This window comes from Bacillus sp. F9_6S_D1_P_5, assembly GCF_054823925.1.
The window spans coordinates 57,304-114,848 of sequence record NZ_JBTREW010000003.1; the positions used below are offsets into that span (position 1 = coordinate 57,304).

The 57,545-nt window shown below is 36.0% G+C and carries 68 protein-coding genes and 1 pseudogene (2 of these 69 only partly in view); 10 read left to right on the top strand and 59 right to left on the bottom strand.

The features are described from left to right. Positions 1-853, bottom strand: partial view of a tripeptidase T gene (locus ACUXEY_RS04955; protein ID WP_429599941.1) — the 5' portion only. It extends 266 nt beyond the left edge of the window; the window shows 853 of its 1,119 coding nt (coding positions 1-853); it begins with the start codon at positions 851-853; its stop codon lies off the left edge, out of view. 126 nt (positions 854-979) lie between these two features. After that, the gene (locus tag ACUXEY_RS04960; protein ID WP_002008488.1) at positions 980-1,525 is read right to left on the bottom strand and encodes a GNAT family N-acetyltransferase; all 546 of its coding nucleotides are present in this window, start codon (positions 1,523-1,525) and stop codon (positions 980-982) included. A 189-nt stretch (positions 1,526-1,714) separates the two neighbouring features. On the opposite strand from ACUXEY_RS04960, the gene prli42 reads away from it, so the two are divergent. Next, positions 1,715-1,807 (top strand): stressosome-associated protein Prli42, encoded by a 93-nt coding sequence (gene prli42 / locus ACUXEY_RS04965; protein ID WP_000549038.1) that lies wholly within the window; start codon positions 1,715-1,717, stop codon positions 1,805-1,807. Between the two features lie 77 nt (positions 1,808-1,884). On the opposite strand, the gene ACUXEY_RS04970 is transcribed toward prli42, so the two are convergent. The 18 genes from ACUXEY_RS04970 to ACUXEY_RS05055 all read right to left on the bottom strand — a co-directional run bounded on the left by ACUXEY_RS04970 (position 1,885) and on the right by ACUXEY_RS05055 (position 19,888). Beyond that, on the bottom strand, positions 1,885-2,124 hold the full coding sequence (locus tag ACUXEY_RS04970) for a DUF3894 domain-containing protein (RefSeq protein ID WP_076540085.1): 240 nt from the start codon (positions 2,122-2,124) through the stop codon (positions 1,885-1,887). A gap of 132 nt (positions 2,125-2,256) precedes the next feature. Further along, positions 2,257-2,817: a L,D-transpeptidase gene (locus ACUXEY_RS04975; protein WP_063223020.1), complete on the bottom strand. Its 561-nt coding sequence runs from the start codon at positions 2,815-2,817 to the stop codon at positions 2,257-2,259. Between the two features lie 16 nt (positions 2,818-2,833). Next, complete coding sequence (locus ACUXEY_RS04980) at positions 2,834-3,802, bottom strand: aromatic acid exporter family protein (protein ID WP_461300220.1); 969 nt, start codon at positions 3,800-3,802, stop codon at positions 2,834-2,836. Between the two features lie 100 nt (positions 3,803-3,902). Then, on the bottom strand, positions 3,903-4,625 hold the full coding sequence (locus ACUXEY_RS04985) for an amino acid ABC transporter ATP-binding protein (protein WP_048531021.1): 723 nt from the start codon (positions 4,623-4,625) through the stop codon (positions 3,903-3,905). Beyond that, positions 4,618-5,277: an amino acid ABC transporter permease gene (locus ACUXEY_RS04990; RefSeq protein WP_306183812.1), complete on the bottom strand. Its 660-nt coding sequence runs from the start codon at positions 5,275-5,277 to the stop codon at positions 4,618-4,620. The genes ACUXEY_RS04985 and ACUXEY_RS04990 overlap by 8 nt, the downstream gene beginning before the upstream one ends. Positions 5,278-5,313: 36 nt before the next feature. Beyond that, positions 5,314-6,093, bottom strand: a complete 780-nt coding sequence (locus tag ACUXEY_RS04995) for a transporter substrate-binding domain-containing protein (protein WP_461300221.1) — start codon at positions 6,091-6,093, stop codon at positions 5,314-5,316. 250 nt (positions 6,094-6,343) lie between these two features. Continuing rightward, positions 6,344-6,757: a BrxA/BrxB family bacilliredoxin gene (locus ACUXEY_RS05000; RefSeq protein WP_001979317.1), complete on the bottom strand. Its 414-nt coding sequence runs from the start codon at positions 6,755-6,757 to the stop codon at positions 6,344-6,346. 142 nt (positions 6,758-6,899) lie between these two features. Next, on the bottom strand, positions 6,900-7,307 hold the full coding sequence (locus ACUXEY_RS05005) for a YjdF family protein (protein ID WP_088097692.1): 408 nt from the start codon (positions 7,305-7,307) through the stop codon (positions 6,900-6,902). A 121-nt stretch (positions 7,308-7,428) separates the two neighbouring features. Further along, positions 7,429-7,893, bottom strand: a complete 465-nt coding sequence (locus ACUXEY_RS05010) for an NUDIX hydrolase (protein WP_461300222.1) — start codon at positions 7,891-7,893, stop codon at positions 7,429-7,431. A gap of 198 nt (positions 7,894-8,091) precedes the next feature. Further along, positions 8,092-9,270, bottom strand: a complete 1,179-nt coding sequence (locus ACUXEY_RS05015) for an FtsW/RodA/SpoVE family cell cycle protein (protein WP_048531028.1) — start codon at positions 9,268-9,270, stop codon at positions 8,092-8,094. 340 nt (positions 9,271-9,610) lie between these two features. Then, entirely contained in the window at positions 9,611-10,927 is a 1,317-nt protein-coding gene (locus ACUXEY_RS05020; RefSeq protein ID WP_461300223.1) for a dihydrolipoamide acetyltransferase family protein, read from the bottom strand. 15 nt (positions 10,928-10,942) lie between these two features. Beyond that, a complete protein-coding gene (bfmBAB, locus tag ACUXEY_RS05025; RefSeq protein WP_000290071.1) occupies positions 10,943-11,926 on the bottom strand; it encodes a 3-methyl-2-oxobutanoate dehydrogenase subunit beta in 984 nt (327 codons plus the stop codon). Positions 11,927-11,939: 13 nt separating this feature from the next. Then, positions 11,940-12,941, bottom strand: a complete 1,002-nt coding sequence (gene bfmBAA, locus ACUXEY_RS05030) for a 3-methyl-2-oxobutanoate dehydrogenase subunit alpha (RefSeq protein ID WP_000852551.1) — start codon at positions 12,939-12,941, stop codon at positions 11,940-11,942. Between the two features lie 27 nt (positions 12,942-12,968). Continuing rightward, entirely contained in the window at positions 12,969-14,390 is a 1,422-nt protein-coding gene (gene lpdA, locus ACUXEY_RS05035; protein ID WP_001051296.1) for a dihydrolipoyl dehydrogenase, read from the bottom strand. A gap of 4 nt (positions 14,391-14,394) precedes the next feature. Further along, positions 14,395-15,498, bottom strand: a complete 1,104-nt coding sequence (buk, locus tag ACUXEY_RS05040) for a butyrate kinase (RefSeq protein ID WP_087956897.1) — start codon at positions 15,496-15,498, stop codon at positions 14,395-14,397. 87 nt (positions 15,499-15,585) lie between these two features. Then, positions 15,586-16,686 carry a leucine dehydrogenase gene (locus ACUXEY_RS05045; RefSeq protein WP_166701854.1) on the bottom strand — a complete coding sequence of 367 codons (1,101 nt, stop codon included), beginning with the start codon at positions 16,684-16,686 and terminating at the stop codon, positions 15,586-15,588. Between the two features lie 34 nt (positions 16,687-16,720). Beyond that, positions 16,721-17,620: a phosphate butyryltransferase gene (gene yqiS, locus ACUXEY_RS05050; RefSeq protein ID WP_166701853.1), complete on the bottom strand. Its 900-nt coding sequence runs from the start codon at positions 17,618-17,620 to the stop codon at positions 16,721-16,723. Positions 17,621-17,815: 195 nt separating this feature from the next. Further along, a complete protein-coding gene (locus ACUXEY_RS05055; RefSeq protein WP_166701852.1) occupies positions 17,816-19,888 on the bottom strand; it encodes a sigma-54 interaction domain-containing protein in 2,073 nt (690 codons plus the stop codon). Positions 19,889-20,024: 136 nt separating this feature from the next. Here ACUXEY_RS05055 and ACUXEY_RS05060 point away from each other — a divergent pair, with 136 nt between their 5' ends. After that, a complete protein-coding gene (locus tag ACUXEY_RS05060; RefSeq protein ID WP_166701851.1) occupies positions 20,025-20,258 on the top strand; it encodes a DUF2627 domain-containing protein in 234 nt (77 codons plus the stop codon). A gap of 49 nt (positions 20,259-20,307) precedes the next feature. On the opposite strand, the gene ACUXEY_RS05065 is transcribed toward ACUXEY_RS05060, so the two are convergent. Beyond that, positions 20,308-21,036, bottom strand: coding sequence for a glycerophosphodiester phosphodiesterase (locus tag ACUXEY_RS05065; protein WP_461300224.1), 729 nt, complete (start codon positions 21,034-21,036; stop codon positions 20,308-20,310). Between the two features lie 50 nt (positions 21,037-21,086). Here ACUXEY_RS05065 and ACUXEY_RS05070 point away from each other — a divergent pair, with 50 nt between their 5' ends. Beyond that, complete coding sequence (locus ACUXEY_RS05070) at positions 21,087-21,233, top strand: YycC family protein (RefSeq protein WP_001247671.1); 147 nt, start codon at positions 21,087-21,089, stop codon at positions 21,231-21,233. Positions 21,234-21,421: 188 nt separating this feature from the next. Here the strand turns inward: ACUXEY_RS05070 and ACUXEY_RS05075 are convergent, their stop codons facing one another. The 22 genes and pseudogenes from ACUXEY_RS05075 to accB form a co-directional block, all read right to left on the bottom strand. Next, on the bottom strand, positions 21,422-22,948 hold the full coding sequence (locus ACUXEY_RS05075; RefSeq protein WP_429599974.1) for a glycosyltransferase family protein: 1,527 nt from the start codon (positions 22,946-22,948) through the stop codon (positions 21,422-21,424). A gap of 267 nt (positions 22,949-23,215) precedes the next feature. Next, a pseudogene (locus ACUXEY_RS05080) lies at positions 23,216-23,314 on the bottom strand (sporulation initiation factor Spo0A C-terminal domain-containing protein); the annotation flags it as partial. 241 nt (positions 23,315-23,555) lie between these two features. Next, entirely contained in the window at positions 23,556-23,792 is a 237-nt protein-coding gene (locus ACUXEY_RS05085; RefSeq protein ID WP_098270482.1) for a GntR family transcriptional regulator, read from the bottom strand. 271 nt (positions 23,793-24,063) lie between these two features. Further along, a complete protein-coding gene (locus ACUXEY_RS05090) occupies positions 24,064-24,522 on the bottom strand; it encodes an SMI1/KNR4 family protein (RefSeq protein WP_097852508.1) in 459 nt (152 codons plus the stop codon). 19 nt (positions 24,523-24,541) lie between these two features. Beyond that, positions 24,542-24,994, bottom strand: a complete 453-nt coding sequence (locus ACUXEY_RS05095; protein WP_000265782.1) for a YrhA family protein — start codon at positions 24,992-24,994, stop codon at positions 24,542-24,544. A gap of 139 nt (positions 24,995-25,133) precedes the next feature. Beyond that, on the bottom strand, positions 25,134-25,703 hold the full coding sequence (locus tag ACUXEY_RS05100; protein WP_097852509.1) for an imm11 family protein: 570 nt from the start codon (positions 25,701-25,703) through the stop codon (positions 25,134-25,136). A gap of 36 nt (positions 25,704-25,739) precedes the next feature. Next, positions 25,740-26,996 (bottom strand): WXG100 family type VII secretion target, encoded by a 1,257-nt coding sequence (locus tag ACUXEY_RS05105; RefSeq protein ID WP_461300225.1) that lies wholly within the window; start codon positions 26,994-26,996, stop codon positions 25,740-25,742. An 11-nt stretch (positions 26,997-27,007) separates the two neighbouring features. Next, positions 27,008-27,667 carry a tyrosine-type recombinase/integrase gene (locus tag ACUXEY_RS05110; protein WP_461300226.1) on the bottom strand — a complete coding sequence of 220 codons (660 nt, stop codon included), beginning with the start codon at positions 27,665-27,667 and terminating at the stop codon, positions 27,008-27,010. Positions 27,668-27,820: 153 nt separating this feature from the next. Continuing rightward, on the bottom strand, positions 27,821-28,615 hold the full coding sequence (gene spo0A, locus ACUXEY_RS05115; RefSeq protein WP_033686380.1) for a sporulation transcription factor Spo0A: 795 nt from the start codon (positions 28,613-28,615) through the stop codon (positions 27,821-27,823). Between the two features lie 287 nt (positions 28,616-28,902). After that, positions 28,903-30,201, bottom strand: a complete 1,299-nt coding sequence (spoIVB, locus tag ACUXEY_RS05120) for a SpoIVB peptidase (protein WP_166701848.1) — start codon at positions 30,199-30,201, stop codon at positions 28,903-28,905. A 118-nt stretch (positions 30,202-30,319) separates the two neighbouring features. Further along, positions 30,320-32,059, bottom strand: coding sequence for a DNA repair protein RecN (recN, locus tag ACUXEY_RS05125; protein ID WP_166701847.1), 1,740 nt, complete (start codon positions 32,057-32,059; stop codon positions 30,320-30,322). 267 nt (positions 32,060-32,326) lie between these two features. Further along, on the bottom strand, positions 32,327-32,776 hold the full coding sequence (argR, locus tag ACUXEY_RS05130) for an arginine repressor ArgR (RefSeq protein ID WP_001032581.1): 450 nt from the start codon (positions 32,774-32,776) through the stop codon (positions 32,327-32,329). Between the two features lie 142 nt (positions 32,777-32,918). Then, the gene (locus tag ACUXEY_RS05135) at positions 32,919-33,758 is read right to left on the bottom strand and encodes a TlyA family RNA methyltransferase (RefSeq protein WP_166701846.1); all 840 of its coding nucleotides are present in this window, start codon (positions 33,756-33,758) and stop codon (positions 32,919-32,921) included. A 3-nt stretch (positions 33,759-33,761) separates the two neighbouring features. Continuing rightward, complete coding sequence (gene dxs / locus ACUXEY_RS05140) at positions 33,762-35,654, bottom strand: 1-deoxy-D-xylulose-5-phosphate synthase (protein ID WP_166701845.1); 1,893 nt, start codon at positions 35,652-35,654, stop codon at positions 33,762-33,764. Positions 35,655-35,957: 303 nt separating this feature from the next. Further along, positions 35,958-36,848, bottom strand: a complete 891-nt coding sequence (ispA, locus tag ACUXEY_RS05145) for a (2E,6E)-farnesyl diphosphate synthase (protein ID WP_429599985.1) — start codon at positions 36,846-36,848, stop codon at positions 35,958-35,960. Continuing rightward, positions 36,848-37,078: an exodeoxyribonuclease VII small subunit gene (gene xseB, locus ACUXEY_RS05150; protein ID WP_000428423.1), complete on the bottom strand. Its 231-nt coding sequence runs from the start codon at positions 37,076-37,078 to the stop codon at positions 36,848-36,850. The genes ispA and xseB overlap by 1 nt, the downstream gene beginning before the upstream one ends. Next, entirely contained in the window at positions 37,068-38,426 is a 1,359-nt protein-coding gene (gene xseA, locus ACUXEY_RS05155; RefSeq protein ID WP_166701843.1) for an exodeoxyribonuclease VII large subunit, read from the bottom strand. Before xseA ends, xseB begins: the two co-directional genes overlap by 11 nt. Positions 38,427-38,452: 26 nt before the next feature. Next, a complete protein-coding gene (folD, locus tag ACUXEY_RS05160) occupies positions 38,453-39,313 on the bottom strand; it encodes a bifunctional methylenetetrahydrofolate dehydrogenase/methenyltetrahydrofolate cyclohydrolase FolD (protein WP_000226737.1) in 861 nt (286 codons plus the stop codon). Between the two features lie 23 nt (positions 39,314-39,336). Next, positions 39,337-39,729: a N utilization substance protein NusB gene (gene nusB / locus ACUXEY_RS05165; protein WP_000830249.1), complete on the bottom strand. Its 393-nt coding sequence runs from the start codon at positions 39,727-39,729 to the stop codon at positions 39,337-39,339. Positions 39,730-40,076: 347 nt separating this feature from the next. Next, positions 40,077-40,469: an Asp23/Gls24 family envelope stress response protein gene (locus ACUXEY_RS05170; protein ID WP_000807630.1), complete on the bottom strand. Its 393-nt coding sequence runs from the start codon at positions 40,467-40,469 to the stop codon at positions 40,077-40,079. 22 nt (positions 40,470-40,491) lie between these two features. Next, the gene (gene accC, locus ACUXEY_RS05175; protein ID WP_061677463.1) at positions 40,492-41,844 is read right to left on the bottom strand and encodes an acetyl-CoA carboxylase biotin carboxylase subunit; all 1,353 of its coding nucleotides are present in this window, start codon (positions 41,842-41,844) and stop codon (positions 40,492-40,494) included. A gap of 16 nt (positions 41,845-41,860) precedes the next feature. Continuing rightward, complete coding sequence (gene accB, locus ACUXEY_RS05180) at positions 41,861-42,349, bottom strand: acetyl-CoA carboxylase biotin carboxyl carrier protein (protein WP_048531065.1); 489 nt, start codon at positions 42,347-42,349, stop codon at positions 41,861-41,863. 469 nt (positions 42,350-42,818) lie between these two features. On the opposite strand from accB, the gene ACUXEY_RS05185 reads away from it, so the two are divergent. Continuing rightward, positions 42,819-43,013 carry a hypothetical protein gene (locus ACUXEY_RS05185; protein WP_048531067.1) on the top strand — a complete coding sequence of 65 codons (195 nt, stop codon included), beginning with the start codon at positions 42,819-42,821 and terminating at the stop codon, positions 43,011-43,013. 85 nt (positions 43,014-43,098) lie between these two features. Here ACUXEY_RS05185 and ACUXEY_RS05190 read toward each other — a convergent pair whose 3' ends face one another. Genes ACUXEY_RS05190 through ACUXEY_RS05230 form a run of 9 tightly spaced genes read right to left on the bottom strand, consistent with a single transcriptional unit; the run spans position 43,099 to position 48,624 of the window. Then, entirely contained in the window at positions 43,099-43,758 is a 660-nt protein-coding gene (locus ACUXEY_RS05190; RefSeq protein ID WP_461300227.1) for a SpoIIIAH-like family protein, read from the bottom strand. A 15-nt stretch (positions 43,759-43,773) separates the two neighbouring features. Then, positions 43,774-44,436 carry a stage III sporulation protein AG gene (spoIIIAG, locus tag ACUXEY_RS05195; RefSeq protein WP_461300228.1) on the bottom strand — a complete coding sequence of 221 codons (663 nt, stop codon included), beginning with the start codon at positions 44,434-44,436 and terminating at the stop codon, positions 43,774-43,776. Continuing rightward, positions 44,426-45,058 carry a stage III sporulation protein AF gene (spoIIIAF, locus tag ACUXEY_RS05200; RefSeq protein WP_048531074.1) on the bottom strand — a complete coding sequence of 211 codons (633 nt, stop codon included), beginning with the start codon at positions 45,056-45,058 and terminating at the stop codon, positions 44,426-44,428. Before spoIIIAF ends, spoIIIAG begins: the two co-directional genes overlap by 11 nt. A gap of 12 nt (positions 45,059-45,070) precedes the next feature. Next, on the bottom strand, positions 45,071-46,243 hold the full coding sequence (gene spoIIIAE / locus ACUXEY_RS05205; RefSeq protein ID WP_000943696.1) for a stage III sporulation protein AE: 1,173 nt from the start codon (positions 46,241-46,243) through the stop codon (positions 45,071-45,073). A 10-nt stretch (positions 46,244-46,253) separates the two neighbouring features. Further along, positions 46,254-46,637 (bottom strand): stage III sporulation protein AD, encoded by a 384-nt coding sequence (gene spoIIIAD, locus ACUXEY_RS05210; RefSeq protein WP_079245909.1) that lies wholly within the window; start codon positions 46,635-46,637, stop codon positions 46,254-46,256. A 23-nt stretch (positions 46,638-46,660) separates the two neighbouring features. Then, positions 46,661-46,864 (bottom strand): stage III sporulation protein AC, encoded by a 204-nt coding sequence (spoIIIAC, locus tag ACUXEY_RS05215; RefSeq protein ID WP_000020914.1) that lies wholly within the window; start codon positions 46,862-46,864, stop codon positions 46,661-46,663. A gap of 14 nt (positions 46,865-46,878) precedes the next feature. Next, positions 46,879-47,394, bottom strand: a complete 516-nt coding sequence (spoIIIAB, locus tag ACUXEY_RS05220; RefSeq protein ID WP_016086319.1) for a stage III sporulation protein SpoIIIAB — start codon at positions 47,392-47,394, stop codon at positions 46,879-46,881. After that, positions 47,388-48,314 carry a stage III sporulation protein AA gene (spoIIIAA, locus tag ACUXEY_RS05225; protein WP_048531080.1) on the bottom strand — a complete coding sequence of 309 codons (927 nt, stop codon included), beginning with the start codon at positions 48,312-48,314 and terminating at the stop codon, positions 47,388-47,390. The genes spoIIIAB and spoIIIAA overlap by 7 nt, the downstream gene beginning before the upstream one ends. 28 nt (positions 48,315-48,342) lie before the next feature. Continuing rightward, positions 48,343-48,624: a YqhV family protein gene (locus ACUXEY_RS05230; protein WP_000816054.1), complete on the bottom strand. Its 282-nt coding sequence runs from the start codon at positions 48,622-48,624 to the stop codon at positions 48,343-48,345. Positions 48,625-48,909: 285 nt separating this feature from the next. On the opposite strand from ACUXEY_RS05230, the gene ACUXEY_RS05235 reads away from it, so the two are divergent. Beyond that, complete coding sequence (locus ACUXEY_RS05235; RefSeq protein ID WP_461300229.1) at positions 48,910-49,212, top strand: hypothetical protein; 303 nt, start codon at positions 48,910-48,912, stop codon at positions 49,210-49,212. Between the two features lie 35 nt (positions 49,213-49,247). Here the strand turns inward: ACUXEY_RS05235 and efp are convergent, their stop codons facing one another. From efp to ACUXEY_RS05255, 4 genes are read right to left on the bottom strand one after another with little or no spacing between them, the layout of a single operon-like run. After that, the gene (gene efp, locus ACUXEY_RS05240) at positions 49,248-49,805 is read right to left on the bottom strand and encodes an elongation factor P (RefSeq protein ID WP_029439892.1); all 558 of its coding nucleotides are present in this window, start codon (positions 49,803-49,805) and stop codon (positions 49,248-49,250) included. 21 nt (positions 49,806-49,826) lie between these two features. Then, entirely contained in the window at positions 49,827-50,888 is a 1,062-nt protein-coding gene (gene pepQ, locus ACUXEY_RS05245; protein ID WP_438878323.1) for a Xaa-Pro dipeptidase, read from the bottom strand. A gap of 4 nt (positions 50,889-50,892) precedes the next feature. Then, positions 50,893-51,333, bottom strand: coding sequence for a type II 3-dehydroquinate dehydratase (gene aroQ / locus ACUXEY_RS05250; RefSeq protein WP_166701838.1), 441 nt, complete (start codon positions 51,331-51,333; stop codon positions 50,893-50,895). A 52-nt stretch (positions 51,334-51,385) separates the two neighbouring features. Beyond that, positions 51,386-51,874, bottom strand: a complete 489-nt coding sequence (locus ACUXEY_RS05255) for a YqhR family membrane protein (protein WP_461300230.1) — start codon at positions 51,872-51,874, stop codon at positions 51,386-51,388. A gap of 244 nt (positions 51,875-52,118) precedes the next feature. Between ACUXEY_RS05255 and ACUXEY_RS05260 the strand changes: the two genes are divergently transcribed. Both ACUXEY_RS05260 and ACUXEY_RS05265 read left to right on the top strand, forming a co-directional pair. Continuing rightward, positions 52,119-53,039 (top strand): DUF1385 domain-containing protein, encoded by a 921-nt coding sequence (locus ACUXEY_RS05260; RefSeq protein WP_087956918.1) that lies wholly within the window; start codon positions 52,119-52,121, stop codon positions 53,037-53,039. Positions 53,040-53,118: 79 nt separating this feature from the next. Next, positions 53,119-53,520, top strand: a complete 402-nt coding sequence (locus ACUXEY_RS05265) for an SA1362 family protein (protein WP_078420398.1) — start codon at positions 53,119-53,121, stop codon at positions 53,518-53,520. On the opposite strand, the gene ACUXEY_RS05270 is transcribed toward ACUXEY_RS05265, so the two are convergent. From ACUXEY_RS05270 to splB, 3 genes are all read right to left on the bottom strand, one after another. Next, entirely contained in the window at positions 53,517-54,179 is a 663-nt protein-coding gene (locus ACUXEY_RS05270) for an HAD family hydrolase (protein ID WP_166701836.1), read from the bottom strand. The two genes, ACUXEY_RS05265 and ACUXEY_RS05270, sit on opposite strands and share 4 nt — an antisense overlap. 53 nt (positions 54,180-54,232) lie before the next feature. After that, positions 54,233-54,661, bottom strand: coding sequence for a transcriptional regulator MntR (gene mntR, locus ACUXEY_RS05275; protein WP_001143071.1), 429 nt, complete (start codon positions 54,659-54,661; stop codon positions 54,233-54,235). Between the two features lie 144 nt (positions 54,662-54,805). Beyond that, on the bottom strand, positions 54,806-55,831 hold the full coding sequence (splB, locus tag ACUXEY_RS05280) for a spore photoproduct lyase (protein ID WP_461300231.1): 1,026 nt from the start codon (positions 55,829-55,831) through the stop codon (positions 54,806-54,808). A gap of 156 nt (positions 55,832-55,987) precedes the next feature. On the opposite strand from splB, the gene ACUXEY_RS05285 reads away from it, so the two are divergent. The 3 genes in view from ACUXEY_RS05285 to ACUXEY_RS05295 are tightly spaced (at most 7 nt apart) and all read left to right on the top strand, a layout consistent with a single transcriptional unit that may run on beyond the window. After that, positions 55,988-56,305 carry a PadR family transcriptional regulator gene (locus ACUXEY_RS05285; RefSeq protein ID WP_000556083.1) on the top strand — a complete coding sequence of 106 codons (318 nt, stop codon included), beginning with the start codon at positions 55,988-55,990 and terminating at the stop codon, positions 56,303-56,305. A gap of 5 nt (positions 56,306-56,310) precedes the next feature. Further along, positions 56,311-56,997 (top strand): DUF1129 family protein, encoded by a 687-nt coding sequence (locus ACUXEY_RS05290; protein WP_429600020.1) that lies wholly within the window; start codon positions 56,311-56,313, stop codon positions 56,995-56,997. 7 nt (positions 56,998-57,004) lie between these two features. Then, a protein-coding gene (locus ACUXEY_RS05295; RefSeq protein ID WP_461300232.1) for a DUF1048 domain-containing protein crosses the window boundary here: on the top strand, positions 57,005-57,545 show its 5' portion. The gene runs 128 nt beyond the window's last position; only the first 541 of its 669 coding nucleotides appear in the window; the start codon lies at positions 57,005-57,007; its stop codon lies off the right edge, out of view.

A 57,545-nucleotide genomic window follows, 5' to 3' on the forward strand; every position in this document is an offset into this window, starting at 1 on the left:
CGTTTACTTCAACGTCTGCGTGACCGCCCATTTCTTTTGCAGTTGTTTCAAATGCTTCTTTCATTTTCGCAACTTGTACTTCCATTTTTTCATTGATTAATGAACGCGCTTCTGCAAAAATTTGTACGTGATCGCAAACGATATTCGTTTGTGTACCACCTTCAAAACGTCCAATATTTGCAGTTGTTTCAGAATCAATACGACCAAGTGGCATCTTCGCAATTGCTTTCGCTGCGATAGTAATTGCAGATACACCTTTTTCTGGTGCTACACCAGCGTGAGCTGTTTTCCCACGAATAATCGCATTCACTTTCGCTTGTGTTGGAGCTGCAACAACGATTTCACCAACTTTTCCATCGCTATCTAATGCATAACCGTATTTCGCTGTAATGCGTTCACGATCTAATGCTTTTGCACCAACAAGACCAGATTCTTCTCCAACTGTAATAATAAATTCAATTGTACCATGAGGGATATTTTTCTCTTTTAAAACACGGATTGCTTCGAACATCGATGCTAATCCTGCTTTATCATCCGCACCTAAAATCGTAGTACCATCTGATACGATATATCCATCTTTAATAGAAGGCTTAATTCCATTACCAGGAACTACTGTATCCATATGAGAAGTAAAGTAAATTGTATCAACACCATCTTTTGTTGCTGGTAATGTACAAATTAAGTTACCTGCACCATGCCCAGTAACAGCCATTGTGTCATCTTCAAATACTTCTACACCTAAATCTGTAAATTTCTTTGTTAATACTTTGCAAATTTCTGCTTCAAATTTCGTTTCAGAATCTACTTGTACTAATTCCATAAATTCATTTACTAAACGTTCTTGATTAATCATAAGACTGCGCCTCCTGCACTACCATTATGTATGTAACACTATTAATTATAACAGAATTTCGCAAAAGTTTCGAAATACAAGACAAAAACAGACGGTTTATATGTCTAGATAACCATCTGCTTTCTACTACTCATTTAACAATACCCAGCGCATATGATCTTCCCACACTCCATTAACCATTAACATCTTCCTAGACACGCCTTCATATTGAAAGCCTATCTTCGTCACTACTTGTATAGATGCTAAATTTCGTGGCATAATCGGTGCTTCTATACGATGTAATTGAAATTCCTCAAAAGCAACTTGAATTGCTTTTCTAAGCGCTTCTGTCGTATAACCTTTGTTTAACTCTGCCTTATCTAATTTATAGCCGAGTACACAAGATTGATAAATTCCGCGAACAATTAAATTAAATGAAATACATCCAATTATTTTCGTATCATCACCCTTTTTAAAAATCCAAAGCCTGATGATTTTCCCTTCTGCGAACTCTTTTCTATCCTTTTGTAACTTTTTCTTTTGATAATCTAACGTAAAAAAATCATCCGGTCTATACTCTTCCCAAGCTTTTAAAAATTCACGATTTCTGTCGTAATATTGAAGAACTTTTTCAGCATACGACTCATCGATTTCCCTTAAATGTAAACGATTTGTTTCATATATTTTCATCATCGTATCTCCATTCTTCAGCTTGCATAACAAAAAACTTATAATCTATCATCCTTATATATTCTCTACATACATACAAATTTCCTGTTATACTTTACACGCACTTCTCGAATTTTGTCACTTCTCTCCCCTTGTCCACAATATCATTTCTCGTTACAATGATATTGTACTGATTTGCAAGGAGGCTTAACGATGCATAAAAAAGCTCAAAAAGTTATGATTTACGTAATGCTAATTTCTATGCTTGTAACAACATTACTTGCTGGTGCGAGTATGTTTTGGTAAAAAGGACGATGTGTTCGTCCTTTTTTTACTTTTCACACATAATATAACAAAATAAACCATCTCGATATCGAGATGGTTTATTTTATATAAAGCACAACCGCTACAATACTAAAAGAAAATGACATTACAAGTGCTATTATAAAACTTGTATACTGTTTCTGCTGAAATGCCCCAATAACAAAAGTAAGATTAAGTAATGCCATACATACAAGCGCTACAAGATAAGAACATATATTAAAAGTTGCCAACATGAATGTAACAACAAATAGAAATCCCATAAAAAACTGCATATACGAAATCTTTGGATTCAAGTACATATGAGCAACCCCTTTATCTAATTTTTCACCCCGCTTGGTGAGGGCTGGTATTCAGCGGGGAATAACCTCCCACTGATTAAAGTTTCATTTTATCTTTCTATACTCCCATTAACTCATGGTTATGTACACATGTCAAGACAACTTATTACAATAGAAAAAGCCAACCTTTTCGTTGGCTTTTTCATATGCAATGGCTCCTTTTTCTTTTGCCAATTGCTGAAATGATTTTTTCGACTTCACAATCCATACTTTCGTTCCAATTGGAATGCGATCAAATAAATACTCCACATCGTTTTTCTTCATTCTTATACATCCTTGTGAAATATACTTTCCAATTGAACTTGGTTGGTTTGTTCCATGTATTCCATACTTACTCCCGTCAGTTCCTCTAGCATTAAATCCCATCCACCTAGATCCAAGTGGATTTTTCGGTGATCCCCCTGGAATATTCTTCGCAATATAATATGGATCCTTTGCTTTCATTACAATATCAAAAGTTCCCTCTGGGGTTAATTCATTTGTTTTCCCTGTCGCGACTGGAAAAACCTTTTGAATCTTCCCATCGTCAATATAAGCTAGTTTATTCGTCGCTTTATTTACAATAATAAAAGGATCTCCGGCACGCGGATTATCACCGAGAGGCCAAATGGGCGATAAAGAAAGACATAATATGAAAGAGAGAAGATACGGCATAAATAATTCCTACCTTCTATATAAGTTCTTTTATATTATCCTTTCCCTTAAAGCGGCTTTTAATGAGTAAATATTGCTCCATTTCATATACAAGTTGAACAAGTTTCGCACGTATCTCAAATTCCTCGCGTGTAACCGGCAATGGCATGTCCCTAAATAATTCTCTCATTTCTTGAAGCTGTCTTAAGGAGATAACCCCTGTACTCTCAGGACTAATGGCATTGCCAATATTTTCAACCACATCCGCAATCATGTCAGCTTGTTCATATGTCCATGATAAAGAAGCTGCTAATGGTATCATCCGCTCTAAAATTTCGAATTGTTGCATGCGCATATTAAAATAACGATAGTAATAGTCATCTTCTCGCATAAATGCATTCTCAAGTTTCTTAAACGATAAATCCCTTGCTTCATTTAGCATATTTTCAGTTTCAATAAGTTCTGCCCCGCTCCAATTACTTTCTCTGTTTCGTAAATAAACGACCATTTCAAACAAAATTGTTTTAAAATTACTTTCTATTGTATCCTGATACTCTTTTAGCTTATTTTCACTACTTGGCATATACATATTCACTAATAAAGCCACACTAATCCCTATCGTTAATATCGCAATTTCATTTCCAACAATAAGCCATGTAATTTGTTTCAATGAATATAGATGCATCACAATAACTGAACTCGTGACAATACCTTCTTGAATTTTGAGCATAACTGCAGTCGGAATAAATGTAAGCAATAATATACTAATTGCAAGTGGTGTATAGCCAATTGTTTCAAAAATACAAAACGCGAATACCATTGATAATACACAAGCTAAAAAACGATGTAACGACACTTGAAGTGATTTACGTTTCGTATTTTGTACACATAATATAACTAAAATACCCGCTGAACTATAAAATTCTAATCCTAATAACTGAGCAATAAAAACTGCTGCGCCTGTCCCTATTGCTGTTTTTACTGTACGGTATCCAATTTTGAACATAGCATTGCTCCTATATGTATAAACGTATTTACAGTTAGTATAAAAAAAGGATGACACAATGTCATCCTTTTCTACTTATTATTCACGTAACCTTTACAGATTACAATATTTTTTGTAAAAATTGTTGCGCACGTTCACTTTTCGGTGCTGCAAAAAATTGTGCTGGCGCACTATCTTCTACAAGTTTTCCACCATCTAAAAAGAGAACACGATCTGCTACTTCTTTTGCGAATCCCATTTCATGTGTAACAATGGCCATTGTCATTCCTGTCGTAACTAATGATTTCATAACTTCTAACACTTCTTTCACCATCTCTGGATCTAGTGCTGATGTTGGTTCATCAAATAACATCACTTCTGGTTCCATCGCTAACGCTCTCGCAATTGCTACACGTTGCTTTTGTCCTCCCGAAAGACGATTCGGGTACGTATCCTTTTTATCTAATAAACCGACCTTTTCTAAAAGTTTTTCGGCTTTCTTTTCAGCTTCTTGTTTCGTTACTCCTTTTACATTGATAGGAGCATACGTAATATTTTCTAATACAGTCATATGAGGAAATAGGTGAAAATGCTGAAATACCATTCCAACATTTTCACGAACGTGCATAATATTCGTTTTCGGATTCGTTACTTCTTCCGTTCCGATCCAAATGTGACCATTTGTCGGTGCTTCTAGCACATTCATACAACGTAAAAATGTTGATTTCCCTGATCCAGACGGTCCAATAATTGCTACTACTTCCCCTTTTTCAATCGTTGTTGTAATTCCTTTTAATACTTCGTTTTTTCCAAATGATTTATGAAGGTTTTCAATTTTAATCACTTTTCTTCATTCTCCCTTCAATTGCCTTCCCGACTAATGTAAGAATAATGACTAACATATAATAAATGAGTCCAACAAAAAGTAATGGTTCAAGATATTTAAACGTCTCACCGCCTACAATGTAAGCACGGCGCATTAAATCCGTCGCTCCTATTACTGTTACTACAGCCGATTCTTTCGTAAGTGTCGCAAACTCGTTCACAAGCGCTGGTAATATATTTTTTAATGCTTGAGGGAAAATGATATTTCGCATCATTTTCCCATAAGGAACCCCTAAAGCCATTGCTGCTTCTGTTTGTCCTTTATCAACCGCTTGAATGCCCGCGCGGATTACTTCTGACATATATGCACCTGAATTCAAACTAAATGCTAATACTGCTGCTACGAATGCTGGTATTTCATAACCAATTATTTGCGGGACACCGAAATAAATAATCATTAATTGCAATACAAGTGGTGTACCACGGAAAATTGATGTATAAAGATCTGCCGCTATATTTAACGCTCGTATTCTAGCAATTTTGCAAAGTGCTAATAACATTCCTAAAATAAATCCTACTAGCGCTGATACTGCTACAATTTTCAAAGTAACTTCTAGACCTTTTAGTATATATGGTATCGAAGGCGTAATCGCCGAAAAATCTAAGTTCATTCTTTTCATTCCCCTCAGAGAAAAGTGAAAGGCAGCTTATTTTTCGCTGCCAAACCATTTCTTCACTAATTTATCCATTTCTCCATTTTCTTGCATTTTTTTAATTACTTTATTAAATTCAGCTGTTTTATCACTGTTTTTCGGAAGGGCAATTGCTGCTCCTACTTCTTCTGGTGCTTCTTTAATTTCAATTCCTTGTAATTCTTTCATTTTTTCTAAATAATTTTTAGCAACTGTGTCTTCTATAATTGCAGCGTCAAAACGACCAGCTTTAATTTCTTGTACAATTTCTGGTATACGGTCACGTCCCTCAACTTTGAAATCTACTTGTTTTTTAAATTCTGCTGCTTTCTCTTCTTGAATAGATCCTGTTTGTACCCCTACTTTTTTCCCTTTTAAATCCTCTACAGATTGAATGTTAGAATCCTTTTTAGAAACGACCATGTTTTTCGCAACGAAATAAATATCTGTGAAATCAACATTATTTTTACGCTCTGCAGTTGGCGTCATACCTGCCATTACAAAATCAACTTTTCCTGAGCTAAGAGATGCTAATAAACCACCAAAATCCATATCTTTCACTTTCACTTCATAACCAAGTTCTTTTCCGATATATTTAGCAACATCAACATCAAAGCCGATAATTTCATCACTTTTTGAAGCTTCTACGTATTCATATGGTTTATAATCTGCTGAAGTCCCCATAACCAATACTTTTTTATCTTTTCCAGTAGCCTTTTCTTCCCCCTTACTACAAGCGCTGAACATACTTACAACTAAAATAAGTGCAAACGATATTGATAATAACTTCTTCATCTTTCTTCCCCCTAATAATGTATATTTAAAAGTTTAATAGAATATTTATTCGATGTTTGTATTGTATCAGTACTTTTATTTTTATGCAATATATAAAATAAAAATAAATTAAATAACAATATTAATAACGTTTCCAATGTATAAAATGATGCATAAAACAACACAACTATGCATATCCCATAAATTTTAATACTAAATAAAAAAGGCGGTACACCCACTTAATTGTGGACGTACCGCCTTTTCGTTTATTTTATAGTTCTTCACAATTCTCTTCGAAATAAGATTGAAGTTTTGCAATAACTTGCATCGGTTCATGACCTTCAATTTCATGACGCTCTACCATCGTTACAATTTTTCCATCTTTTAATAAAGCAAATGATGGAGAAGAAGGTGGATACCCTTCGAAATATTCACGAGCTCTTGCTGTTGCTTCTTTATCTTGACCTGCAAACACCGTTACAAGATGGTTAGGACGTTTATCATAATGTACAGAATGCGCAGCAGCAGGACGAGCAATACCACCTGCACAACCACATACAGAGTTTACCATTACAAGTGTTGTTCCATTTCTTTTAAACGCTTCTTCTACTGCTTCTGGCGTCGTCAGTTCTGTATATCCAGCAGAGACAATCTCTTCACGCGCTTGGCGGACAACATCATTCATAAAAAAGTTAAAATTAATCAATCTTTTCCCTCCTCTAAAACTACCTATTTGTATCTTACCAGCTAATGTTTATGAAATACAAGTAAGTTTACTTGTATTTGGGTATAGAAAAGGTGTTAGAGCAGGGCTCTAACACCTTTTCTTAATGACCACGATGTTTTTGCTTTGCTTTTTGTACTTTGATTAAACGTCTTCTTTGTTTTTCAGCCTCACGCTTCTCCTTAGATTGCACTTTCTTTTCTTGTTTATGCAGTTCATAGGATAAGCTAATTGCCTCTTGTGCCTTAGTAAAACGGTTTACATTTACTTCTTTTGCTACTTGTCGTATGATACGCTTTATATTTTTGGGACGCGTTTTTTCTTTCACTTCCACGCCACATTTTGCAAAGTGCTGAAAATACGCTAACATTGGACCATTTACAAATATAAGTATTTCTTCGTCTGACGGCTCTGTTCCAAAAATATACCTTGCTCCATACAATTTTCCTTTTTCTTTACATGTAATGATCCCAACAAAAAATTGGCCATCGTGATATACTGTCAACTCCATTGACAGCCCCTCCTTAAAAAAATTAGAAATACGGGACATCCCGGAGGGGAAGGTTACTGACATGAAATCATGCGTCTGGACTACCAACCAGAACTGTGTTTTTGTATTTCTTTCACTATTATTATATCTTTTTTTCCATAATCTTCATATATTCCGCAATCATTTTTTTATGCGATCCTACAATATAGTCAGGTAGTTCTGTTAGTGGGAAGAATGTAAGCTGAACCGATTCTTCTTTATTCATAACAAAATCTCCATCATATTCATCCGTATAATAAGCGGTCGTTACAGATTGAAATTCATCACCGTTTGCTAATTTTGTAAAATAGTTCGCTCCAGAAAACACATTGATTAATCGCAGGTTCTTCACTTCTATTCCTGTTTCTTCGTATACTTCACGGCAAGCAGTTTCTTCTGGTGATTCACTAAGCTCCATTAACCCGCCAGGCAGCCCCCATTTTCCGTAAGGCTCTGTTCTTTGCTGCAATAATACATATCCATTTTCATTTATAACGAGTACAACAGCACCAACTAAAATTAAAGGGCGATGACCAACTATTTTTCGTAATTCTTCTACATATCCCATCGTATCGCCTCCTTTTTCGTTGTCCACACTATTGTATCATATGTATGAAACGACAAAATGCGTATATTTTTCATTTTTTTAACAAAATATTTATTTTATGTGCTTCATTACATCCCAAACTGCAAGTCTATTATAGTTTGAAACGTTTAAGAGCATATAAGTAAAAAAGCTGGTTCGTATTTACACGAACCAGCTTTTTTACTTAACAGAAAACATATACTTTTTATACGTTTTCCGTACCGATAATATGAGCCCCATCATAATCATATTCGAGAACAAGGAACTTCCCCCATACGATAAGAACGGTAATGCAATCCCTTTTACAGGCATTAATCCAACGATCATACCGATGTTTTGGAATATTTGAACCGTTAATATTCCAATTGCTCCCGCACATAATAATGTACCGAATAAATTATCAGCAGAATAACCAATAATAATTGTTCGATATAGTAGTAATAGGAACAAGAATACAACTAACGCGGCTACGATAAATCCACCTTCTTCGGCAATTGTAGCAAAAATAAAGTCAGTATGCTTCTCAGGTATATAGACGTTCCCTTCGCCAAATCCTTTTCCTTCCATACCACCACTACCTACAGCTAAAATCGATTGCTGTGTTTGATAACCTTGATCTGCATTTTCAAATGGATTTAACCAACCTACAATACGTGATTGTTGGTGAGGTTTTAGTAACGTAACTAAATTATTAAAGAAGAAATCCTCATACCTTACGTAAATAAATATTAACGTAGATAATACGGTCACCGGAATAACTGTACATAACGCTATCAATTTCTTCTGAATACCTGACATAAATAAAATACATGCAATTGCAGCAGCGTATAAGAACACCATCCCTGTATCCGGTTGGCTATATACAACAGCCATAGGCGGAAGGGATACTAGCACAATTTTACCTACTAATTTTAAGTCCGTTTGGAATGTCCTTGCCATATACTGCGCATTATGTTTCACTGCTATACTTGCTACTACGAGAAGCAATGAAATTTTGAAAAACTCAGATGGTTGAATTTGTCCAACTAACGGAAATACAAACCATCTTTTTGCACCTAATTTTTCAGGTGTGAAAGTGGAAACCGGTAGTATTTTCAAAAGAATAAGTGACGCAAATCCAACGATATACAGTGGCCAAGACAATTTTTGTAATTGATCTAAGTCAATGCTTGCAACAAGCAATAACAATACGACCCCAATTATGTAGTTCAAACCCTGTTTCATCGCAAAGTTTGCCTCTCCATATTGGCCAGTTTGCTGACTGCTATATATAGCAGCTATACTCGTAACACATAGTGCAAACAAAATTAATATTAATTTTACATCTAAACTTTTTAGAAACTCGGTACTTCTTTTCATGACATCCTCCTGAAACATTGTTACAGCAAAATAAAAAACCAGGAGTCAACATTCTTCATGTTTTGACGACTGATTACACATTATCTATAAAACACTTATATAGAATAACTCTCTTTTTCATACAATACAATATATTATACTACAGTTTCATCAGTAAGATTTGCCAAAAAAATTATTCTTTTCTTATTTTATATCTATATACCATATATCAGCAATGTATTTTCGTAAATTCCTAATACATACTCGTTCATTGTAAGATTGCTGGGAAAAGTGATGTACATATAGTAGGATGAAAACGAAGAAATAAGATGATAAAAAGCCCGCATAAGCGAGCTTTTTATTAATATACAGATGTATTATTTTCTGACGTATTTTCTAGAATTTCTTTTACACGTCCTAAGAACTTACCACAAATTAAGCCATCGAGTACACGGTGATCAAGTGATAAACATAAGTTAACCATGTCACGAGCACCGAACATACCATTATCCATAATTACTGGACGTTTTACAATTGATTCAACTTGTAAAATAGCCGCTTGTGGGTAATTAATAATACCCATAGATTGAACAGAACCAAATGATCCTGTGTTATTAATTGTAAATGTTCCGCCTTGCATTTCGTCCGCTTTTAACGATTTCGTACGTACTTTTCCTGCAAGTTCTGTAATTTCACGAGCGATGCCTTTAATTGTCTTCTCGTCTGCGTGTTTAATTACTGGTACAAATAGTTCGTCCTCTGTTGCAACAGCGATAGAAAGGTTAATATCTTTCTTCTGAACGATTTTATCGCCAGCCCACATTGAATTAATTTGAGGATACTCTTTTAACGCTTGTGCTACTGCTTTTACGAAGAAAGCAAAGAACGTTAAGTTAAAGCCTTCACGCTTTTTGAAATCACCTTTAATTGAATTACGGTATGACACAAGGTTTGTCACATCTACTTCAATCATCATCCAAGCGTGTGGTGCTTCGTGTTTGCTACGTAACATGTTCGCTGCGATTGCTTTACGCACACCTGTTACTGGAATTTCGATATCGCCAGGCATTGTTGGTACAGAAACTAGTTTCGCAGCTTCTACTTTTTGTGCTACCGGCGCTGCTTTTGGTGCTTCTGGACGCGCTTCTACTACTGCTGCTACCGCTTCCTCTTTCTTCGCACCTGCTTGCGGAATGTTTCCAGATTCCACTAGCTTTAAAATATCTTTACGAGTGATACGGCCATTTGCTCCCGTACCTTCCACTAGATCTAAATCAACGTTATGCTCACCCGCAAGTTTTAACACAGCTGGTGAAAAACGAGGTTTTCCATCAGTTGGTTGTTTTGCTTTCGGTGCTTTTTCAGACGTAGCTACTTCTGCCTTTGGTTCTTCTTTTGTTTTTTCCTCAACAGCGGTTGCTGCTACTTCATCTGCGCCTTCTACTTGAATAACACAAACTACTTCACCTACAGCTAACGTATCACCTTCACCAGCGATTAACTCTTTCACAATACCAGTGAAAGAAGATGGTACTTCAGCATTTACTTTATCAGTCATTACTTCTGCAAGCGGATCATACTTATTTACGTGATCGCCAACATTAACAAGCCATTTACTAATTGTACCCTCTGTAACGCTCTCCCCGAGCTGAGGCATTGTAATATTTTCTACAGCCATGTATAGTCCCCCCGATTAAAATTCCGCAAGTTCACGCATTGCTTTTTCAACTTTATCTGGATTTACCATGAAGAATTTTTCCATTGTTGGTGCATAAGGCATTGCTGGAACGTCTGGACCTGCAAGACGTGCGATTGGCGCATCTAAATCAAACAGACAGTTTTCAGCAATAATTGCTGCCACTTCACTCATAATACTTCCTTCTTTATTGTCTTCTGTTACAAGAAGAACTTTACCTGTTTTAGAAGCAGCTTCAATGATTGCTTCTTTATCTAATGGATATACAGTACGTAAATCAAGAATGTGTGCAGAGATGCCATCTTGTGCTAACTTTTCAGCTGCTTGAAGAGCAAAATGAACACATAATCCGTATGTGATAACAGTAATATCATCACCTTCACGTTTTACATCTGCTTTTCCGATTGGTAATACGTAATCATCTTCTGGCACTTCACCTTTAATTAAGCGATATGCACGTTTATGCTCAAAGAATAATACTGGATCTTCATCACGAATTGCAGCTTTTAGTAAGCCTTTTGCATCATATGGTGTAGAAGGGATAACGATTTTTAAACCAGGTTGGTTTGCAAACATCGCTTCCACAGATTGTGAATGATACAATGCACCGTGAACACCTCCGCCAAATGGCGCACGAATTGTAACTGGACAAGTCCAATCGTTATTAGAACGATAACGAATTTTTGCTGCCTCAGAAACAATTTGGTTTACTGCTGGCATGATGAAATCAGCAAACTGCATTTCAGCGATTGGACGCATACCATACATTGCCGCACCAATTGCTACCCCAGCAATTGCAGATTCTGCAAGCGGTGCATCAAGCGCACGATCTTCACCAAACTGATCATATAAACCGTGTGTCGCTTTAAATACGCCACCTTTTTTACCAACATCTTCACCTAAAACAAATACTTTCTCATCGCGTTCCATTTCTTCGCGCATTGCTAATGTAATAGCATCAATATAAGACATTACAGCCATGAAACGTTCCCCCCTATTCTGCGTATACGTGCTTCAATGCATCTTCAGGTGCTGCATACGGAGCATTTTCTGCATATTCTGTTGCTTCATTTACGATATGCATAATTTCGTCTAACATTTGTTTTTCAGATTCCTCAGTTAACACGCCAGCTTCTTTTAAATAAGCAGCAAATGTTATAATTGAATCTTTTTTCTTCGCTTCTTCTACTTCTTCTTTATCACGATAAACACGATCATCGTCGTCACTAGAATGTGCTGTTAAACGATATGATACTGTTTCAATTAAAGTTGGACCTTCACCACGACGGCCGCGGTCTGCTGCTTCTTTTACAGCTTTATATACTGCAAGCGGATCATTTCCGTCTATTGTATATCCAGGCATACCGTAACCAATTGCACGGTCTGATACATTTTTACATGCTAATTGTTTTTCAACTGGAATAGAGATTGCGTATTTATTATTTTCACACATGAAAATAACAGGTAGTTTGTGTACGCCAGCAAAGTTTGCACCTTCATGGAAATCACCTTGGTTAGAAGAACCTTCCCCGAATGTAACAAACGTTACTAAATCTTTCTTTTCCATTTTTCCAGCTAATGCAATACCAACTGCATGTGGTACTTGCGTTGTTACTGGAGATGATCCTGTCACAATACGATTTTTCTTTTGACCGAAGTGACCAGGCATTTGACGACCACCAGAGTTTGGATCTCCAGCTTTCGCGAAAGCAGACAACATAAGCTCTTTAGCTGTCATACCAAACGCTAGTACAACGCCCATATCACGGTAGTACGGTAATGCATAATCTTTCTCTCTATCAAGAGCGAATGCTGCTCCAACTTGTGCCGCCTCTTGTCCTTGACAAGAAATTACGAATGGAATTTTACCAGCGCGGTTTAATAACCACATACGTTCGTCAATTTTACGTGCAAGTAACATCGTACGGAACATTTCTAATACTTGCTCATCACTTAAGCCAAGCTCTTCATGGCGCTTTTCTTTTACTTCTGCCATTTTTCATAACCTCCTAAATCCACATTTTTATGCGTGTAACGCTTTTCCATCTACAGCTAATGCTGCTTCACCAATCGCCTCAGATAATGATGGATGCGGATGAATTGTATGTGCTACTTCCCACGGTGTTGCATCAAGTACTCTTGCAAGACCAGCTTCAGAAATCATATCTGTTACATGTGGTCCAATCATATGAACACCAAGAATGTCATTTGTTTCTTCATCAACTACAAGTTTTACGAAACCATCTGATTCGCCGTATACAAGTGCTTTTCCGATTGCACGGAATGAGAACTTCCCTACTTTTAACTTATAGCCTTTTTCTTTCGCTTCTTGTTCTGTTAAACCGACAGAAGCAACTTCCGGACTGCTATATACGCATTTTGATACCATAGAATAATCAATTGGTGTAACTTCTTTACCAGCAATATGTTCTACTGCAACAATTCCTTCATGAGAAGCAACGTGAGCAAGCTGTAAACCACCGATTACATCACCGATTGCGTAAATATGAGATTCTTTCGTTTGATAAAACTCATTTGTTTGAATGTATCCTTTTTCCACAACGATATCCGTATTCTCTAAACCAATATTTTGCGTATTGGCTTGTCGTCCTACAGATACAAGCATTTTTTCTGCTTTAAATTCTTTATTCTCACCGTTATGTTCAGCTTGAATTGTTACTCCATTATCTTTTACCAATGTTTCTGGTAATACTTTTGCACCAGTTACCACTTTAATACCTTTTTTCTTAAATAGACGTTGCATTTCTTTTGAAACGTCTTGATCTTCTAGTGGTAGTATCGTTTTCGCATATTCTAATACTGTAACTTCTACACCGAAGTCAGCAAGCATAGATGCCCACTCAATACCGATTACACCGCCACCTACGATAATAATCGAACTAGGAAGCGTTTCCATTTTTAGGGCATGATCGGAAGACATTACGTACTCTCCGTCTAATTCTAAACCTGGTAATGAATTCGGACGAGAACCTGTTGCAACAAGTACATTTTTTGGAATTAACATTTCATTCTCTTCTCCACTTGCAAGTTCAACTGAAATTGTCCCTGGCATCGGAGAGAAAATAGATGGGCCAAGAATACGGCCAATACCTTCAAACACATCAATTTTACCTTGTTTCATTAAGTGTTGAACGCCTTTATGAAGTTGCGTTACAATCTTCTCTTTACGCTCTTGTACTTTCGCAAAGTTTAGTTCTACATTACTTGCAATAACCCCGAACTCTTCGCTTTTTTTAGCAGTTGCATATACTTCCGCACTACGTAAAAGAGCTTTACTAGGAATACATCCTTTGTGTAAACAAGTACCACCAAGATTTTCTTTTTCAACAAGTGCAGTTTTTAAACCTAGTTGTGATGCACGAATAGCAGCAACATATCCACCAGTACCGCCGCCAACGATGACTAAATCATATTCTTTTGCCATTATCTCAACCCCTAGCTACCGTTTCTTTTTCACGTACAACATATTCTTTTGGAGCTTCTTCTTCACGTAGTACACGAAGCGCTCCTTCTGCTAATGCTTGTAATTCATCTTCTCCTGGATGTACGATAACATCTGCAATCCAGTCTACTCGTTCTTTTATTTCATCAACAAGAATTTTACTGTAAGCAAGTCCACCAGTTAATACGATTGCATCGATTTTCCCGTGAAGTACAGCGCTAGCTCCGCCAATTTCTTTTGCAACTTGATATGCCATTGCTTTATAAATAAGAGTTGCTTCAGGATCACCTTTTTCAACCATTTGTTCTACTTTAATCGCATCATTTGTACCGATGAGGCTTACAAGTCCACCTTGTCCGACAAGTTTTTTAACCATTTCGTCTCGGTAATACTCACCAGAGAAGCACATTTCAACTAATTGTCCTACTGGTACTGTACCCGCACGCTCTGGACTAAATGGTCCTTCTCCATTTAAACCATTATTGACATCGATAACTTTTCCTTTTTTATGAGCACCAACTGTAATACCGCCGCCCATATGTGTAACTAATAAATTTAAATCCTCGTACTTGTGGTTTAATTCTTCAGCCACTTTACGAGCAACTGCTTTTTGATTTAATGCATGGAAAATACTTTTACGTTCCATACCAGCAATACCGCTTATACGAGCAATTGGCTCCATTTCATCTACAACGACAGGATCTACAATGAATGCCGGAATATTTAATCCAGAAGCAATTTCATAAGCTAAAATGCCCCCAAGGTTTGAAGCGTGATGACCGCTAAACCCATTTTTTAAATCTTCTAACATTGAATCGTTTACTGTGTATGTTCCGCCTTCGATTGGACGAAGTAATCCCCCGCGTCCACAAACTGCGTTTAACTTTGAAATATTAATACCGTGAGAATGTAGAACTTCTAAGATCGTTTCTTTACGAAACTCATATTGGTCGATAATTCGCTTATATTTTCCAATCTGTTCTTCATCATGGCGAATAGTTTCTTCTAAAACAGGTCTTTCATTATCAAAAACACCAATTTTTGTGGATGTACTACCCGGATTAATAACAAGAATTCGATTTAAAGACACTGTTGCTACCTCCACTAATAAATTCAAAAGGAGGTGGAAACCTCATAAGAGGTAACCACACCTTTTGTAAAAGTAATATATGAATGATTAGCGACGGCTAATAATGTCGTGACCGTTGCGTAAGTATGTGCTACGAGAGTTTTTCAAACTTGCAATGCGCTCTTCAGCTAAACGATCTGCTGCTACATAAGTTGCAATGCCATCGCGTTTTGAAATTTCGATTACTTTTGCAATTGTGTCATAAATTGACTCAACGCGTTTTAATGCACGTTCTCTATTGTATCCATATAACTCGTCTGCTACGTTAATTACGCCACCTGCATTAATTACATAGTCTGGTGCGTATACAATACCCATTTCATGAATGATGTCGCCGTGACGATCTTCTTTTAATTGGTTATTTGCAGAACCTGCGATTACTTTTGCTTTCAGTTGTGGAATAGTTTCGTCATTAACTGTTGCGCCTAATGCACATGGTGCGTAAATATCACATTCAACACCGTAAATTTCATTTGGCTCAACTGCAGCTGCACCGAATTCTTCTACTGCACGTTGTACAGCTTCTTTATTAATGTCTGTAACGATTAGTTTTGCTCCTTCAGCGTGTAAATGTTTGCATAGGTGATATGCTACGTTACCAACACCTTGAACAGCAATTACTTTTCCTTCTAAATTATCAGTACCGAAAGCTTCTTTCGCAGCAGCTTTCATACCACGATACACACCGTATGCAGTTACTGGAGATGGGTTACCAGAAGAACCGAATGATGGTGAAATACCTGTTACGAAGTCAGTTTCTTCATGGATAATATCCATATCATCTACTGTTGTACCAACATCTTCAGCTGTAATGTAACGTCCGTTTAGTCCTTGAATGTAACGTCCTAACGCACGGAACATCGCTTCGCTCTTATCTTTACGTGGATCACCGATAATTACTGTTTTCGCACCACCTAAGTTTAAACCAGCAGCTGCGTTTTTGTATGTCATCCCTTTTGCAAGACGCAATGCATCTTCAATCGCCGCTTCTTCAGAATCATATGTCCACATTCTTGTTCCACCAAGAGCTGGTCCAAGTGTTGTATCATGAATTGCAATGATTGCTTTTAAACCAGATTCTTTATCTTGACAAAATACTACTTGCTCATAATCATATTTTTCTAAGTATTCGAAGATTTCTAATGCCATTGTCGTTTCCCCCTAATGTTTTACCCTATTTGGTTTATTTTGAAGCAGTCGCAACTGCCAATGCTAATGAATATACTTTTGTTTCTGCTGAATCAGCACGAGATGTTAAAACAATCGGTGCTTTTGCGCCAGCAATCATTGCTCCTACTTTTGCATCAGCAAAGTAGACGAGTGATTTATATAGCACATTTCCAGCTTCAATCGTTGGGACGAGTAAAATGTCTGCCTTACCTGCTACATCACTTACTATGCCTTTATGTTCTGCTGCAATTTGTGATACTGCATTATCTAAAGCAAGTGGCCCATCAACGACACAATTTTTAATTTGTCCGCGGCGATTCATTTGAGTTAACATCGCTGCATCAATTGTTGCTTGCATCGCAGGATTCACAACCTCTACCGCTGCAATTGGTGCTACCTTTGGCAAATCAATTCCTATTGCCTGGGCAACTTCTACAGTATTCTGTATAATAGCAGCTTTCTGTGTTACATCAGGTGCAATGTTCATCGCTGCATCCGTAACAAAAATTAGACGATCGTAATTCGGAACTTCAAATGCTGCAACGTGTGAAAGTACGCTACCTTTACGAAGTCCCCACTCTTTATTTAATACAGCTTTCAAAATATTTGCTGTTGGGATGTTTCCCTTCATAAGCACATCTGCTTCGCCATTTCTTACAGCTTTCACAGAAAGTTCTGCAGCCTCAGCACTTGACTGTGCTGCAATTACTTCAATATGTTCTGAAGTTTGTAAACTATGTTCTTGTAGCATCCCCATTATTTTTTCTTGATTTCCATATAGACGAAATTGAGCTAGCTGTAATGTAATTGCTTTTGCTACAGCTTCAATTACTTCATGATCTTCAGCTACTGCTACAGCCACAGTTTTTTTAGGCTGTCCTGCTGCTTGATCAATTAAGTGTTCTAACTTCATATTTTGTAATCAACCCTTTCCGTCGTCCCTCGTCTTTTTATAAAGCAAATACCGTGCCAACTTTTAAAAGTGGTCTTACCAATAATGAAAACGCATTCAAAATGCAGTAAAATCAATACTTTGGAAAATAACAAAAGATTCTGTCTATTTTTGTCGTATTTTGTATACCATGCAATAAATTGCACGGTATGCAATTTATTGCATGCTATTTTTTGCACACTCATACTTTTCTAGCTTGTAATATAAATTTCGAACCGAAATTCCTAACGCTCTTGCCGTTTGTGTTTTATTTCCACCGAATCTCTCTAAATATTCATGAATGATATTCCCTTCAAACTCCGTCACTAAATGTTCAAGTGGCTTTTCTTCTAACTCTGGTAATAAATGAGCTTGCTTTGATTCCACCTGCTCTTCGTTATGTAATGGCGGTAAATGGTGTACATCAATATAGGTCTCGTTATAATTCATAAAGATAATAGCTCTCCCCAAAATATTTTCAAGTTCCCTCACATTCCCTGGCCATTCATATGATTGTAAATACGAAATAGCTGAATTAGTGAGTCCCTCTATATTTCGGCCATAATCTTGATTAATTTTTTGAATTAATCTTTCTGCAATTGATGGTATGTCCTCTTTACGCTGACGCAGAGACGGGATTTGAATTGGAATTTTATTTAATCGATAATATAAATCTTCCCTAAACTCTCCTTCTAGAATAGCCTTTTCTAAATTCACGTGCGTTGCTGCAATTACTCGGACATTGATAGGGATCGCTTTCGTTCCACCAACTTTTACAATCTCTTTTTCTTGCAACACACGAAGGAGTTTCGCTTGTGTATTTGCAGACAATTCTCCTATCTCATCTAAAAAGATACTACCGTTATTCGCTTCCTCAAAGAATCCACGTTTTCCGCCTCTTTTCGCACCAGAAAATGCACCTTCCTCATAGCCGAATAATTCACTTTCTAACAACGTCTCCGAAATAGCTGCACAGTTTACACGAACGAACTTATTATATTTTCGGTTACTTCCATTATGGATAGCATGTGCAAACAATTCTTTACCCGTTCCAGATTCTCCGCGTAGCAATACTGTTGCTGGTGTATTCGCGCCAAGTTTCGCCTGTTCAATAGCGGCCGTTGTTTCATCTGAATTTCCGACAATGTCATCAAACGAATACTTTGCTTCTAACGTTCGGATAATTTGCCTTGCTCGATTCAATTCATTTGTTAACTTTTGAATTTCTGATACGTCACGAATTACACCGACGCTACCTTTTAAGATTCCATCCACAATGACTGGTGCTACGTTTACAATTACATCTCGCTTTTTTTGTCCAATCTTCATATGTATTCCTCGTACCGCCCTACGCGTTCGAAGTACTTTCATATGCATACTTTCACCTTCTACAATATCAGTTGTAGCTGGTTTCCCAATAATATCCTCTTCTGTTAAACCTGTTAATTTCGTATACGCAGGGTTAATTACTAATCCTCGTCCTTTTTCATCCACGACCGAAATGGCTTCCTCAGACGAGTTGATAATCGCCTCAAGTAACGTTTGAATCTCTTTTAAATCTGTAACTTCTTCCGCAAGATCTACAACCTCTGTTATATCTTTAAAAATCGCAAATGCCCCTTGTACTTCTCCTCCCTCTTTTAATATCGGAATACGGGTTGTAATAATTTTCTTTTCATTCTCTAATGTCAGTTCATAATTCACTTCTATTTGTTTCGTACGTATAATACGAAGCAACTTACTCGTCGGAATGACTTCTAAAATATATTTCCCTACCGCATCTTCTTTTTTATACCCGATAATACGCTCTGCACTTTTATTAAATAGACGAACTTGTCCATCTCGATCGATTACAATCATACCGTCATGCGTAGAATTTAAAATTAAATCACCTTGTAGCGTTTGTTCTTCTAACTTTCCAATTAAATCTTCCTTCTCATGTGCTAATCTCGTAACAATTTTCGCAATATCACCTGGTATAAGAAGAGTATCTTTATGCTTTTTCTTTAATAAATCTTTATGTAAATCAGTGTCACCTGTCATATCAAACATTACATCAATGTGCATAGAAAGAAACGGCGTTACACTCTCTCCAATTGTAATCCCGTATTCTTTAGCCATTTGTAACCCTTTTGCTATCGGATTTATATCAATAATCCCTATAATTTGAAATATATTCGAACTTTGCAACAGATTCAGCAGTGTACTGCCACCTTCACCTGCACCAACAATTAAAACTTTTTGTCTCATATATTACACTTCCTCTCGAAGTATCTCTGCAAAATTTTTCACACCCTTATCTTACTCGTTCAGCCCCCTCTTGACAAACCCCCTTTTCATATAACATCATTGGAATAAACGAAATAATCTGAAAAGGAGAGTTTATATGCAGCGTTACCTTGCTCTATTATTAGCACTCATCCCTATTTCATTAGCTGTGTTTGGCATTAAGTTAATGAGAGATACTGTATTCGGGATTCTATTTCCTCCACTCTCTATACTATGGTTACAATTTTTAATTGGCGCTCTCTGCTTCGGGCTCGGGTTTTATATTTTTGGTGGTTTCGTCTTACACCGAGACCGTAAACGAAATAAAGTACAAGCTCGCTTTAAAAGGTAGGAAGGCCTCACTGTTTATAAATAAAAAAACGAGACCGTTACACGCGGTCTCATTTTTTTATTGGCAATAACGTTCTTGCCGTTTCAGGGTAATCAGTAATAATTGCTGAAATATTCATACCAAAATATTTCAGCATAAGTGTTTCTTCATTAATTGTATAGGGGCGAACCTCTACATCACTTTCCATCGTTAATTCGGCAATGGCATCTTGAAGATAACGATAATTAGGGTGTACTGCTGTAGCGCCCATTTTTTTCGCATACGCCCACGGACTATGCAAACCTTCGCGATATAAAATCGCTGTTTGAATATCAGGAGCCATCATATGACACCTTTTCATACTGTAGTGATTGAATGAAGAAAATATAACACGATCTTCTAGATTAAATTTCCGTACAAGCGTTATAACTTCCTCCTCTAAACCTCTGTATGGAATTTTATTATTTTTAAGTTCAATATTAAGTAGCAACTCTGTTTTTTCAATCCATTGTAATACTTCTTCTAAAAGTGGTATTTTACAAAAACCTACTTTATCACCAAATTTATAGCTCGCATCTAATTTACATAAATCCTCATATACATAATTTCGAACCGCACCTTTTCCATTCGTTGTCCGGTCCACTGTTTCATCATGAATGACGACAACTTTTCCGTCTTTCGTTAATTGAACATCAAGTTCAATTCCATCTGCTCTAAAAGATTCCGCTGCTTCAAATGAAATCATCGTATTTTCTGGGTATGTTCCTGCTGCACCACGATGTGCAAATATAAGAGTCATCCTCACTCCCCCAATCTTATGCTATACTATACGAAAAAGGAGGTACTTCTATGAGACCATTACAAATTTCTCCAGACACTGCAGTCCGCCTATCAAAAGCATTAGGTGTTCCACTTGAACAACTTATGCATATGCCGCAGCACATTTTAATTCAAAAGTTAGTTGAATTAGAAAAACAAAATAAAGACGAAGAATAATACAGTCCTGTTTTGCAGGACTTTTTATTATTTTCTATTATATCACGGATGACTCCCCTGCTAAAATTCTTTAACGGATGCACTATGATTCCATGTAATCTTTTCTCAAAACATTTATATTCAATTAAATGAAACCCCCTCTTTTAATAAAAGAAGGGGTTTCTTACTACTCGTTTCAATTACTCAAATTATGCATTTTTCTTTTCTTTGTTAAAAATCATAAACAATTTATACAACCCTAAAGAAGCTGGAATATTCATAAATGCAAATGCTTCATACGTATAATGAGGAGCTGTTTCCCATAGTAACAAGAAAGTAAATACTCCTAATGTACTAATCATCGCAATTCGTATAACTTCCGATTCATTTTCATCTTTCTTTTTATAAAGAATAATAGCCGCCAGAACAGCTACATAAACGAATAATTTGATAACATACGAATATATAGTAACGATTTCATAATTCGTTGTACTATAGTTCGATACGTAATTAGTTATCGTGTCATTCTTCTGCTCAAACCATTCTCCAATACGGTACATGGAGAACTGACTTGATACCCATTCTCTAGTTATTTTTTCATTTAAATGTTGTACATAACCCGTTACACCAAGTTCACTGAAACGCTGCACTATAACTTCTTTATTGTGTTCATTCAAATCCTTCGTATTCTTTATGTTTTCATCATCAATATAATCTGCATCTGCCTGATTCCACACACCATACGTATCTTTGTTCAGCCCCATTTTCACCCAATGAGTGAATGGAATTTTTTCAATTTCATTATCGGTGCTGAGATTTAACTTTGTCGTTATACCTTTAAAACTTACAATAAGGATTAAACAAAATAAAACACTACTTAACACCTTTATAGAATATTCCTTACGAAACTTTAAAATATTTTCAATTAAAATCGCTAAAGCTACAGCCAATGCTGTTGGTCTTATAATATAAGTACAAGCTGCGAAAACCCCTAATAAAATCCATAAAATAATCTTCATTCTTTTTGTTTCCGCCGTTTTCAAGCACAAATATGTATACATCGTTGCTGAAATAAAAAATATTACTAATGTATGCGTATAGAAAACCGGTGCCTGCCAATATATAAAAATGTTTAGCACAGATAACACGATCGATATGTGAGCAACTTTAAAGTTTGTAATTTTCCTTACAATCAATACATTTAAAATAATACTACCTGTTATACAGGCTATCGGTAATATTTTTATCGCTAAATCTACACTTCCTACCAATTTAGCAAAATATCCTCCTAATAATACGATATGTGTATTATATGGATAAAATAGAAGCTGTCCCATTTTTAAGAATTGATCATCTCCATTAAACACAGAGACAATCCCTTGTTTAAGGATGGCATAATCTCCTATAACAGGGTTAAATGCTATGGAAGTAATAAATATTTCCATCATCAAAATGATTATACTACCTAAAGTAATCATAATATTTGTGTGTGTTCTTTTCATTTTATTAATAACCCACTTATAATACATAAAGAAAAGCGCAAATAAAAGCAACGTCACCGCTATAACAACACCGACTTTTTCAGGAGTATACTCCTCAGTCGGATAAGGAAATTCACCACTCATCAAAATTGTTTTCGGGATAAAAAATTTACTTACTATCATTGAAAATACAAATAAAAACACCGTTATAACAATGATTGGGTAAGCTCGATTCACTATTTTTGTTAAATTCATTCATCCATTCTCCTATATTTCTAACTTTTCCCAATCAATGATACGTTATAGAGATTATGATGTCAAACCTACGTATTTCCTGTGCACACCCTATTTTCACTGCATTTTTTATATACATATGTATTCCTTCAAAATCCTTAAATCAAAGCAAATAAAAAGACCAACGAATTCTAACATTCATTGGTCATTAAATAAAAGTTCATTGGTTTTAAATTTAATATTGAGTATCAATTTCAAGAATTATTAAGCTTTACTAAAACTTAAATCTCAGCTAGCCTTATGTTCAAGTCTCAGCTTATCCGCAACCATTGCGATGAACTCAGAGTTCGTAGGTTTTGCTTTTGACATGGATACTGTATAACCGAAAGCTTTAAACGTTGATATATATACGTTTCTAACATTTTCTTTTCGTCCAATAAATACGTTAAATTTCACGCCCTTTATTGGTTTCGTTTTTCTTAATTCATTGGTAACATTACATTACTAATGTGTATAAGAATATAATACATATTCACAGGGGCAAACGTCAATAGAATTCAATGATATCCACGTACTGTTTCACGTTACCCTCTATTCAGCTTCTTGATTTACGACTATATCCTTATTCCTATAGTCTAAGTTGGTACGTATTTGAAGCTTTCCCCTGTCCTACTGTAACCAACAATAGCCCCTGTTCTTTTAGTCCTTTTATTGCCTTTGATGTTGTATTACGATTAGCCCTTAAATAGTCTTGTAACTGGTTATAAGATAACTTTACTGGTGCTTTATCCGCTTCTAATTCTTTCATAATATATAGTAACAATAGTTCTGTTTTATCTAAGTTAGTGCGTTTGAACAGTGCCAACCGCAATCCCCTTCCCTTGTTCTGTCATTTAGCACTCATACTAATGGTGCCTTACACTTCATATAGTACATATTAATTACTATAAAAACAATAACCCCCCCTTAACTGTAGGCTATATATATTAAAAAGACTTATGCGTAATTCACATAAGTCTTACTTTTGTTATTCATAAGTAATTATTATTCGTCTTCGCAATTACATAAGCTAGAAAACAATTCTTAAAAGGATGAACCAATAATGCACCACTCTACAAAAATAGACTTGATATCTATTAAATATAGTAGTCAGGATTTTCATCCATTTTAATTAAAAACTCCTCTAAAGAATCCGCTATTTTTACGTCCTCAGAGTAAATTGGACATTGACCTAATTCATTTTCCTGCTTAAATTTAATTGTTAAAAAGCTAAGTTCTGTTACTTCAAAAAACACCAATGATTCTTCATCATCTACACCATCTATATTAGGGTCATATTCATAGATATCTTGTCTCAAACGAAAATCCGCAACAGAAAATGGGTCCATAAATCTGTTAAAAAAGAACTTACTTGATGCCTCTAAAAAACCATAACCAATTTCTTTATAAAAAATTTTCAATTCTTTAGGGAATTTCATTTTTAATAAATCTTCTGCTTCCTCTATCTCTTCTTTTGGCAAAAGGTAAAAAATAGGGGTTTGATTAGATTTAATACTTTCGTCTGCTACAATATGTTTTTTCAAAAAGTTAAACATAATTTTTACTACCTCCTTATTACAGAAGGGCTGTTTTCAATGCTTCTTCAAGCATTGTATTGAAATCATTATATGTTTTCATCACTGTGCCAGATGGTTTATCAAGTTCTAAGCAAGTACCATCAGATAAGTTTTTACAAAACCAAGCAATACTTGAATCTCCAAAGAAAAGATACTCTTTTTGAAATTCATTTTCATACCAAATCTTATTCGTGTCTATAAATCCACAAATCGGTTCGTTTCTTTCTGTTTCTAGTAAAGAAGGGTCAACTCCATAAATAACTAGTCCACCAAAATCTAAACCATTTACGTTTTTAATAAACTCCTCAAATTCACTCGGTAAATCAACATTAAATTTCTCTTTCACACGTTCTCTTAATCTATGAACTTCAGTATCTGTTGCTGGTGTGTTCAGATTAAAATTAACACTTTTCAGTATATCTTCAATTTCTAAAATCAGATTTTTCCACATATAAATTTCACCATTGCTTCAGCTTGAATCTGTTCAAAAATTTCTTTTTCATTTCCCTCATAATTGTTTAACATTCTTAGAATTTCTGAAACCTTTGCATCTATGTTACTAACTCCTATCAGTTATTTTAGGACTTTTTTTACATGTCCGTTTCTGAATCCCATACCTCTATAAATTCAAAACCTTTTAAATCACTTTCTAACACTGCATTTCTAAATTCATCTGATACAAAAACGGAAGTAGGATGGATTCTTTGATTTATATATACTTTAAAAATCATTTCATTGTGAACAATGTTAGGAATAAATGCGAATTTTTCACATCCTATTACTAAACCTGTGATTAATTTTTTAAAGATTGCTTTATTACTATCAATTGCATCTAGTACATTTAAAACATGGACTACATAATATACTTCATTTGTTTTATTATGAACAAGTGGAAGAAACTCAACATCAGCACCTATTAAAGGTTCTAATAAATTTTTTGCTTGTTCACTAATCATTATTGAACCAGTTTCCCCCCAAAAATGCGGACAGTCGCTAGGTTTATCTCCTTCTATACATTCAATAAATATTTCTCCCCATGAATCTAGTAAAATTGCAGTGGAGTTGAACTTCCCTTCAAAATATTTTTTATCCTCTTTATATTTCAATAGCTGGAAAGACTGGTAATCATCAAACGAACTTCTCAATTCCCAAATTTTCATTTTTTATTCTCCTTCGAGATTTAATATATTTACAAATTATTTCGATTTATTTAATTTTAAACTCCCCTCTAACAAACGTATCCTTATGTCATGTAGGGCTGCAATAGCATCAGCTTGAGTACCACCGTATACTTTAACTTCTTTTAACACTCTAGCCACTTCATCTGCATATTCTGCTGAATGACTACCGATATGTAATGCTTCAGTAGTTACATAATCATTCACTTTATATGGTAAAAATACCCCATTAGCAGCAGAGTCATGGTGGATTCCAAACTCTTCTAATAATTCTTGTGCTTCAATAGCTTTGTTATCCTTCCAAGGAACCAAGTGATGTGCTGCATTAGAATATGGGGGTGGTTCAATCCCTGCATCCTTAAGTTCTTCACGTAATATTTTAGATGCTGTATACGAATCAGGATACTCATTTTTCACTTCAACTCTATCAAGAACTTTATCCGCATAATCTTTTATTACTTCTTGTACACCTTTAACTCTACTTCTTCCACCAGTTTCAGAAAACATAAATGTATCACGGGCTTCTTGTAAAGCTTCAAAAGTTTTTATCTGATTGCTACCAAAGCCACTAGTACCTGCAAATGCAAATCGTTCTTTTAATGGTAATTGATTCGAAACGGACGAGATACCTTCTGAGAATTTTGTTAGATTGGTGCCTTTTGAAAGTGTAGTTACTTTACTTATTCCTTTATCCCCAAGCCATCCCAATCCAAGTCCCATAAAAATACTTGTTCCCCATTTTGTACGACTTTCCGCATCACCATGCCAAAAATCATTCATAAACGAATCCGAAACAGCATTCCAAGCAGTAAAGGTTGTCTCTATGGGGTGACCTATAGCATACTTAATATTTTCTTTTGTTACTGTATCGTCTAGTGAATCAAATCCTTCTACAATCTCCCCAATAACTTGCCCAGAACCAATGTATATACCGTCCCAAATTTTTCTAAGCATAGATTTTTCAGAGGGTTTGCCGCACATTGCCCCTTCTTCTACCTTTTCATCTGATAAATTACCTTCAACTAAATTACCATCATAAAGTTCATCAGCATTACGAAACTTTTCAGCAGCGTGCATTAGTTCTTCTGCAATCTTATCAAATTCCCGGAATACATTAAAGATTTGCGGTTTTGTTTCATTAAACATTTGATAAAACCTTTGACTTGTTGCACCATTCCACTTTGAAGCTACGTATTCCGTTTGGTTATATAAATCTTTATGTATCTGTTCTAACCTATTTTTAGTTTCAAGAACAAGCTTTGCTGATTGTTCCAACCGTTCAGGCGTTACCTTTTTAAATCATTGGCCATTTTAAATGAGAAGTACGTGTAACGTTGCTGCTTATTTTTCGAGTACTCAATTAAAATTGCTTTATGCTTAAAATCAATCTTTTCAGGACATAACTCTAAACACTCTGATATTCTCATTCCTGTATCCAGTAGCAATCGAGTAACAATCCAATTACGATAACCATGAAATGTGGTAACATCAAAAACTCTTAATACACGTATAATTTCATCTTCCGTCAACAAAGGTTTTTGCTTACGTTTCGGTTTAATATTTTGAATGCTTTCGACAGGATTTATTTTAATTTCTCGTTCTACCTGAAATAAAAAATTAAAAAACACTTTGATATTACGTAAATAGTTAGCAATCGTTGTATCGCTTAGTGGCTTTTTGTAATCCGTCCGGTTATGCGGGCGATTAATATCATTGGCTATTGTTGTAGAAGCTACGGTGTACTTTCCACGTTCCTTTAAATACTTAATATACTGCCGAATGTGTACGGCCTTTATTTTTCCCGCTTCCTCTATTTGATACGTCTCTCTCATGTACAATAAAAATAAATTTAGTGTCTGGTCATAGCTTTTCAGCGTTTTAATCGATAAGTTTTTACTTGAACAATACAACATAAAATTATCTAGCTGTAATTCAAATTCAGTCAAAACAAAAAACACCGCCTCTCATTAGTTTGATTTACAAACCAATAAAAGACGGTGTTTATTAAAATGCATTAACATTATTTGTTGGTACGAAAAGAAGTTTGTTGGTAACTTTACATTACCACTAAACAATCAAAAATACTGTTATATCAACATTTACGAAGCCTTATGTTCAAGTCTCAGCTTATCCGCAACCATTGCGATGAACTCAGAGTTCGTAGGTTTTGCTTTTGACATGGATACTGTATAACCGAATAAAGACGAAATAGAATCAATATTCCCACGACTCCATGCTACTTCAATTGCGTGACGGATTGCTCGCTCAACACGGCTTGCTGTTGTATTATATTTCTTTGCAATATCTGGATACAATACTTTCGTAATAGATCCAAGTAATTCGATATCGTTGTACACCATAGAGATTGCTTCCCTTAAGTACATATATCCTTTAATATGAGCAGGCACACCAATTTCATGAATGATACTCGTAATGCTTGCATCTAAGTTTTTCGGCTTTCCATCTATTGTCGTTGCTGAACGGAAAGATGGAAGTGGACGTTTAATAGTAGCGTTCGCTTTACCGCTTACTTGACGAATATGACTCGTTAAATTCTCCATATCAAATGGTTTTAATATGAAATATGAAGCACCTAAGTCAACTGCTTTTTTCGTCACATCTTCTTGTCCAAATGCTGTTAACATAATTACGCTAGGCTGTCTTAGCCTTTCAATATGTCGCATTTTCTCTAGTACAGCTAAACCATCTAAATGTGGCATAATAATGTCTAAAACAAGTACATCCGGCTGCTTGTCTTTTAATAAATTTAAACACTCTTGACCATTATAAGCAGTACCGATTACTTCCATATCATCTTGAGCAGCAACATAACTCTCTAGCATTGATACTAATTCTTTATTATCATCCACAAGACATACTTTAATTTTCTCCACAGCTTTTCCTCCCTTACCGAATCGATTCTCCGACATGTGTATCCTTCTAGGCTACATGAATTGTTCGACAATTGTGTGAAAATTCCCTTTTAAAGTTTGTTACTTTCCGATAAAATCACAAAAAAATATGTTTATCGTTCATTTATTCCCTTTCGCAACACATTCCATCATAGAAATACAACGAAACGTTCAACCCTTTTCTTTTATTTTACAACAAAAAACACCTCTTGCGGAGCTTTTACAAAATTTCAACGAATTTTTCAATAGAAAAGCGAGCTAATTATTAATTAGCTCGCTTTTCTTTCTTGTTCATAAATGTTAATTCCAGCCTCATGTAACATCCATTCAATATGGACACCATATCCTGATGTTGGATCATTTACAAATACATGTGTAACAGCACCAATTACTTTCCCGTTTTGTACAATTGGACTTCCGCTCATCCCTTGTACGATTCCACCCGTTTTTGCTAATAAACGTTTGTCTGTTACTTTTATTACCATGCCCTTTGTCGCCGGAAACTTTTGCGGTACTGTACTAACAACTTCAATATCAAACGATTCCACTTTATCTTGATCAATAACTGTTAATATTTTTGCAGGTCCCTCTTTTACTTGATGAGATAGTGCAATAGGCATTGCTTTATCCATTACGCCATTTGTCATATTTGTATTCAATTTGCCAAAAATACCAAATGGACTATTTATTGTAATATTGCCAATCACTTCACGATCTGGTGAGAATCTCGCTAATTTCTCTCCTGGATTCCCATGACTACCTCTTTCAATTGATGTAACTGTCGAACGCATAATTTGTCCATCTTCGACTTGAATCGGTTTTTTCGTATCGTTATCAGAAATGACATGACCAAGTGCTCCATATTTCATAGAATCCGGATGAACAAATGTCATTGTTCCGATTCCAGCTGCCGAATCACGAATATATAAACCAATACGATAAGACGATTCTCCACTGTCTTTTTGTGGTGTTAACTTTGTGCGGATATGTTTTCCATCTCTTAACAAAACAAGATTAAGCGGTTCACCTGTTTCACCACTATTATGAATAAATGGTGCTACATCACTCATTCTTTCAATTGTTTTCCCATTAATTTCAGTAATCATATCCCCAATTTGCACACCAGCCGTTTCACCAGGAGATACTTTCCCTTTTTCAGTTTGAATTAAATGATGGCCTACAACAAGTACCCCTTTTGTGTTTAACTTCACACCAATTGATTGTCCACCTGGAATAACTTTGAAATCTTTTAATACTTTCACATTTACTTTTTTTACTGGAAAACCAGCAAGTTGAAACACCATATCCGCTTCACCATTTTGATGAGAATTTACCATAAGTCCTTGTTTTTGTTCATTTGAACTTACTGTAAATACATGACGATCTGTAGATGAAGCTTGAAACACTGGTAATGAAGCTATTTCTGATTGTTGTCCTTCAAAAACAACAAGTTGCTTCGGGGACGAAATAAACGTCCGAAGCGGTTTAAAACACCCTATAAAAACTAAAGAAACAAGGAGAAAAATACCTATTATTTTGCGAAATCTTTCTAATTTCAATTTGTTCACTCTCCTCGCTCCTACCCCACATTCAGCCTCTTGGCTTCACTTTTTAATCTCTCCTTGCAGTGCTTTATTTATAACCGGAAGAATTAAGAAATCATCTTTTGAGAAAAAAAGCTATCCATTACTGGATAGCCTCTGCTGTCTGTTTAAAATGATGCGCTTGCGTAAGTAGTTCTTTCGCATGTTCTGTCGTTAAATCTGTAATTTCCACACCAGAAATCATTCGAGCTATTTCTGTTACTTTATCCTCCATAGTTAAAACGGTAACTGATGTAATTGTTCGATCATTCGCTACTTGTTTTCGAATAAATAAATGCGAATCTGCCATTGAAGCGACTTGAGGTAAGTGCGTAATACAAAGTACTTGTGAGTTTACTGATACTCGATAAATTTTTTCCGCAATAGCCTGTGCGACCCGGCCACTTACACCAGTATCCACCTCATCAAAAATAACTGACGCCACACCTTGGTGCTTAGAAAAAATGCTTTTTAAAGCTAAAATAATACGAGATAACTCTCCGCCAGAAGCGACCTTTGAAAGTGGTTTTAACGGCTCGCCTGGATTGGTTGAAATATAAAATTCCACATGATCGTAACCATCCGCCGTAAGTCTTACCGGTGCTCCCTCCACAAGAGGCTCTTCCGCATTTCCTTCTCTCTTCATGATTCTCACTTCAAATTTTGTTTTTTCCATATATAATTCTTTTAATTCCTGATGAATGGCATTTGTAAGATGCTCTGCAAGTTCATGACGCATATTACTTAACAACGTTGCTTCTTTCAGAATAACACTTTCTAATTCCTTTAACTGCTTCTTCGTCGTCTCAATATGAACGTCTTTATTTTCAATCGTAAAAATTTCTTGTTCAATTTTATCAGCATACGCTAAAATCTCTTCTACAGTATTTCCATATTTTCTCTTTAGCATACGAATTTCATTTAAACGCGTTTCAATTTCATCTAAACGATTCGGATCATATTCCATCATATCGAGCTTTTCTCTTAGTTGATACGCGACTTCTTCTAATAAGTAATAGCTATTTGCAATTGAATCATGATTTTCTTGATACATTTCATCTAAATGTGTAATACTCTCCATTTGCCCCATTGCGCTTCGTACATTATCTAATCCTTGTCCGTCAGCACTTAACGAGCGATATGCATCGCCTAATGCTTTGTAAATTTTTTCGAAATTAGAAATTTGCAATCGTTCTTCAGTTAATTCATTTTCTTCATCCATCTTTAAATCCGCCTTACGGATTTCTTCATGCTGAAATTGAATTAAATCTAAGCGATGCGCCATTTGTTGTTCATTTTCACTTAACGATTTTAACTGTTTTTTTAGCTTCTCATAGTCAGCGTATACGTTTTGGTATATACCCAATTGTTTAACAATACGATCTCCATCAAAATGATCAAGCATAAATAGATGACGCTCTTCATTCATTAAATCTTGTGTTTCGTGCTGACCATGAATATCAACAAGTGTTTTTCCAATTTCCTTTAATATACTAAGGGTAACCAATTTCCCATTTACACGACATACGCTTTTTCCATTTGCAGCGATATCACGCTTCAAAATAATCATGCCGTCTTCAATTTCTATGTCCAACTCTTCTGCCTTTTCAATACACGGATGCTTATCATCTTCTACATAAAATAGCCCCTCTATCTCAGCTTTTTCTGTTCCGTATCGAACGAATTCCGCTGAACCACGACCACCTACAAGTAAACTAATCGCATCAATAATAATCGATTTTCCGGCTCCTGTTTCCCCACTTAAAACCGTTAATCCTTTTTGAAAAGAAATATTTAATGCCTCAATAATAGCAAAGTTTCTAATCGATAATTCCGATAACAATGCCCCATTCACCTCGTTATAAACTAATCCCCTATTCAGGGCTTTTCTCAGTTCTTTATTCAAATAGTCATACTATATGTTTGTATGTATAAATTACTTTTCTAACCGCTCCATTGTACCAAACATTTGTTTTACGGGTCAATCCACCTATTTCCTAATTTTATTCAAAGAAAATATTATATTACAATTAAGAATTCACGTTTTTAACCAATAAAAATATCCTGTTCACTTTCCACTTTACAGAGGAAAGCAAACAAGATTTTTTTGTTACAGCATATTTAAGAAACGATCAGAGACAACACCTGTATCTTCAGGTGTGCGGCAAATAATTAAGCAAGTATCATCACCACAGATGGTTCCGATGATCTCATCCCACTCTAAATGATCAATAAGTGCCCCAAGTGAATGAGCGTTACCAGGCAATGTTTTTAGCACAAGCATATGTCCTGCCGTGTCTAATTTTACAAATGAATCCACTAGATTGCGTTTTAATTTTTGTAACGGGTTAAATCGTTGATCTGCTGGCAAGCTATATTTATAGCGACCATCATGTAATGGCACTTTCACTAAGTGCAGTTCTTTAATATCGCGCGATACTGTTGCTTGCGTTACATTAAATCCCTCATTACGTAAAATATCAACTAATTCATCTTGTGTTTCAATTTCTTTGTTCGCAATAATTTCCCTGATTTTAATATGGCGCTGACCTTTATTCATACATTTGCACCTCACACTATCTCTTACCATAGTTTAAACATTGGTATACTTCACTTATTTATGTTAACTTATAATTCGTTACTTGTACACAATTGTTTTTACAATCATTATACAATTACAACAAAAAGAGGAACAACATATGTTATTCCCCTTTACCTTTTTGTTTTAGGACATCATGCGCCTCTGTAACTACTTGCTCAACAGAAACCGGAGAATGATTTTCGCCATTCTCACGTTCACCATGCCATTTCAGATGAATTAAAAATTCAATATTACCATCCCCACCTGTAATTGGTGAGAATGTTAAACCTTCTACGTCGTATCCTTCTTTTATAGCAAAGTCGACAATCATTTCCACGACAGCCTCATGTACTTTTCGATCACGGACGATACCTTTTCTACCAACTTGCTCTCTTCCAGCTTCAAACTGCGGTTTAATTAACGCTGCTACATCTCCATTTGGCATAAGCATTGTTTTTAAAACCGGCAATATAAGCTTTAATGATATAAATGACACATCGATACTAGCAAATTGCGGTAAACCACGTTCTAAATCTGCTGGCGTTACGTAACGGAAGTTTGTTCGTTCCATTACGACAACACGCTCATCTTGACGCAATTTCCAAGCAAGTTGATTGTATCCTACATCTAATGCATAAGATAATTTCGCTCCATTTTGAAGCGCACAATCGGTAAAGCCACCAGTTGATGAACCAATATCTATCATAACTTTATCTTGTAAATTCAGATGAAATGACTCTAATGCCTTTTCAAGTTTATAACCACCACGGCTTACATACGGCATAACTTGTCCCTTTACCGTAATCTCTGTATCTTGTGGGATTTTCTCTCCTGGCTTATCCAGTCTCATCTCGTTTGCATATACAAGGCCGGCCATAATGGCGCGTTTTGCTTTCTCACGTGTTTCTATAAGCCCTCGCTCTACTAATAGTACATCTACTCTTTCTTTTTTTGCACTCATTTGTTACGCCCTTTTTTGTTTTGATGGAATCATTGTATGAATACGGTCTACAACAGCATCTGTCGTTAAACCAATTTCTTCTAATAATTTTGTTACACTACCGTGCTCTATGAAACGGTCTGGAATACCCATTCGTTCAATTAATGCACTATGGTACCCGTTCTCAGATGCAAATTCAACTACTCCCGTTCCAAAACCACCGATTAAACAAGCTTCTTCAATCGTTAAAATCGGTATATTTTTTCCTAAGAGATCATGTAAATATGCTTCATCCATCGGTTTAATAAAGCGAGCGTTCACTACTTTCACTGAAACTCCAGCCTTTTCAAGACGCTCAGCCGCTTCCATTGCCATTGGTATTGTCGTACCAAATGTTAAAATAGCCGCTTGTTTACCTTCTTTTAACGTTTCCCATGAACCGATTGGAATCGCCTTTAATTCCTCATCCATATGAACACCAAGTCCATTACCACGCGCATAACGTAATGCGATTGGTCCATCTTCATATTGCATCGCCGTATATACTAAATGTTGCCCTTCATTTTCGTCTTTCGGCATCATAAGTACCATATTCGGCAAGTGGCGTAAGAATGAGATATCAAATACACCTTGATGCGTCTCACCATCTGCTCCTACTAAACCAGAGCGATCGATTCCGATGAAAACATTTAAATTTTGGCGGCATATATCATGAACAACTTGGTCATATGCTCTTTGTAAGAATGTTGAATAAATCGCTAAGAATGGCTTCATACCTTGCGTCGCCATACCTGCTGCCATTGTTGTAGCATGCTGTTCTGCAATACCTACATCAATCATACGATCTGGGAATTCTTTTTGGAATTTCTCAAGTTTCGATCCAACAGGCATTGCAGGTGTAATTGCAACGATACGCTCATCCGTTCTCGCTAATTTAAGTACTGTTTCACTAACAACAGCACTCCATGCTGGTGCAACTTCTTTCGGTTTAACGAAGTCACCTGATTCAATTTTATAAGGTCCTGTTCCATGCCAAGTTCCAATAACATCACTCTCAGCTGGTTTGTAACCTTTTCCTTTTTTCGTAATAACATGAACAAGCACTGGGCCTTTTGTTTTCTTTGCATATTGCAACGTTTCGAATAACTTTTCATAATCGTGCCCATCGACTGGACCTAAATACGTAAAGCCTAACTCTTCGAAAAAGACACCGGATACTAGTAAATATTTAAGACTATCCTTTATTTTCTCTGCTGTTGCAGCAACTTTCCCACCAACTGCCGGAATTTTCTTCAATATATACTCTAATTCGTCTTTTACCCAATGGTATTTTCCTGCGGTACGTAGACGTCCAAGTACATTATGAAGCGCACCAACGTTTGGTGCAATTGACATTTCATTATCATTCAAAATAACAATCATGTCTGTTTTTTCATGTCCAATATGGTTTAATGCCTCTAAAGCCATTCCACCTGTTAAAGCACCATCACCAATGATCGGTATAACATATTCTTTCGTTTTCTTTAAATCACGTGCTAGAGCCATTCCCATCGCAGCAGATAATGATGTCGAGCTATGGCCAGTCTCCCATACATCGTGCTCACTCTCGCAACGTTTTGGGAAACCACATAGACCTTGATATTGCCTTAATGTACCGAACTCTTTTGCACGTCCAGTTAAAATTTTATGTACATAGGATTGATGTCCTACGTCCCATAAAAATTTATCTTTCGGACTATCAAATAATTTATGCAGAGCAATTGTGAGTTCTACCACACCTAAATTAGGTGCAATATGTCCACCTGTTTGAGAGAGCTCTTCAATTAAAAACTTACGAATATCCTCACTCAATCCCTCTAGTTCACTGATAGACATATCTTTCAAAAAACTAGGGTTTTGAATTTGCGTTAGATCCACATGGATCACTCACTTTCATTTCATAATCTGTCAACATGTCAAATATTATAAAAAACATTTACACAAAACAAGAAATTCTCTTTTTTTTATTTTTCACCTTGTCCTGCTATTAACCAGTCTATTGCGCCCTAATCCTATTATAAACCATATTTCTTTAGGCGATGAAAAAAATAGCCGCTAACACGAAGTGATAACGGCAATGTAATCTACATATATTTTTGCCAATAACAAGAAAAGAAAAACCTTTTCCTACATTTATATCATAAAATGATGAATGACTCAACAAATGAAAACGCTGTTATATTAGTTATTACGTTTTGCAATCAAATCGCAAATAGATAGTAAATATTCATCTTGTAATTGCAAGGAACCGATAGCATCTTTTGCTTTTGCAATAGTGTCTTCTAAAATATCCTTCGCTCTATCTACAGTAAATAACGTCGTATATGTGCTCTTTTCGTTGGAAACATCACTACCAATCGGTTTTCCAATCTCTTCTTCGGTTCCTTCCACATCTAAAATATCATCTCGAATTTGGAAAGCTAGGCCAATATATTTTGCAAACGCAAGTAACTTTTCTTCTTGTTCTTTTGTGGCATCAGAAAGGATTGATCCAGCAAGTACAGCGAATTCAAGTAGTTTCCCAGTCTTATGCTTATGGATATACTCCAACTCATCAATCGTAAGTTGTTTCCCTTCCGCTTCCATATCTGCCACTTGTCCGCCAACCATTCCTTCTGGTCCCGCTGCTTTTGCAAGCTCAAGTACAAGTCTTACCTTTTTCTCAGCAGAGATTTCCTTTTGTTCATATGCCATAATAACTTGAAAAGCATACGTCAACAAACCATCGCCTGCTAAAACTGCCATCGCTTCACCAAATACTTTATGATTTGTGGGCTTCCCTCTTCTTAAATCATCATCATCCATACAAGGTAAATCATCATGAACTAACGAGTATGTATGTATCATTTCAAGTGCACAGGCTGCACCTACTCCAAGATTTCTTTCTTTACCAAACGCTTGTAATGTCGCAAATAAAAGTAACGGGCGGAGACGCTTTCCACCCGCTTCCAAAGAATATGCCATCGCTTCACGAAGTACATTTGGACATTGTAATTCATTTGCATAGCTTACAAGCTTCTCTTCTACGAAAGTTTTACTTTCTTTCAAAAAAGTATCAAAAGCAACAGTCACTATGCTTCATCTCCTAAAGCAGTAAACGGTTCAAGCTCTCCATCTTCCCCAAGAATAACTGCCATTTGTTCTTGTACGTTCTTCAACTTCTCATCACAAAGCTTAGATAATTCCATACCCTCTTTAAAATAAGAAATTGCTTCTTCTAAAGGTACGTCACCTTGCTCTAGCTTAGAAACGAGATGCTCAAGTTGCGAAATTGCCTCTTCAAAGCTTAATTTATTCTCCATTATTCAATTCACGCTCCTCTATGCCTGATACGCTACAATCTAGTATTCCATCTTGTAATTGAACTGAAACAGCATCTCCAAGGCTGACATCTTTCACACTTTTTAACACTTGCTTCTCTTCATCATATACAAGCCCGTACCCTCTCATCATTACTTTAAGCGGACTTAACGCTTCAAGTTTTTGAGCAGCTCTTACAAAGGCAAATTCTTTCGTTTGAAGTAATGTTTGCATTTCACGTTGCAATTGCTTTTGCAAAGTTTCAACCGCTACCTTCGTTTGCATAATCTTTTGAGATGGGTGGTGCTTCTCTAAATAAAATGAAAGCTGTTTTAACTGATTTACCTTTTTATCAATATAGCGTTCTTTCGCTAAAACAAGCTGTTCTAACGCTCTATCCAATTGCTCTTCTTTTTGCTCATAGACTTGTCTTGGATAACGGAACGCATAAGATTTTTGCAATACTTGTAGTTTTTCTTCTTTTTTATGTACTAACTCTCTCATTGCCCTTTGCAATCTTAGAGTTCTTTGCAATACCTTTTCTTGTAACTCTATAATATTAGGCGCTGCCAGCTCAGCTGCTGCAGTTGGTGTTGGCGCTCGTAAATCGGCAACAAAATCCGCAATTGTAAAGTCTGTTTCATGACCTACTGCTGAAATAATAGGGATTTCGCTCTTGAAAATGGCCCTTGCAACCATTTCTTCATTAAACGCCCATAATTCCTCAATAGAGCCTCCGCCGCGCCCAACGATTAGGACATCTATCTCTTCCATTTCATTCGCTGTACGAATCGCTTGTACAATTGAGGGAGCTGCTGACTCCCCCTGTACAAGTACCGGAAACACAATAACATTTCCAATTGGATAACGACGTTTAATCGTTGTTATAATATCACGAATCGCTGCCCCTGTTGGCGACGTAATCACACCTATTGTTTTCGCATAAGGAGGAATTGTTTTTTTATAAACTTGAGAAAATAATCCTTCTTCCTCTAAACGAACCTTTAATTGTTCGTAAGCTAAATGCAGGTTTCCGATTCCGTCAGGCTGCATGTCTTGAATGTAAATTTGATAAGAACCACTCGCCTCGTAAACAGAGATTTTCCCTTTCACGAGTACCTTCATCCCATTTTCAGGTCTGAATTTAATATTACGATTATGACCCGCAAACATAACCGCTGCGATTCTTGCATTTTCATCTTTCAATGTAAAATACATGTGGCCACGGCTATGATTTTTAAAGTTGGAAATTTCACCTTTTAACCAAACAGACTGCAAATGCGGATCATATTCTATTTTTGTTTTTATATAGCGTGTTAACGCTGTAACGGTTAAATATTGTTTCTCCATTTCTCTCTCCTCATAGCCGACTCAAATTATTTACAAACAACACCTGCACGTTTAGCCGATTCAACAGTATTATGAAGAAGCATTGTGATTGTCATTGGACCAACACCCTTTGGCACAGGTGTAATGTAACCCGCAACATCTAACACGTTGTCAAAGTCAACATCACCACAAAGTTTACCTGTTTCTAAACGGTTTACACCAACATCGATTACAACCGCTCCTTCTTTCATATAATCAGCTGTTACCATCTTAGGTCGTCCAACAGCTACGATTAAAATATCAGCTAGCTTCGTTAACTCTTTCATATTTTGCGTCTTAGAATGACAGTATGTGACAGTTGCATTTTCATTTAAGAACAATTGTCCCACTGGCTTGCCGACAATATTACTTCTTCCGATTACTACAACATGTTTTCCCGAGATATCAAGATTTGTTTCTTTTACTAATTCTACAATACCGTGCGGTGTACATGGAAGGAATGTATCTTGTCCCGTCATCATACGTCCCACGCTGATTGGGTGAAATCCATCTACATCTTTTTCTGGTGAAATTCTTTCAATGATAGCTTTTTCTTCAATATGTTTTGGTAAAGGTAATTGCACTAATATGCCATTTATACGGTCATCGCCATTTAAGCGATCGATTTCAGCAAGCAAACGCTCTTCCGTAATTGTTTCAGGAAGTTCAATTAGCTCTGAATAGATTCCTACTTGTTCACAGCCCTTTTCTTTTCCTTTTACATAAGAACGAGATGCTGGATCTTCTCCAACTAGAATAACTGCTAATCCTGGTACAATTCCTTGCTCTTTCAACTTCACAACTTCTTCTGTTAATTGTGCTCGTTTTTTCTCCGCAACTTCATTTCCTTTGATGATTACTGCTACCATTTTAAGATTCCCCCTTAAAGAAATTACAGTGTATCTTTTATATTAGATAAAACGCCGTTAATAAAACGACGAGATTCCTCATCCCCAAATGTTTTAGCAATTTCAATTGCCTCGTTAATTGTTACGTTGTGTGGAATTTCTTCCATGTATTTCATTTCATACACAGCTACACGTAAAATACTGCGATCCACAATACTAATACGCTCTAGCTTCCATTTTTTTAAGTTTTGACGAATCGCTTCATCAATTACTTCTTTATTTTCTACAAAACCTACTACAAGTGATTCTAGAAACTCATTTGTTTCTTCACCTTCATCTAGCGTGTTTTCCACCGCTACTTTCGGTTCTAATTCACCTGTAATATCCATTTGATATAATGCTTGCATCGCTCTTTCTCTAGCCGTCCTACGTTTCATTGTAACTCTCCTTTATGCTTCAAGTCTTTCCTTATGCTTTGTTATATTATTATAATTTATAAGCCGTCAATTCACTTACTCTTACAGTTTTCATTGATTTTCCAACCTTATAATACAATGATAATAACACAATTTATCATTTGATACACGGGTTACAAGGCTGAAAAATAATAAAAAGATTAACTTCAAGTTCCATATCTTATCACAATGTACGTTTTTTGGAAAAACGAAACATTTTCTTTTTAATTTCTTTTTTTTTGAAATAGTATAATAATTAGAGGGTTTTAATTTGTGAAGAAATGAAACGTTAAAAAAGATGCCTATGTTACTAGGCACCTTTTTCATTCTTACACTGGTTCGATTTCTGTTTTTTGTGTTTCGAATGTTACGCCAACGATGTGAACATTCACTTCTTTTGGCTCAAGTCCTGTCATTGTAAAGAGTGCTTGGCGAATGTTGTCTTGAATCTTTTGTGCAACAACTGGAATTGCTACGCCAAAATACATCACAACATAAAGGTCAACGATAATATCTTCGTTTGCTAATTCAACCTTTACACCTTTACCATGATTTTTCTTACCTAACTTCTCAACAACGTCTGTAGCAAAATTACCACGCATTGCCGCTACACCTTCTACCTCAGCAGCTGCAATACCTGCAATTACTTCAATTACTTCTGGTGCAATTTCTACTTTACCAAGAGTTGTATCTTGACCCATATCTAACATATGTTCAGCCATGAAAAAAACCTCCTTTAATGTATCACTGCGTCACAAGTTCATGCTCTTCCAAAAATTTCGTATTAAACTCACCTTTTACAAAATCAGGATGATCTAGCAATTGCAAATGGAACGGGATTGTTGTATGTACGCCTTCAATGACAAACTCACTGAGTGCACGCTTCATTTTTGCAATTGCCTCTTCACGTGTTTTTCCGTGAACAATTAATTTAGCAACCATCGAATCATAGAAAGGTGGGATTGAATATCCCGGATATACAGCTGAATCGACGCGAATACCAAATCCGCCTGGTGGTAAGTACATTTCTACTTTACCTGGAGATGGCATAAATTTTTTGGCAGGGTTTTCCGCATTAATTCGGCATTCAATTGCCCAACCATTAAATTGTACTTCTTCTTGCTGTAACGATAACTTTTCTCCAGAAGCAACACGAATTTGTTCTTTAATTAAATCCATCCCTGTTACCATTTCAGTAACTGGATGCTCAACTTGAATTCTCGTATTCATCTCCATGAAATAAAAGCTTTTCGTTCTATATTCATAAATAAACTCAACCGTACCAGCACCTGTATAATCAACCGCTACCGCTGCTTTAACTGCCGCCTCACCCATCTGCTTGCGAACATTTTCATCAAGTGCAGGTGATGGACTTTCTTCTAGTAGTTTTTGCAAGCGGCGCTGAATTGTACAATCACGCTCTCCTAAATGAATGGCATTTCCGTGTGTATCTGCCATTATTTGAATCTCAACATGGCGGAAATCTTCAACGTACTTTTCTAAGTATACACCAGGGTTCCCAAAAGCGGTACTAGCTTCTTGCTGTGTAATTTGAATTCCTTTTACAAGCTCTTCTTCATGGCGCGCAACACGAATACCTTTTCCGCCACCACCAGCAGTCGCTTTAATAATAACTGGATATCCAATTTGATTAGCAAGTTCGATCGCTTCTTCGGTATTTTTAATAATCCCTTGTGAACCTGGTACAATCGGAACCCCTGCTTCTTTCATTGTATCACGAGCAACGTCTTTTGTGCCCATCTTTGAAATAGCTTCTGGACTTGGACCGATAAAAATCAAGTTACATTCACGACATAACTCTGCAAAATCTGCATTTTCTGCTAAAAATCCGTATCCCGGATGAATAGCATCGCAACCTGTTAACTTCGCAACGCTAATAATGTTCGTCAAATTTAAATAGCTTTCTTTCGAAATCGTTGGTCCTACACAATACGCCTCATCAGCAATTTGTACGTGAAGTGACTCTTTATCTGCTTCTGAATAAATTGCAACTGTTTCAATATCCATTTCTTTACAAGCACGAATAATTCGTACAGCAATTTCCCCACGATTGGCTATTAATACTTTTTTTATCATCACAAAGACTCCCTTATTACGCTTTTACAAGAAATAGCGGTTGTCCATACTCCACAAGCTGTCCATTATTAACAAGAATCTCAACAATTTCGCCATCTACATCAGCATCGATTTCGTTAAATAATTTCATAGCCTCGACAATACATACGATAGAATCTTTCGATACTCTATCCCCTACACTTACATATGCAGGTGTATCAGGCGAAGAAGAAGAATAGAATGTACCTACCATCGGTGAAGTAATTTTATGTAGGTTTTCATTTTGAACAGCTTTTTTCTCTTCTTGTTTTGGTACTTCCACTTGTGCTGCCGCTACTGTTGTTTCAACTTCAACAGGTGCTACTGGTTGCACGGCTTGTTTCGCTACAGGTGCTTGCACCGCAACAACTTCATTACCACGCTTTTTCATTTTGATTGTCGTACCATCTTTTTTGTATTCAAATTCATCAATATTAGAGCTATCAATTAATTTAATTAATTCACGAACTTCTTGAATTTTAAACATGTAAAATCCACTCCCATACTCTTGTTTGTCCCGTTTTTACAGATTCTCACCACTAAAACTAGATTGACTGTAAAAATACGATGTACTCTATTAGAAAATGTATTTCATTTACTAATAGAAATAGTTACTATTTCCATCTTACGATAAATTTTTTAAACATTCCAATTTATATTTCTTTATAATAAATCGAAATTCCTGTAAAAATATTATTCCAATAAAAATTTATTACCTAGTAATAATACCAAGTTTCACACAAAATTGGCAAGACCACTTCCTAAAAAACATTCCTTACTTTTTCAAAATGCTACAAAGTAACCATATCATTACCGCTCTATTCTTCACCTCATCTATAGTCAATAATATATTTTTACCAAATATTATTTTTTTGTTTACACGTCGTTCATCATTCCTTCATATAAGAATAGTATGTTCAAAGTGTAGAAAATATATCGTATCGAGGTGTGGACATATGATATGGCTCATTCTCTTCTTACCTGCCGTAATGGTCTGGGCATTCGTTCTCTTCATCCACGTCAAATCTGGAAAAAGTAATCATCGTTACCATGAACCACTAATCTTTTACTCACAACGTATTTCTCCATTCCGAGTTGAGCATAATAAAAGCAACTACAAAGACGAAACAGAAAAAAGCTATCGAAAATGATAGCTTTTTTCTATTATTATTTTCAAACAATCCGATTCGCAAAAATTAATAATCCGTGGGGGATGTCCCCGCGGATTATTAATTTTTATTTTGTTGGTGGATCAAATTTCACACCTACATCTTTTGATCCGCCTTCACTTCTTACAAGCTGTATAATTTTATTCGCTTCTTTTTGTGAATGTTTTGCTGCTTTCACAGTTACTCTAATGTCAGTTCCATCTGCTCTTACAAGAGCATCTTTATATCCACCTTGAGATTTAATTACTGTCTCAAGTAGTTCTTGCTTCGTTTCCATTGTCGTAATGGCATCAAAATTTTCTTTCGCTTTATTCTTTTCTGTTGCTGAAGCTTTTGTTGAACTCATCACTTCTTGTAATTTTGCTTTTTGTTCACTTCGCTGATCTTCCATTTGCATACGTAGCGCTGTGAAATTTTCATCACTTGATTGAACTGTTACGTTAGCATCTTTTTTACTTGTTTCTTTGTTTGATGTTTCCTTGTTTGCATTCTCTTTTTTGTCTGTTTCTTTGTTTGTTTCTTTATTTGATGTTTCCTTATTTGTAGGCATTTCTTTCGGTGCTTCATTTGTTACCGCTTTATCAGTACCTTGTTTTTCTTGTCCAATCTTTTCACCTGTTGCTGGTGATGCTGTATTCATTTTGTCAGGAGTTGTTACGTAATAAACAGATAGTACAACAACTAAACTTAACATCGTTAATAACCAAACCGTTTGTTTTTTTAACACTTTATTTCCTCCCTATCAATTTTTCGGTGATACTGAAACGCGATGAGCTGGTACATCTAGCAGCCGTATGACTGCTTCTTTTACCATCGCTTTAACTTGTATATTATCCACTCCTTTTGCTACGACAAGGACACCTCGTACTTTCGGTTTCTCTGTTCGTAAAACAACGGGAGTTTCTTTATCCCCTTCACGTATAATGACTGTCTTTTCATCAAGAGACTCATCTTCCACTTCTCTTTTACCACCTGTTTTATCTGTTTCACCTGTTGTTTGTGAACGTTTCACTGTATTTTTCTCTAATATTTTTTCTTCTGATGAATCTAAATTCACTTTAATCGTTACATCTTTTACTCCTGCTATTTCTTCTAAAGCTGCTTTTAATTCTTGTTCATACGCTTTTTCATACTTTTCTACATTTGACATACTATCGTTATTTTTTTGTCCGAAAGTTGATACATCTTTTTCTTGATTTTGAGTTTTTTGTTCTTTAAATACAGGTACTTCTTCTTTTTTACTTGATAATAAACTACTAGAAAACATAAGCAAAATTCCAAGTATGAGTAGGACAAGTAAAAACTTAGGTGTCACCTTTTTTCCCTTCTCATTGCTTTCTTTTTCATCCCCATTCAATAAGTTTCGAAAAAATGAGAACTTCGAATTTTTATCTTTATTGTCCATTTACTCTACCTGTCCTCCCTTCCATTTGAACTTGGATTTGTTTATTCTCTAGTTGCCACCTGCTTGAAAAGAAATCTTTCATTTCTACATTCGCTTCCTCTACTTTTTTCGGTGGTTCCTTCGTGTTAATTTCAACTGGTTTTACTGTTTCGATTGCATCATTTTTACTACGTTCTTTTTCTTTCAACGTCACAACAACAGATTGAATATCTTTCGCTGACTTTACTTCGGCTGTACTTTCCGCTGCGACTATTTGTATTTCAGAGACTGTCATACCATATTGTTTCTCAAACTCTTTTCCTACTTCTTTTTTCATTTTGGTAGCCATCTCTTCTAAACTATATGCACGTGTTAGAGCTTGTATTTCTTTTTTCTTCGAATCTATTGAATTTTTTACAGATCCTTCTGCTACGTACTTCTCTTCATTAAAATTTGCGATTACTTCATTTACATCTGTTTGCAATAGTTTAAATAGGGGCGTTAAGATTAAAACTACTAATAATAGACTTACAACAAATTTAACGTACTTTTGCAAATTAGAATTTGGAAGAATAAGATGAAGCATTGTCGCTAAGAGTAAAAAAACGATAATATTTCGAATCCACTCTGTAACAAATTGCATACCCTTCACCTCCTACCGCATCATAAGTGTAATATTCCCCGCAGCAATAATAATTGTGATACTTAAAAAGAACATAAACGATACGATAGCTAAGCAAGCAAATACATAAATGATGCTCCGGCCAATGATATCTAAACATTGAATAATTGCTCCGCTGCCAACTGGTTGCAATACTGCTGCTGCGAACTTATAAATAAATGCGATACAAAAAATTTGAATCGCTGGAAAAGCGACAATTAAGCATAGAATGACGAGCCCGATAATTCCGACTGTATTTTTTAATAATCCCGATGCACTAATAACAGTATCCGCTGCCTCAGTAAACATTCTTCCTACTACGGGAATGAAGTTCCCTGTTACAAATTTAGCTGTTTTCACAGCGATTCCATCAGCAACAGCTGTCGCTGTTCCTTGTACAGATAATACCCCTAAAAAAATCGTTAAAAAGATACCTATAATCCCAACGCTAACGTTTTGCAGAAGCTTGGACAATTTCGTAACTTTATATTGATCGCTCATCGTACTTACAATACTTAATATCGTTGCAAGTAATAAAAGTGGTAGAACGATATAATTCATCAAAAGCCCACTCGTATTCATTAAGAAGATGATAATCGGATGAAAAAACGATACAGATACAACACCGCCCCCTGTCGCTATGAGTGCAAGCAAGATTGGCAATAACGCTAATATAAAATCTACCATTGTTTGTATTGTTTCTCTTGCATATGTCATGACGACATAAAAGCTGTTTAAAGCGAAAATAATCAGTACCATATATACAACTGCATCGGCAATTTTGCTTACACTACTCTTTGAAAATGCAGATTGCAGTGATTGCAACAATGCACTAAAAATTGTGAGCATAATAAGCGTTCCAAGTAGCTTCCCATTTGCAACAAGTTCATGAAATAAATATTTTAATAAACCGAGCATCCACTCTTTTATAGAAATTTCTTTTTCTCCCTTTACAAACTCCATAAAACTACCTTTTTGACTCTCTGGTAAGTAACCTCCATATTTTGTAACAAGCCCGTCCCAAAATTGCTTCACATCTTCAATTCCGAGCTTATCCAATTGTTGATCAACGACGTTTGTTTCTACAGGAGAAGCTTGTACAACAACTGGTAAAGAAAAGAAAAGGAAGCAAGCAAATAGCAGCTTAGCTCCAAAGCCCCTCAACATTCACTCCCCCTTATCCCGTCGGTAAAAATCCGAGAATAGTTTCAATTACAACTGTCAAAATAGGAATCGCCATAACGAGAATTAAAATCTTTCCAGCTAATTCAATTTTCGAAGCAATTGCACCTTGTCCGGCATCCTTTGTAATTTGCGCTCCAAACTCAGCAATATAAGCAATCCCAATAATTTTTAGCAACGTTTCTACATATACGTTGCTAACTTTCGCTTCACTCGCTACTCTCTCAATCATTTGTAAAATAGCGTGAATTTGATCAATTAAAATAAGAAACATCACGCTACCTACGAACACAATAAATAATGACGTAATGCTAGATTTATGCTGATTCAATACAGCTGCTAAAAACGTAGCAACGAGGCCTAATCCGACAATTTGTATAATTTCGATGCGAACCGCCCCCTTTACTGGAAGAGAAAGACACTTTTAATCTTGTCGAATAACGTATTAATTAAAAATGCAACGTGAAATAAAATAACGACAAAACCGACGAGGATAACCCAATTTGCAATATCCTCACGCTTTAATTCTTTTAGTACGGTATGAATGAAAGCTAAAACAATGCCGATTCCGGCGATTTGAAATATTAATCCAACATCAATGGACATCGCCTTTCTCCCTCCTATAGCAGTAAAATTACGATAAGTAGCCCTGCTAGTACCCCTAAGCTCTTAATCATTTTTTCATATTGTAGTTGTAATGCTTTCGCTTCTTCTTCTTCTCTCTCTAAATGTGTAATACATAAGCGAATATGTTTTTGTTGTGACTCACGATCATGTTGTCCGAGCGTTTCACCAAATTGCTGCAAAATCTCATACTCAGTTTGTTGAAATGCTGTTAGCTTCCAATTTTCTTTCAAACTATCTATCCAAGCTTCTCTTACTGTTTGTTCTCCGCTTTCTAGCCTTCTGGCAAAACTTTGAAATATCCAATTTAACGGCTTCGGCATTTGTTTCACTAATCGCTCAGCAGCTTCAGACAAAGGTGTATGCCCATACATAATTTCTGCCTCTAATGATTGAAGCGCCGCTTTTAATAATCTAAGTTGCCTCGGTCTCTCACTATACCTTTTAGCGTATGAAAACCCGAAAAAGGTGCTGACCGCAACGATTAACACTGCACCAAAGATTTTCACCATACGCCCTCAGCCTTTCTATGAGGTAATACCGATTTTCCATTCTTATCTTTCACTTGCATAACTGTTCCTGGCCCTCTTGCTTTTGATAGCTCCACAAACCTATCAAATATGCCGAGCTCCAGCACCGCCTTTAGTGATGGACGTTTCACAACATCATCATAAGAAAATCCATGTGCACTTATAAAAAGCTGAACCCCTGCATGCACCGCTTCCATAATTGCTTCACTATCTTCTTTACGTCCGATTTCATCTACGATCAAAATATCTGGACTCATAGAACGGATCATCATCATCATTCCTTCAGCTTTTGGACATGCGTCTAACACATCTACTCTTGTGCCAAAGTCATATTGCGGAATGCCTTTCACACAGCCAGCAATCTCTGACCGCTCATCAACAATCCCCACTTTACAAGAAGGAATTTTCGAATCACTTACACCTTGACTCATGCATCGTGCTACGTCTCTTAAAAGAGTTGTTTTCCCCGTTTGCGGCGGGCCAATTACCATCGTGTTTAACCATCGTGATTTATATAAATACGGCAAAAGTGGTTCTGCAATTCCGATTTTTTGACGAGCAATACGAATATTAAAGGAAGAGACATCTCGAATCATTTTCACTGCGCTTTTTTCTGTAATGACTTTTCCTGCTAAGCCGATTCTATGCCCACCTCGAAGTGTTACATACCCACGCTTTAATTCTTCTTCCATCGTATAAATTGAGAATTGACTTAACTTATTCAATAAGTAAATCGCATCCTCTGCTGTAACGACATAATCATAAAAAAACACTTCACCATGAGCAATACACTCTAGCGGTCTTCCAATTCGAACACGGATTTCCTCTAGAGCATCGTACTGCTTACAACTTTCCACTAACTGCTTCATCGTTTTCGGTAAAACTTCTAATACTTCTTTCATCAGCTTCGCCCCACTATACTCGACTTACTTATTTCAACAACGCGATAAAAATGCAGCCAATTCCAAGCGCTAGAAAAAAGAGTTTCAAGAAAGAAATCTCACTTGCCACACTCGCTATACCTATTGTCATTGTTAAAATTAATACGGTCGGTCCAACAAACGCCAACATACCATTTATAAACAATGCTTTCTTCGCATCATTCACATAGAGCATAAGCAAAGCGGCGAATATTTCCGCGCTACCTGAAAACAACCGAAGTAATCCCATTACAAGCACAGATGTTTCCATTGCCGCTAGCCACTGTTTCATTCTCCCACCTTCTCCCATAACGGTTACTAGTGCGTATACTAAAAAAGAATATATTTGTACAACCATATGCAGAGGTTGTCTATTTCAGAATTAAAAACATAATTTTTCTCTATCTCCTCCTTTAAATCTTAATATTCACATTATTTTATGGATCATTATGGTATATTTTATAAAAATGGGAAGTGTAGATGATGCAGCATGAGGGACAGAACTAAATTCATCTCGCGTACTATTTTATCGCGCCATTTTTAAAATTAGCTATATGTGCAAAATGAGGGGGAAAATATGAAGATATTAAAAATTACTTTAACTGTCGTAGTAGAATTAGCTCATATTTATCTTTTTTCATTATTGGTCGGTTGGTCATTTATGGAGACCTTTTTCCTTGGTAGTTTAGCGATATTCGGTGCAATTTGGCTCATTGCTTTAAATATAAATCGAAACGCCAATATTGATCACACTATATATAAAACAGGTACGGTAAAACCTTTTCAAATAACATGGGGTCCTTGCACAACAGGTACTGCTAGTCTTACAGCTTTCAGTTTTATAATAACCACTATTTATTATCTGCCCTATTTTCTATAAAAAAAGCACTCGTGATAATCACGAGTGCTTTTCTACTATGCACGAGAAACGTATTTACCTTCACCAGTGTTGATGATAAGCATTTCGCCTTCGTTAATGAAGATTGGTACTTGTACAACAAGACCAGTTTCTAATGTAGCTGGTTTTGTTACGTTAGAAGCAGTATCACCTTTAATACCTGGCTCTGTTTCTGTAACTTGTAATTCAACTGTGTTTGGAAGTTCAACACCAAGTACTTCGCCTTGGTAAGTCATAATAGATACTTCCATGTTTTCTTTTAGGAATTTAAGCTCGCGCTCGATTTGGTTTTCACCAAGTTCGATTTGTTCGTAAGTTCCGTTATCCATAAATACGTGAGCCTCACCGCTTGCGTATAAGTATTGCATACGACGGTTTTCGATGTGTGCTTTTTCTACTTTCTCACCTGCACGGAATGTTTTCTCTTGAACAGAACCTGTGCGAAGGTTACGTAGTTTAGAACGAACGAATGCAGCACCTTTACCTGGCTTTACGTGTTGGAAATCAAGTACTTGCCAAAGGCTATTATCCACTGAAATTGTTAAACCTGTACGAAAATCGTTTACTGAAATCATGTAAAAAAATCCTCCTGTGTATTACAAAATAATAAGTTCTTTTGGTGATTTCGTAATTACTTCATTACCTTCACTTGTTACAATGATATCATCTTCAATACGTACGCCGCCAATACCTGGAATATAAATACCTGGTTCTACTGTTACAGCCATACCTGGTTCAAGAACTGTATCAGAACGGAACGCTAAACCTGGTGCTTCATGGATTTCAAGACCGATTCCATGACCAGTAGAGTGTCCGAAGTATTCACCGTATCCTTTTTCCGTTATGTAATCGCGCGTTAACGCATCCGCTTCACGGCCTGTTAAACCAGCTTTAATACCGTTCACACCACGTAATTGCGCTTCTAAAACGATATTATAAATTTCTTTCAATTTATCAGATGGTTCACCAACTGCGATCGTACGAGTAATATCAGAGCAATACCCTTTGTAATAAGCGCCGAAGTCTAATGTAACGAAATCTCCTGTTTCTATCACTTTTTCAGATGCCACGCCGTGCGGTAATGCCGAACGAAGACCTGAAGCAACGATAATATCAAACGAAGAAGATGTTGCTCCTTGTTTTCTCATGAAAAATTCAAGTTCATTTGACACTTCAATTTCAGATACTCCCGGGCGAATGAATGATAGAATATGTTCAAAGGCAGCATCTGCAATCTGTGCAGCTTCCTTTAATATCTTAATCTCTGAATCAGTCTTTATCAAGCGTAACTTTTCTACAAGCCCAGAAGTTGGGATAAATTCAGCATCGATCGCTTCTTTATGAGCTGAATAAGAACTATATGTAAGAGTATCTTGCTCAAAGCCAAGCTTTTGAATTCCTAGTTCCTTCACTTGCTTTGCAACTTCATCGATAATTAATCCTGCATGCTGTACAATCTCATATCCAACAGCTTGTTTAGTAGCCTGCTCTACGTAACGGAAGTCTGTAATAAATTGAGCACGATTTTTCGAAATCAGTACAACACCAGCTGTTCCTGTAAAGTTAGCCATATATCTACGACTATGTTCATTTGTTAACAAAATACCATCAATATCAGCCTCATCAAATGCACTTCTTAATCTTTCGATTTTCTCCATTACTTTATGCCTCCCTCAATTTCTCCATTAATGCAAATAACGCTAACTTATAGCCATAAAAACCAAATCCAACAATTTGTCCCGCACAAACAGCTGCTGTCACAGATTCGTGACGGAACGACTCACGCTGGTGAATGTTAGAAATATGTACTTCAATAACAGGAATCGAAATGCTCGCAATTGCATCTCGAATCGCATAGCTATAATGCGTAAATGCTCCCGGATTTAAAATGATCCCTTCATATATATCTTCCGCCTCATGAATACAATCGATAATTGCACCTTCATGATTCGATTGGAAACATTCTAACTCCACTCCCATTGTTTCTGCTTCTTGCTTCATATCTGCTTCAAGTGTCGCTAGCGTGCCCTTTCCATATACATTTACCTCCCTGACACCGAGGCGATTTAGGTTAGGACCGTTTACGAGGAGTACCTTTTTCATATGCTTAAAACTCCTTAATATTAAATGTCTATACAACATTTTAACATAGGAGTTACTTATTTGAATAGTTTGTCTTCTCTTCCCCTTCTCGCTCGGCCTTATTGGTATTTACTGCGTAAGAAACAGAGTATGCTATAAATACACCATACAATATAAAAATGCATATCGTCGTCACAAGTGTTTCTTTTGGTAAATGAAGTGCACTTTTAATAGCAGGCGCTATTAACCCCATTCCGAAAAATAATAACGCCCACCAAAATAGACCATAAATCATCCCTGGAAGAATTCCTTCAAACTTTGCCAAAAACGCTTTATATAAAAAGGCAATTAAAATTGAAAGTAGTCCCATACAAACAATTCCTGACACATTGCCCCATACCCCTTCTTTCCAGCTTCCAAAGGCAAATGGTAAAAGTAAATAGTTCGGTCCCGCTTCAGTAAATGAAAATATATGAAGGAAATACCATATTCCCCCCCAAAAGATTCCACCAAATAAACCAATTTGCACAAAATTCCTTGTTCCTAATTGTTCTTGACTCACATCGACACCTCCGCTCAATAGTATGCCCGAAACTATTTTGAACCATGTTTAAATACTGCGAAATTTGTCTATAAAAAGAATAAGAAATGTCCGACTCTCGTAACATTTTTCCTTGTCATATACTTGTATTTGTCGATAAAATAAAGGAAACTCGGTGATTGTCTTATTTCAAAATGACAGAACCCAGTATGACAATTGCCTCTTTTTCTACATAAGAGAGAAACAAATACAGGTTGGTGTTAACATGGCAGAAGAGTCAAAACAAATATATGGCGGGCAAGCAGTCATAGAAGGAGTTATGTTTGGCGGTAGAGAATATACTGTTACAGCGGTTCGTCGTAAAGATAAATCGATTGAATTTTATCGATTACCACGCGTTCGTAATAAAGCATTATCTATCCTAAAAAAAATTCCATTTTTACGAGGGATTGCCGCTATTGTGGATGCAAGTGCGAACGGAGCAAAACATTTAAACTTTGCTTCAGAACGATTTGATGTCCACCCAGAGGAAGACGAACAAATTGCAAATAAAAAAGAAGAACAATCGAAATTAACGATGGTATTAGGAGTTGCAGCAGTTGGTGTTTTATCTTTCATATTCGGTAAAGTCATTTTCACAGCAGTTCCTGCACTACTAGCTGAATTAACGAGACCGATTTTTCCCTCTCATACAGGGCAAATCATTGTCGAAAGTGTCATTAAGCTCATGCTATTATTGAGCTATATATACTTTATTTCTTTAACCCCACTTATTAAGCGGGTATTTCAGTACCATGGTGCGGAGCATAAAGTAATTAATGCCTATGAGAATAATCTTCCGATGACTGTAGAAAATGTTCAAAAACAAACTCGCCTTCATTATCGTTGTGGCAGTAGCTTTATTATATTTACAGTCATTATTGGAATGTTTGTTTACTTCCTTGTCCCTACAGATCCACTTTGGGCCAGAGTCGTAAACCGAATTTTATTAATTCCAGTCGTTCTCGGCATTTCTTTTGAAGTGTTACAATTTACGAATCGATTACGCGACATTCCAGTATTACGCATACTTGGATATCCCGGATTATGGCTGCAACTATTAACAACGAAAGAACCAACAGATGATCAAGTGGAAGTAGCCATTGCATCGTTTGAAGAATTATTACGTTTAGAAAACAAACAATAATTATTTAAAAATGGTGTTCAACTCCTTTCCTCATCGTTAATATACTATTTTTAATATATGTTTTTAGGAGGTGTTCCTTATGAACGGTCGTTCGTTTACTTTCGCTATATTTGTGCTTATTATCGGATTAGCAATATTCGGCCTTGTTTCATCTGTCATTACAGATCCAATGGGAGTGTTAAGAAATATTGGTATCATGTTGGCTGTCGTTGGTATCTTTTATTTACTCTACAAAATGTTTACAAACTCTAGTGGTTCTGCAAATTCGCAAAGCTCTTATAAGCGTGCTGCAAAACAATCGAACCGCAAACATGGGAAACAAAATGTAGCACCCCTAAGCAATTCTTTCTTTAAATCAAACGCTTCTAATGACAAAGGGAAAAAAAGCACTCCTTCCACTTTGAAGCGTAAAAGAAAACAATCTCATTTAACTGTCATTGAAGGTAAAAAAACAAAAAAGAAAGACCGTGCTTCCTTTTAGGAAATACGGTCTTTTTTTATACTTTGAAGCACTTCTTTCAAACTTTTATCTTTCATGCTTTCAATTCGAAGGTGATGATTTTCAAAGGGTAAATTCCGTGTTACATCATTCGGTACAACAACGCACTTTAACCCTGCCGCAATTGCTGCTTTCAATCCGTTTAATGAATCTTCAAATACAACAGCTTCAGACGAATCAATCCCTAAATCTTCTATCGCAATTCGATAAAGTGCTGGATCTGGTTTTACCTTTTCAACATCTTCTCTCGTTTTAATGACTTCAAAATAATCTCGAATTTGTAGCTCTTCCAAAAAAGAAACAACCCATTCTCTAGATGAACTGGAAGCTAATGCGATTTTCAATCCCATTTCTTTCGCTTCCTCTAAATATTCTTTTACACCGTCACGAGCTTCTGTTATTTTCATTTTCTCTTTATGTAAATTTTTCACTTTTTCTTTTAATACATGCTTGTTAAACTTCTCTTTTAATTGCTCATTTAAATATGCATATAGTACATCATCTGTCGTTCCAATACATTTTGCAAATTCCTCTAAAGGTAACTCCCCGCCATACTCACGAACGACTTCTCTGAAAGAGTGAAACCATATTGTTTCTGTGTCCACAATTAATCCATCAAAATCAAAAATAATTGCTTTCATAATTCTCCCATCCTTTTCGGTTGAAATAAAAAAGGAAACGACATACGTTCCCCTTAATTACTTTTCTCTTCATTTGCTTTTTGAACGCCACGAAGTGTTTCCACTCGAACCTCATCTTGTTCAAAGTATTGTACTAAATCACCAATGCGGTCAATTGCTTCCCAGCTCAAATGATGTTCAATTCCTTCTACATCATTGTAAATTTTACTTTCATCCAAACCGATAATACGCATAAATTGCTCTAGCAAGTCATGACGGTATACGAGACGTTCTCCAATTTTTTTACCTTTTGATGTTAATACAAGCCCTCTATATTTTTCATAAATTAGATATTCATCTTTGTCTAATTTTTGCACCATTTTTGTTACAGAGGATGGATGTACACTAAGCGCTTCAGCAATATCAGATACGCGGGCATAACCCTTTTCATCAATCAACAAATAAATTTGTTCAATATAATCTTCCATACTAGGGGTAGGCATCGGTTTCCTCCATCCAATTTCATTTTGCTCATTCCGTACGAAGCAATCAATAAAATGATACACCAGAAAGAATAACGTGACAAGTTGAAAACAAGCCTAAATATATAAAACAAAAAAGAATCTGTATTTGTATACAGACTCTTCTTAAGTAAAATATTGTATTTCTGCATCAGGAAAAAACTCATGTATATAACCTCTTATTGTTTCTTCTAATACTTCCGCTTCATCTTTTTTATAAACGTATTTTCCGATTCCGTATCGTCCCCATTTATATTTACGCTTCTCTTCATCCATTTCAAGTTTCGTATTCGGATAACGCTCTTGAATGACCTTTTTTGCCGGTTTTGTAAAACGATGTTGAATTAATTCAAATGTTAAATTTGGTATCGACAAATCTTTTAGTGCATTGTACAGTCGCTCAAATAGTTCACGGTATCCTTCTTCCCACCCTTCATGCATATAAAGCGGCGCAACTATAAACCCAAGTGGATAACCCGCGCCTGCTACTTTACGTGCCGCCTCAATACGCTCTTCAAACGGTGATGTCCCTGGCTCAAAATTTTTAATCACATACCGTGAATTAATACTAAACCGGAAACGAGTTTTCCCGTTATGTTTTGCATCTAACAAATGATCAACGTGCGAATATTTCGTAACGAAACGTAAACGCCCGTATTCACTTTCTCCAATAAACTCTATCGCCCTCTTTAATGCATGTGTTAAATGATCAATTCCAACGATATCTGATGTACAAGCCGCTTCAAATCTTGTTATTTCAGGTGCTCTTTCATCCATATATTGCTTTGCCTTCTCAAATATTTCATCGAGATTAACATACACGCGAACGTAAGGCTTACTCCCAAGTGTCGTTTGCAAATAGCAATAATGGCAATGCCCCATACACCCTGTTGCGAGCGGGATTGCATATTCAGCTGACGGTTTTGACGTATCAAACTTTAATGTCTTCCTCACCCCAACGACAAGCGTTGCTTTTGCATTACGATACTTTTGCAAATCATTTTCACCTGGCAAATTTCTAATTTGATTATGAGATGTCGTTTCACGAATTTCTAATCCCATCTTCGTAAACTTCTCATACAACTCTTTTCCAAGCGGATATTCAAGTGCCTTCGGTTCAAAGTACACGATTTTTGGCATAAATGGTTTCATACACTTCCCTCCTCTCGTTAGTATGAGAAACGTTGAAAAATTAACACGCATTAAAGTTTTCCACTTCAGTAACTTGCGTTGCAAGTTACTGAATGTTATAATTTGGATAACAGCTACCTTGCAACGCAAGTTACCTGAGTAAAAGGTGGTGAAATCATGCACAGCCAAATGTTAAAAGGCGTGCTCGAAGGTTGCATCCTATACATCATTTCACAAGAAGAAGTGTACGGATATGAACTGAGTACAAAATTAAATAAACACGGATTTACATTTGTAAGCGAAGGAAGCATATATCCGTTATTATTACGTATGCAAAAAGAAAAATTGATTGAAGGAACATTAAAAGCATCCTCACTCGGTCCAAAGCGAAAATATTATCACGTAACCGATAAAGGATTAGAACAGCTTGAAGAATTTAAGCAAAGCTGGGGAATGGTTTCAACTACGGTGAACAATTTATTACAAGGGGAGTGATAGGGATGAAGGCGAAAGATTTAATCGAACTAAATAACGAAAAGCGTAAATTATTAACCACAGAAAATGAAATCACCTATAGTGACATGTTAATATACATCCGCTTAGCTAAAGTGCCAGAATACCAAGCGGAAGAACTGCTAATCGAAATTCTCGATCACCTTATTGAAGCCCAGCAAGAAGAAAAAAGTGCTTATGATATTTTTGGCGACGACTTACAGGCATACTGTGACGAACTAATTGCTGCCCTACCGAAACAAAGTTTATGGGAACAATTATCGATTCCTTTATTTATAACTAGTTACCTGTTAGCAATATATTTTGCTGTTTCTTCCGTAATTGCATTGGTATTTTCCTTATTTTCAAATGAACCACGTTTTAAATTTGTACACATTGATTTCATTTATCTGCTTGCATTTATCTTGTCCGTACATCTTATGATACGTTTTGTTTTCGATTTTATAAACACTGATTTATTTAAAAATAAAACAACTATTTGGAGGCATATTGGAGGATTTTTCATACGCCATAGCCTATGGATACTATTAATCGGTATTTCCTTTTTATTTATTAAACAGCCCTATACTACATTACAAATCTCACCTTGGATCGGTGCTTTATTGGCTATCTCTTGCTATGCACTATACAAAATCTTCTTCAAAAAAGAATATTTAGACTTTAAAAAGGAGTAACGATACGATGACCGAAAAAGAAATGGTTAAGTTAAACAATGAAAAAAGAAAGTTATTAACACCTGAAAACGAAGCTGCTTATGGTGATATGCTTATTTATTTACGCTTTACTAGCGTTCCACAAAAGCAAATGGAGGAATTACTTTTAGAAATATTGGATCATCTTTTAGAAGCACAAGAAGACGGTAAAAATGCACATGATATTTTCGGAGAAGATTTAAAAACTTACTGCGATGAATTGATTGGCTCTTCAGAACATCAAAATACTTTGCAACAAACTGCCGTTATTGGATTTGCAGTTAGTTTATTATTAGCTATCCAAATTGGATACGATACATTCACTACTCTTATGCAAAAACTATTTTCAGATGCAAACGCTTCGGGAATTCCATTTAGTATTCCTGGAACAATATTATCTGCTATTGTTTTAGCAATTGGTGCTTTTATAACTTTTTCGTTATTTAGGCGTTTTTCTTTTACAATAATGGTTTCCTGGAAACAAAAAGCACTCCTCTTATTATCTGTATTCATACCTTTTGTTTTATCAG

Excerpts from the sequence above, each read along its gene's own strand:
- ACUXEY_RS05100 (WP_097852509.1), bottom strand. The coding sequence starts at position 25,703 with ATGAAAATTTGGGAATTGAGAAGTTCGTTTGATGATTACCAGTCTTTC.
- ACUXEY_RS04980 (WP_461300220.1), bottom strand. The coding sequence starts at position 3,802 with ATGTTCAAAATTGGATACCGTACAGTAAAAACAGCAATAGGGACAGGC.
- accC (WP_061677463.1), bottom strand. The coding sequence starts at position 41,844 with ATGATAAAAAAAGTATTAATAGCCAATCGTGGGGAAATTGCTGTACGA.
- ACUXEY_RS05095 (WP_000265782.1), bottom strand. The coding sequence starts at position 24,994 with ATGTGGAAAAATCTGATTTTAGAAATTGAAGATATACTGAAAAGTGTT.
- ACUXEY_RS05070 (WP_001247671.1), top strand. The coding sequence starts at position 21,087 with ATGAGACCATTACAAATTTCTCCAGACACTGCAGTCCGCCTATCAAAA.
- argR (WP_001032581.1), bottom strand. The coding sequence starts at position 32,776 with ATGAATAAAGGTCAGCGCCATATTAAAATCAGGGAAATTATTGCGAAC.
- ACUXEY_RS05265 (WP_078420398.1), top strand. The coding sequence starts at position 53,119 with ATGAACGGTCGTTCGTTTACTTTCGCTATATTTGTGCTTATTATCGGA.
- ACUXEY_RS05090 (WP_097852508.1), bottom strand. The coding sequence starts at position 24,522 with ATGTTTAACTTTTTGAAAAAACATATTGTAGCAGACGAAAGTATTAAA.
- ACUXEY_RS04990 (WP_306183812.1), bottom strand. The coding sequence starts at position 5,277 with ATGAACTTAGATTTTTCGGCGATTACGCCTTCGATACCATATATACTA.
- pepQ (WP_438878323.1), bottom strand. The coding sequence starts at position 50,888 with ATGGAGAAAATCGAAAGATTAAGAAGTGCATTTGATGAGGCTGATATT.
- aroQ (WP_166701838.1), bottom strand. The coding sequence starts at position 51,333 with ATGAAAAAGGTACTCCTCGTAAACGGTCCTAACCTAAATCGCCTCGGT.
- ACUXEY_RS05260 (WP_087956918.1), top strand. The coding sequence starts at position 52,119 with ATGGCAGAAGAGTCAAAACAAATATATGGCGGGCAAGCAGTCATAGAA.
- prli42 (WP_000549038.1), top strand. The coding sequence starts at position 1,715 with ATGCATAAAAAAGCTCAAAAAGTTATGATTTACGTAATGCTAATTTCT.
- spoIIIAF (WP_048531074.1), bottom strand. The coding sequence starts at position 45,058 with ATGCAATTTGTTACAGAGTGGATTCGAAATATTATCGTTTTTTTACTC.
- efp (WP_029439892.1), bottom strand. The coding sequence starts at position 49,805 with ATGATTTCAGTAAACGATTTTCGTACAGGTTTAACAATTTCAGTGGAT.
- ACUXEY_RS05290 (WP_429600020.1), top strand. The coding sequence starts at position 56,311 with ATGAAGGCGAAAGATTTAATCGAACTAAATAACGAAAAGCGTAAATTA.
- mntR (WP_001143071.1), bottom strand. The coding sequence starts at position 54,661 with ATGCCTACCCCTAGTATGGAAGATTATATTGAACAAATTTATTTGTTG.
- xseB (WP_000428423.1), bottom strand. The coding sequence starts at position 37,078 with ATGGAGAATAAATTAAGCTTTGAAGAGGCAATTTCGCAACTTGAGCAT.
- folD (WP_000226737.1), bottom strand. The coding sequence starts at position 39,313 with ATGGTAGCAGTAATCATCAAAGGAAATGAAGTTGCGGAGAAAAAACGA.
- ACUXEY_RS04970 (WP_076540085.1), bottom strand. The coding sequence starts at position 2,124 with ATGTACTTGAATCCAAAGATTTCGTATATGCAGTTTTTTATGGGATTT.
- spoIIIAB (WP_016086319.1), bottom strand. The coding sequence starts at position 47,394 with ATGGTGAAAATCTTTGGTGCAGTGTTAATCGTTGCGGTCAGCACCTTT.
- ACUXEY_RS05045 (WP_166701854.1), bottom strand. The coding sequence starts at position 16,686 with ATGGCATTAGAAATCTTCGAATACTTAGAAAAATATGATTATGAGCAA.
- ACUXEY_RS05010 (WP_461300222.1), bottom strand. The coding sequence starts at position 7,893 with ATGGGATATGTAGAAGAATTACGAAAAATAGTTGGTCATCGCCCTTTA.
- ACUXEY_RS04995 (WP_461300221.1), bottom strand. The coding sequence starts at position 6,093 with ATGAAGAAGTTATTATCAATATCGTTTGCACTTATTTTAGTTGTAAGT.
- spoIIIAC (WP_000020914.1), bottom strand. The coding sequence starts at position 46,864 with ATGTCCATTGATGTTGGATTAATATTTCAAATCGCCGGAATCGGCATT.
- ACUXEY_RS05015 (WP_048531028.1), bottom strand. The coding sequence starts at position 9,270 with ATGAAAAGAAGTACCGAGTTTCTAAAAAGTTTAGATGTAAAATTAATA.
- bfmBAB (WP_000290071.1), bottom strand. The coding sequence starts at position 11,926 with ATGGCTGTAATGTCTTATATTGATGCTATTACATTAGCAATGCGCGAA.
- spoIIIAE (WP_000943696.1), bottom strand. The coding sequence starts at position 46,243 with ATGTTGAGGGGCTTTGGAGCTAAGCTGCTATTTGCTTGCTTCCTTTTC.
- spoIIIAA (WP_048531080.1), bottom strand. The coding sequence starts at position 48,314 with ATGAAAGAAGTATTAGAAGTTTTACCGAAAACGATGAAGCAGTTAGTG.
- splB (WP_461300231.1), bottom strand. The coding sequence starts at position 55,831 with ATGAAACCATTTATGCCAAAAATCGTGTACTTTGAACCGAAGGCACTT.
- ACUXEY_RS04960 (WP_002008488.1), bottom strand. The coding sequence starts at position 1,525 with ATGATGAAAATATATGAAACAAATCGTTTACATTTAAGGGAAATCGAT.
- yqiS (WP_166701853.1), bottom strand. The coding sequence starts at position 17,620 with ATGAAGTTAGAACACTTAATTGATCAAGCAGCAGGACAGCCTAAAAAA.
- ACUXEY_RS05055 (WP_166701852.1), bottom strand. The coding sequence starts at position 19,888 with ATGAGACAAAAAGTTTTAATTGTTGGTGCAGGTGAAGGTGGCAGTACA.
- ACUXEY_RS05285 (WP_000556083.1), top strand. The coding sequence starts at position 55,988 with ATGCACAGCCAAATGTTAAAAGGCGTGCTCGAAGGTTGCATCCTATAC.
- ACUXEY_RS05230 (WP_000816054.1), bottom strand. The coding sequence starts at position 48,624 with ATGAAACAGTGGCTAGCGGCAATGGAAACATCTGTGCTTGTAATGGGA.
- ACUXEY_RS05135 (WP_166701846.1), bottom strand. The coding sequence starts at position 33,758 with ATGAGTGCAAAAAAAGAAAGAGTAGATGTACTATTAGTAGAGCGAGGG.
- ACUXEY_RS05075 (WP_429599974.1), bottom strand. The coding sequence starts at position 22,948 with ATGAATTTAACAAAAATAGTGAATCGAGCTTACCCAATCATTGTTATA.
- nusB (WP_000830249.1), bottom strand. The coding sequence starts at position 39,729 with ATGAAACGTAGGACGGCTAGAGAAAGAGCGATGCAAGCATTATATCAA.
- ACUXEY_RS05020 (WP_461300223.1), bottom strand. The coding sequence starts at position 10,927 with ATGGCTGTAGAAAATATTACAATGCCTCAGCTCGGGGAGAGCGTTACA.
- ACUXEY_RS05170 (WP_000807630.1), bottom strand. The coding sequence starts at position 40,469 with ATGGCTGAACATATGTTAGATATGGGTCAAGATACAACTCTTGGTAAA.
- bfmBAA (WP_000852551.1), bottom strand. The coding sequence starts at position 12,941 with ATGGCAGAAGTAAAAGAAAAGCGCCATGAAGAGCTTGGCTTAAGTGAT.
- ACUXEY_RS05185 (WP_048531067.1), top strand. The coding sequence starts at position 42,819 with ATGATATGGCTCATTCTCTTCTTACCTGCCGTAATGGTCTGGGCATTC.
- ACUXEY_RS05235 (WP_461300229.1), top strand. The coding sequence starts at position 48,910 with ATGAAGATATTAAAAATTACTTTAACTGTCGTAGTAGAATTAGCTCAT.
- ACUXEY_RS05005 (WP_088097692.1), bottom strand. The coding sequence starts at position 7,307 with ATGGAGTTGACAGTATATCACGATGGCCAATTTTTTGTTGGGATCATT.
- accB (WP_048531065.1), bottom strand. The coding sequence starts at position 42,349 with ATGTTTAAAATTCAAGAAGTTCGTGAATTAATTAAATTAATTGATAGC.
- ACUXEY_RS05270 (WP_166701836.1), bottom strand. The coding sequence starts at position 54,179 with ATGAAAGCAATTATTTTTGATTTTGATGGATTAATTGTGGACACAGAA.
- ACUXEY_RS05060 (WP_166701851.1), top strand. The coding sequence starts at position 20,025 with ATGCAGCGTTACCTTGCTCTATTATTAGCACTCATCCCTATTTCATTA.
- ACUXEY_RS05000 (WP_001979317.1), bottom strand. The coding sequence starts at position 6,757 with ATGAATGATGTTGTCCGCCAAGCGCGTGAAGAGATTGTCTCTGCTGGA.
- lpdA (WP_001051296.1), bottom strand. The coding sequence starts at position 14,390 with ATGGCAAAAGAATATGATTTAGTCATCGTTGGCGGCGGTACTGGTGGA.
- spoIIIAG (WP_461300228.1), bottom strand. The coding sequence starts at position 44,436 with ATGGACAATAAAGATAAAAATTCGAAGTTCTCATTTTTTCGAAACTTA.
- xseA (WP_166701843.1), bottom strand. The coding sequence starts at position 38,426 with ATGGAGAAACAATATTTAACCGTTACAGCGTTAACACGCTATATAAAA.
- ACUXEY_RS05065 (WP_461300224.1), bottom strand. The coding sequence starts at position 21,036 with ATGACTCTTATATTTGCACATCGTGGTGCAGCAGGAACATACCCAGAA.
- ACUXEY_RS04975 (WP_063223020.1), bottom strand. The coding sequence starts at position 2,817 with ATGCCGTATCTTCTCTCTTTCATATTATGTCTTTCTTTATCGCCCATT.